Origin of the sequence: Jeotgalibacillus alimentarius, from assembly GCF_000829445.1 — a bacterium.
Taxonomy (GTDB): domain Bacteria; phylum Bacillota; class Bacilli; order Bacillales; family Jeotgalibacillaceae; genus Jeotgalibacillus; species Jeotgalibacillus alimentarius.
Genome location: NZ_JXRQ01000028.1, coordinates 57,672 through 115,342, shown reverse-complemented (window position 1 = coordinate 115,342; position 57,671 = coordinate 57,672). Strand labels below are relative to the sequence as shown.

56 protein-coding genes and 1 riboswitch (1 of these 57 only partly in view) are annotated in these 57,671 nt (G+C 46.1%); of the genes, 41 read left to right on the top strand and 15 right to left on the bottom strand.

The annotated features are described in order from the left end of the window. Nucleotides 1–699, top strand: partial view of an ISL3 family transposase gene (locus tag KP77_RS14955; RefSeq protein ID WP_084218739.1) — the 3' portion only. 471 nt of this gene lie to the left of the window's left edge; only the last 699 of its 1,170 coding nucleotides appear in the window; its start codon lies beyond the left edge, outside the window; it ends in the stop codon at nt 697–699. Between the two features lie 156 nt (nt 700–855). Then, nucleotides 856–2,154: an ATP-binding protein gene (locus KP77_RS14950; protein WP_041123548.1), complete on the top strand. Its 1,299-nt coding sequence runs from the start codon at nt 856–858 to the stop codon at nt 2,152–2,154. 224 nt (nt 2,155–2,378) lie between these two features. Here the strand turns inward: KP77_RS14950 and KP77_RS14945 are convergent, their stop codons facing one another. After that, nucleotides 2,379–3,740, bottom strand: coding sequence for a YjiH family protein (locus tag KP77_RS14945; protein ID WP_041123547.1), 1,362 nt, complete (start codon nt 3,738–3,740; stop codon nt 2,379–2,381). 274 nt (nt 3,741–4,014) lie between these two features. Here KP77_RS14945 and sda point away from each other — a divergent pair, with 274 nt between their 5' ends. The 3 genes from sda to KP77_RS14935 all read left to right on the top strand — a co-directional run bounded on the left by sda (nt 4,015) and on the right by KP77_RS14935 (nt 6,595). Continuing rightward, nucleotides 4,015–4,158 carry a sporulation histidine kinase inhibitor Sda gene (gene sda, locus KP77_RS17895; RefSeq protein WP_152614752.1) on the top strand — a complete coding sequence of 48 codons (144 nt, stop codon included), beginning with the start codon at nt 4,015–4,017 and terminating at the stop codon, nt 4,156–4,158. A gap of 118 nt (nt 4,159–4,276) precedes the next feature. Further along, a complete protein-coding gene (locus KP77_RS14940; protein WP_041123546.1) occupies nt 4,277–5,146 on the top strand; it encodes a Cof-type HAD-IIB family hydrolase in 870 nt (289 codons plus the stop codon). Between the two features lie 513 nt (nt 5,147–5,659). Next, nucleotides 5,660–6,595, top strand: coding sequence for an aminoimidazole riboside kinase (locus KP77_RS14935; protein WP_200889077.1), 936 nt, complete (start codon nt 5,660–5,662; stop codon nt 6,593–6,595). Nucleotides 6,596–6,866: 271 nt separating this feature from the next. On the opposite strand, the gene bshB2 is transcribed toward KP77_RS14935, so the two are convergent. The 4 genes from bshB2 to pdxK form a co-directional block, all read right to left on the bottom strand. Next, the gene (bshB2, locus tag KP77_RS14930; protein ID WP_041123544.1) at nt 6,867–7,550 is read right to left on the bottom strand and encodes a bacillithiol biosynthesis deacetylase BshB2; all 684 of its coding nucleotides are present in this window, start codon (nt 7,548–7,550) and stop codon (nt 6,867–6,869) included. Between the two features lie 18 nt (nt 7,551–7,568). Further along, the gene (locus KP77_RS14925) at nt 7,569–7,919 is read right to left on the bottom strand and encodes a YojF family protein (RefSeq protein WP_041123543.1); all 351 of its coding nucleotides are present in this window, start codon (nt 7,917–7,919) and stop codon (nt 7,569–7,571) included. A 290-nt stretch (nt 7,920–8,209) separates the two neighbouring features. Then, on the bottom strand, nt 8,210–8,485 hold the full coding sequence (locus KP77_RS14920; protein ID WP_041123542.1) for a hypothetical protein: 276 nt from the start codon (nt 8,483–8,485) through the stop codon (nt 8,210–8,212). Nucleotides 8,486–8,554: 69 nt separating this feature from the next. Continuing rightward, on the bottom strand, nt 8,555–9,394 hold the full coding sequence (pdxK, locus tag KP77_RS14915) for a pyridoxine/pyridoxal/pyridoxamine kinase (RefSeq protein ID WP_041123541.1): 840 nt from the start codon (nt 9,392–9,394) through the stop codon (nt 8,555–8,557). A 184-nt stretch (nt 9,395–9,578) separates the two neighbouring features. Here pdxK and KP77_RS14910 point away from each other — a divergent pair, with 184 nt between their 5' ends. The 4 genes from KP77_RS14910 (at nt 9,579) to KP77_RS14890 (ending at nt 12,044) form a co-directional block, all read left to right on the top strand. After that, entirely contained in the window at nt 9,579–10,214 is a 636-nt protein-coding gene (locus KP77_RS14910; protein ID WP_052474298.1) for a DUF4230 domain-containing protein, read from the top strand. A gap of 14 nt (nt 10,215–10,228) precedes the next feature. Next, nucleotides 10,229–10,900, top strand: a complete 672-nt coding sequence (locus KP77_RS14905) for a uracil-DNA glycosylase (RefSeq protein ID WP_041123540.1) — start codon at nt 10,229–10,231, stop codon at nt 10,898–10,900. Nucleotides 10,901–11,096: 196 nt separating this feature from the next. After that, the gene (locus KP77_RS14895) at nt 11,097–11,390 is read left to right on the top strand and encodes a YwdI family protein (RefSeq protein ID WP_152614751.1); all 294 of its coding nucleotides are present in this window, start codon (nt 11,097–11,099) and stop codon (nt 11,388–11,390) included. A gap of 282 nt (nt 11,391–11,672) precedes the next feature. After that, entirely contained in the window at nt 11,673–12,044 is a 372-nt protein-coding gene (locus KP77_RS14890; RefSeq protein ID WP_041123537.1) for a DUF423 domain-containing protein, read from the top strand. 39 nt (nt 12,045–12,083) lie between these two features. Here the strand turns inward: KP77_RS14890 and gerQ are convergent, their stop codons facing one another. Together gerQ and hemQ are read right to left on the bottom strand one after the other, a co-directional pair. After that, the gene (gene gerQ / locus KP77_RS14885; protein WP_084218737.1) at nt 12,084–12,461 is read right to left on the bottom strand and encodes a spore coat protein GerQ; all 378 of its coding nucleotides are present in this window, start codon (nt 12,459–12,461) and stop codon (nt 12,084–12,086) included. A 301-nt stretch (nt 12,462–12,762) separates the two neighbouring features. Further along, a complete protein-coding gene (gene hemQ, locus KP77_RS14880) occupies nt 12,763–13,512 on the bottom strand; it encodes a hydrogen peroxide-dependent heme synthase (protein WP_041123536.1) in 750 nt (249 codons plus the stop codon). A gap of 597 nt (nt 13,513–14,109) precedes the next feature. Here hemQ and pta point away from each other — a divergent pair. Beyond that, nucleotides 14,110–15,081: a phosphate acetyltransferase gene (pta, locus tag KP77_RS14875; RefSeq protein ID WP_041123535.1), complete on the top strand. Its 972-nt coding sequence runs from the start codon at nt 14,110–14,112 to the stop codon at nt 15,079–15,081. Here the strand turns inward: pta and KP77_RS18020 are convergent. The 4 genes from KP77_RS18020 to KP77_RS14860 form a co-directional block, all read right to left on the bottom strand. Continuing rightward, the gene (locus KP77_RS18020; protein ID WP_152614750.1) at nt 15,076–15,267 is read right to left on the bottom strand and encodes a hypothetical protein; all 192 of its coding nucleotides are present in this window, start codon (nt 15,265–15,267) and stop codon (nt 15,076–15,078) included. The two genes, pta and KP77_RS18020, sit on opposite strands and share 6 nt — an antisense overlap. A 53-nt stretch (nt 15,268–15,320) precedes the next feature. Continuing rightward, nucleotides 15,321–16,034 carry an ABC transporter ATP-binding protein gene (locus KP77_RS14870; protein ID WP_041123534.1) on the bottom strand — a complete coding sequence of 238 codons (714 nt, stop codon included), beginning with the start codon at nt 16,032–16,034 and terminating at the stop codon, nt 15,321–15,323. A gap of 2 nt (nt 16,035–16,036) precedes the next feature. Beyond that, complete coding sequence (locus KP77_RS14865; RefSeq protein ID WP_235420731.1) at nt 16,037–17,677, bottom strand: ABC transporter permease; 1,641 nt, start codon at nt 17,675–17,677, stop codon at nt 16,037–16,039. Between the two features lie 408 nt (nt 17,678–18,085). Then, the gene (locus KP77_RS14860) at nt 18,086–19,174 is read right to left on the bottom strand and encodes a Fe(3+) ABC transporter substrate-binding protein (protein WP_041123533.1); all 1,089 of its coding nucleotides are present in this window, start codon (nt 19,172–19,174) and stop codon (nt 18,086–18,088) included. 169 nt (nt 19,175–19,343) lie between these two features. On the opposite strand from KP77_RS14860, the gene KP77_RS14855 reads away from it, so the two are divergent. Beyond that, nucleotides 19,344–20,186, top strand: a complete 843-nt coding sequence (locus KP77_RS14855; protein WP_041123532.1) for a lipoate--protein ligase family protein — start codon at nt 19,344–19,346, stop codon at nt 20,184–20,186. Nucleotides 20,187–20,387: 201 nt separating this feature from the next. On the opposite strand, the gene KP77_RS14850 is transcribed toward KP77_RS14855, so the two are convergent. Further along, the gene (locus tag KP77_RS14850; protein WP_041123531.1) at nt 20,388–21,071 is read right to left on the bottom strand and encodes an RsfA family transcriptional regulator; all 684 of its coding nucleotides are present in this window, start codon (nt 21,069–21,071) and stop codon (nt 20,388–20,390) included. Nucleotides 21,072–21,548: 477 nt separating this feature from the next. Between KP77_RS14850 and KP77_RS14845 the strand changes: the two genes are divergently transcribed. The 5 genes from KP77_RS14845 (at nt 21,549) to KP77_RS14825 (ending at nt 27,237) form a co-directional block, all read left to right on the top strand. After that, complete coding sequence (locus tag KP77_RS14845) at nt 21,549–22,859, top strand: HD domain-containing protein (protein ID WP_041123530.1); 1,311 nt, start codon at nt 21,549–21,551, stop codon at nt 22,857–22,859. Nucleotides 22,860–22,874: 15 nt separating this feature from the next. Continuing rightward, complete coding sequence (locus tag KP77_RS14840; RefSeq protein WP_041123529.1) at nt 22,875–23,378, top strand: YwgA family protein; 504 nt, start codon at nt 22,875–22,877, stop codon at nt 23,376–23,378. 330 nt (nt 23,379–23,708) lie between these two features. Beyond that, on the top strand, nt 23,709–24,458 hold the full coding sequence (locus tag KP77_RS14835; RefSeq protein WP_041123528.1) for a DeoR/GlpR family DNA-binding transcription regulator: 750 nt from the start codon (nt 23,709–23,711) through the stop codon (nt 24,456–24,458). Then, nucleotides 24,455–25,375: a 1-phosphofructokinase gene (gene pfkB / locus KP77_RS14830; RefSeq protein WP_041123527.1), complete on the top strand. Its 921-nt coding sequence runs from the start codon at nt 24,455–24,457 to the stop codon at nt 25,373–25,375. Before KP77_RS14835 ends, pfkB begins: the two co-directional genes overlap by 4 nt. Continuing rightward, on the top strand, nt 25,372–27,237 hold the full coding sequence (locus KP77_RS14825) for a PTS fructose transporter subunit IIABC (RefSeq protein WP_041123526.1): 1,866 nt from the start codon (nt 25,372–25,374) through the stop codon (nt 27,235–27,237). The genes pfkB and KP77_RS14825 overlap by 4 nt, the downstream gene beginning before the upstream one ends. 382 nt (nt 27,238–27,619) lie before the next feature. Here the strand turns inward: KP77_RS14825 and KP77_RS14820 are convergent, their stop codons facing one another. Then, nucleotides 27,620–27,805 (bottom strand): 2-hydroxymuconate tautomerase, encoded by a 186-nt coding sequence (locus KP77_RS14820; RefSeq protein ID WP_041123525.1) that lies wholly within the window; start codon nt 27,803–27,805, stop codon nt 27,620–27,622. Between the two features lie 130 nt (nt 27,806–27,935). On the opposite strand from KP77_RS14820, the gene KP77_RS14815 reads away from it, so the two are divergent. Continuing rightward, nucleotides 27,936–28,451 (top strand): YwhD family protein, encoded by a 516-nt coding sequence (locus tag KP77_RS14815; RefSeq protein WP_041123524.1) that lies wholly within the window; start codon nt 27,936–27,938, stop codon nt 28,449–28,451. 159 nt (nt 28,452–28,610) lie between these two features. Here KP77_RS14815 and KP77_RS14810 read toward each other — a convergent pair whose 3' ends face one another. Continuing rightward, nucleotides 28,611–30,662, bottom strand: coding sequence for a transglycosylase domain-containing protein (locus tag KP77_RS14810; RefSeq protein ID WP_041123523.1), 2,052 nt, complete (start codon nt 30,660–30,662; stop codon nt 28,611–28,613). 504 nt (nt 30,663–31,166) lie between these two features. Here KP77_RS14810 and speE point away from each other — a divergent pair. From speE to KP77_RS14700, 22 genes are all read left to right on the top strand, one after another. Further along, nucleotides 31,167–31,997, top strand: a complete 831-nt coding sequence (speE, locus tag KP77_RS14805; protein WP_041123522.1) for a polyamine aminopropyltransferase — start codon at nt 31,167–31,169, stop codon at nt 31,995–31,997. Nucleotides 31,998–32,009: 12 nt separating this feature from the next. Next, nucleotides 32,010–32,882 carry an agmatinase gene (gene speB / locus KP77_RS14800; RefSeq protein WP_041123521.1) on the top strand — a complete coding sequence of 291 codons (873 nt, stop codon included), beginning with the start codon at nt 32,010–32,012 and terminating at the stop codon, nt 32,880–32,882. 723 nt (nt 32,883–33,605) lie between these two features. Next, on the top strand, nt 33,606–34,037 hold the full coding sequence (locus tag KP77_RS14795) for a DUF1934 domain-containing protein (protein ID WP_041123520.1): 432 nt from the start codon (nt 33,606–33,608) through the stop codon (nt 34,035–34,037). Beyond that, nucleotides 34,034–35,704, top strand: coding sequence for an arginine--tRNA ligase (argS, locus tag KP77_RS14790; protein WP_041123519.1), 1,671 nt, complete (start codon nt 34,034–34,036; stop codon nt 35,702–35,704). The genes KP77_RS14795 and argS overlap by 4 nt, the downstream gene beginning before the upstream one ends. Before the next feature lie 86 nt (nt 35,705–35,790). Next, entirely contained in the window at nt 35,791–36,204 is a 414-nt protein-coding gene (locus KP77_RS14785; RefSeq protein ID WP_041123518.1) for a hypothetical protein, read from the top strand. 84 nt (nt 36,205–36,288) lie between these two features. Further along, nucleotides 36,289–37,200 (top strand): hypothetical protein, encoded by a 912-nt coding sequence (locus KP77_RS14780; protein ID WP_041123517.1) that lies wholly within the window; start codon nt 36,289–36,291, stop codon nt 37,198–37,200. A gap of 131 nt (nt 37,201–37,331) precedes the next feature. Beyond that, the gene (locus tag KP77_RS14775; protein WP_041123516.1) at nt 37,332–37,967 is read left to right on the top strand and encodes a methyltransferase domain-containing protein; all 636 of its coding nucleotides are present in this window, start codon (nt 37,332–37,334) and stop codon (nt 37,965–37,967) included. Nucleotides 37,968–38,158: 191 nt separating this feature from the next. Beyond that, the gene (locus KP77_RS14770; RefSeq protein ID WP_041123515.1) at nt 38,159–38,632 is read left to right on the top strand and encodes an S-ribosylhomocysteine lyase; all 474 of its coding nucleotides are present in this window, start codon (nt 38,159–38,161) and stop codon (nt 38,630–38,632) included. Next, a complete protein-coding gene (locus KP77_RS14765; protein WP_041123514.1) occupies nt 38,633–39,553 on the top strand; it encodes a PLP-dependent cysteine synthase family protein in 921 nt (306 codons plus the stop codon). It abuts the gene before it with no gap. A 6-nt stretch (nt 39,554–39,559) separates the two neighbouring features. Then, a complete protein-coding gene (locus KP77_RS14760; RefSeq protein ID WP_041123513.1) occupies nt 39,560–40,699 on the top strand; it encodes a bifunctional cystathionine gamma-lyase/homocysteine desulfhydrase in 1,140 nt (379 codons plus the stop codon). 538 nt (nt 40,700–41,237) lie between these two features. Further along, nucleotides 41,238–42,206, top strand: a complete 969-nt coding sequence (locus tag KP77_RS14755) for a ring-cleaving dioxygenase (protein ID WP_041123512.1) — start codon at nt 41,238–41,240, stop codon at nt 42,204–42,206. A gap of 238 nt (nt 42,207–42,444) precedes the next feature. Further along, nucleotides 42,445–42,630: riboswitch (cobalamin riboswitch) on the top strand. Between the two features lie 130 nt (nt 42,631–42,760). Next, complete coding sequence (locus tag KP77_RS14750) at nt 42,761–43,750, top strand: ABC transporter substrate-binding protein (protein ID WP_041123511.1); 990 nt, start codon at nt 42,761–42,763, stop codon at nt 43,748–43,750. Then, nucleotides 43,713–44,768 carry a FecCD family ABC transporter permease gene (locus tag KP77_RS14745; protein ID WP_407637936.1) on the top strand — a complete coding sequence of 352 codons (1,056 nt, stop codon included), beginning with the start codon at nt 43,713–43,715 and terminating at the stop codon, nt 44,766–44,768. The genes KP77_RS14750 and KP77_RS14745 overlap by 38 nt, the downstream gene beginning before the upstream one ends. Nucleotides 44,769–44,770: 2 nt before the next feature. Continuing rightward, nucleotides 44,771–46,234 (top strand): adenosylcobinamide amidohydrolase, encoded by a 1,464-nt coding sequence (locus KP77_RS14740; protein ID WP_041123509.1) that lies wholly within the window; start codon nt 44,771–44,773, stop codon nt 46,232–46,234. Then, complete coding sequence (gene cbiB, locus KP77_RS14735) at nt 46,231–47,196, top strand: adenosylcobinamide-phosphate synthase CbiB (RefSeq protein ID WP_041123508.1); 966 nt, start codon at nt 46,231–46,233, stop codon at nt 47,194–47,196. The genes KP77_RS14740 and cbiB overlap by 4 nt, the downstream gene beginning before the upstream one ends. Next, nucleotides 47,171–48,244 (top strand): pyridoxal phosphate-dependent aminotransferase, encoded by a 1,074-nt coding sequence (locus KP77_RS14730; protein ID WP_041123507.1) that lies wholly within the window; start codon nt 47,171–47,173, stop codon nt 48,242–48,244. Before cbiB ends, KP77_RS14730 begins: the two co-directional genes overlap by 26 nt. Continuing rightward, nucleotides 48,232–48,780: a bifunctional adenosylcobinamide kinase/adenosylcobinamide-phosphate guanylyltransferase gene (locus tag KP77_RS14725; protein ID WP_041123506.1), complete on the top strand. Its 549-nt coding sequence runs from the start codon at nt 48,232–48,234 to the stop codon at nt 48,778–48,780. The genes KP77_RS14730 and KP77_RS14725 overlap by 13 nt, the downstream gene beginning before the upstream one ends. Before the next feature lie 54 nt (nt 48,781–48,834). Then, on the top strand, nt 48,835–49,617 hold the full coding sequence (gene cobS, locus KP77_RS14720; RefSeq protein ID WP_041123505.1) for an adenosylcobinamide-GDP ribazoletransferase: 783 nt from the start codon (nt 48,835–48,837) through the stop codon (nt 49,615–49,617). Continuing rightward, nucleotides 49,569–50,204: a histidine phosphatase family protein gene (locus tag KP77_RS14715; RefSeq protein ID WP_041123504.1), complete on the top strand. Its 636-nt coding sequence runs from the start codon at nt 49,569–49,571 to the stop codon at nt 50,202–50,204. The genes cobS and KP77_RS14715 overlap by 49 nt, the downstream gene beginning before the upstream one ends. After that, nucleotides 50,156–50,584, top strand: coding sequence for a bifunctional adenosylcobinamide kinase/adenosylcobinamide-phosphate guanylyltransferase (locus KP77_RS14710; RefSeq protein WP_041123503.1), 429 nt, complete (start codon nt 50,156–50,158; stop codon nt 50,582–50,584). The genes KP77_RS14715 and KP77_RS14710 overlap by 49 nt, the downstream gene beginning before the upstream one ends. Continuing rightward, a complete protein-coding gene (locus KP77_RS14705) occupies nt 50,581–51,165 on the top strand; it encodes a cob(I)yrinic acid a,c-diamide adenosyltransferase (RefSeq protein WP_041123502.1) in 585 nt (194 codons plus the stop codon). The genes KP77_RS14710 and KP77_RS14705 overlap by 4 nt, the downstream gene beginning before the upstream one ends. Beyond that, a complete protein-coding gene (locus KP77_RS14700) occupies nt 51,158–51,832 on the top strand; it encodes an AIR synthase related protein (protein WP_084218736.1) in 675 nt (224 codons plus the stop codon). The genes KP77_RS14705 and KP77_RS14700 overlap by 8 nt, the downstream gene beginning before the upstream one ends. A 25-nt stretch (nt 51,833–51,857) precedes the next feature. Here KP77_RS14700 and KP77_RS14695 read toward each other — a convergent pair whose 3' ends face one another. After that, nucleotides 51,858–53,000, bottom strand: coding sequence for a phospholipase D-like domain-containing protein (locus KP77_RS14695; RefSeq protein ID WP_052474295.1), 1,143 nt, complete (start codon nt 52,998–53,000; stop codon nt 51,858–51,860). Nucleotides 53,001–53,154: 154 nt separating this feature from the next. Between KP77_RS14695 and KP77_RS14690 the strand changes: the two genes are divergently transcribed. Both KP77_RS14690 and KP77_RS14685 read left to right on the top strand, forming a co-directional pair. Further along, the gene (locus tag KP77_RS14690; RefSeq protein ID WP_041123501.1) at nt 53,155–55,272 is read left to right on the top strand and encodes a heterodisulfide reductase-related iron-sulfur binding cluster; all 2,118 of its coding nucleotides are present in this window, start codon (nt 53,155–53,157) and stop codon (nt 55,270–55,272) included. Nucleotides 55,273–56,210: 938 nt separating this feature from the next. Continuing rightward, nucleotides 56,211–57,389, top strand: a complete 1,179-nt coding sequence (locus KP77_RS14685; protein ID WP_041123500.1) for an acetyl-CoA C-acetyltransferase — start codon at nt 56,211–56,213, stop codon at nt 57,387–57,389. Nucleotides 57,390–57,671 lie beyond the last annotated feature (282 nt).

Below are 57,671 nucleotides of genomic sequence, written 5' to 3'. Positions count from 1 at the left end.
AAAGGGCATTACTATGCGATTGCCGCCCTTGATGCGGATACGGGCCAAGTACTCTACATTGAAACAGGCAGGAACAAAGAAACGGTTGAATCAGTCTTGAATGTGATCGGGCAAAAAGCGCAAACCATCATTACTGATACGGCAGCCTTTATGGCGAAAGCCATCCGAACGGTGATGCCCAAAGCTGAACATGTGCTGGATCGTTTTCACTTGATTCAGTTTTGTACCGAAGCACTTCGCAGAAGAAGGAAATATCTGATTGAAGCAAAGTCCCACTTTAAATCCCGTTTTATTGATCGCTGTTTGTCTATTCCGCCGGAAGATCTAACGGAAGAAGAACAGGGTTTTGTGAGAGATTGGCTCGAAGAAGACTGGCATACAAAGGCACTCTATTACTTTCTCCAGCACGTTCGCTTTGTCCTGAAGTCAACTCAACCTGTTCAAGCAAAAAGAAGATTTGATGAATTAATTCAACGCTTTAGCTTTCATAACTGTGGCGCAGTTGCCAAGATTATTAAAACGTATATTCAGCGATATCAAGCATTTTTAGATACGATTACTTCTTCTTATTCAAACGGAATCATGGAGGGGACAAATAATAAAATCAAACTGATTAAACGCCGGGGCTATGGGTATCGCAACGAGCAAAACCTGTTTCATCGCATTTGTTTAGAAACGGGTCCCCACGAGTTTTGGTGATGAACCAGCTTTTTTCTATTTTGGATAAATTTTACCTTATTTAAGAGGGTTCGACCTTTTCCTTCAAAAATCGACATGGTATGATAATAGTATTGATTGACGCTTTCATAAAGGTAGTAAATACATATAAAAATAGAATGATTGGCAGGTGAGAAGATGCTGCAATCCTATACGTTTTCACAAATAAAGGGTCTGATTGGCATTATTGCAGTCGTATTTTTCGTTCAGATAGTTTTTATCGTGTCAGGATTGAATTCCTGGTTTTCAACTACGACCTATATATTAATTGAATCCGTTGTTGCTATCACGCTGTTTTGGCTGGGTATTATGATTTACAAGCGGGCACAGTCGCTCAGAAATCTTTTCAGGGAAATGGAAGAGGAAGAGTTTAAGATGTCAGCGATGATTCAGTCAATGCCGGATTTCGTCTGTTTTAAAGACGGTGAGGGAAGATGGATCAGAACAAATGATTTCGGTCTGGAATTATACGGGCTGAAAGGAAAGCATTATATCGGCAAGACTGATGGTGAGCTTGGAGATGTTAATCCATTTTTCAAAGAGGCATTTGATTATTGCGTGATGACGGATGAACAGACCTGGCAAAAAGGGACGACTGATCGCAGTGAGGAATCTTTCTATGTTGAATCGGGTGAGTACAAGTCATTTGATGTGATCAAAGTACCGATTTTTCACAAGGATGGAAGCAGAAAAGCACTAATCACAATCGGCCGTGATATTTCCCAGCAAAAAGCGGCTGAAGAACAGTTGCTGAGACGTGAAAAGCTTTCTGTTGCCGGAGAACTTGCATCAGGTATTGCCCATGAAATTAAAAATCCCCTGACCAGTCTGAAGGGATATGTACAGCTGATGAAAGAAAACGGACCATTATCTGATGAACGCGTGGAGTTGATGGCTTCAGAAATTGACCGTATTCAGTCGATCACAGAGGAACTGTTAGTGCTGTCAAAGCCCGAACTAAAAAAACAGGAACAGTTTTCAATCTGTGATTCTGTTGAATATGTCATTAACTTTATGAAGCACCAGGCAGCTGCAAGAAATATTGACATCGAAGTGAATCGTCTGCAGGCGAAAGATCGTTATGTCTACGGGGACCGTAACCAGATCGTACAGGTTTTTATCAATCTGATTAAAAACAGTATCGAAGCGATCGAAAGTGAAGGCGAGATCCTGATCAAGCCTGCGATTGAAAACAAGATGATCCAGATTGAAATCCGTGATTCCGGACCGGGTATTCCGGAAGAAATGTTCGATAAAATCTCTGAACCGTTTTATACAACAAAGGAAAAAGGTATGGGCCTCGGGCTGACGATCTGTCACAGAATCGTTCAGGCGCACGGAGGGATATTAACCTTTGAGAACCTTTCTGAAGGCGGAACAAACGCCATCGTCAAATTACCAGTCTACAAACAGGAAAAGACACTTACATCATCGTAAGTGTCTTTTCCTGTTTGTCTATTAAGCTATTTACTATGTGATATTCTTATATTGTTTACCTACTGCTGATGATTGAAGCGGAAGGGGGCGACTCCAGCAGGAGAAGTCGGACAGGTGAGACCCCGCAGAGCGAAGCTCGAGGAGGCGGGATGGCGCCACAAACCGGCGCAACCATGCGGAAAGCGTCCCCCTGCAGCTGAAATCATCAGCCCGCTTTATCAGAGCTAAAATAGTATATGCGCCACACCGGCGATAATTGGTAGTGTAATAATCGTACGAAGTAAGAAAATCAGTACAAGATCCAGGAAATTAACCGGCACCTTAGAACCGAGCAGTACGCCACCAACCTCAGACATATAGATCAGCTGAGTAACCGATACAGCCGCAATGACAAAGCGCGTCATTTCAGACGGGATATCAGCACCAATGATAGCCGGAAGGAACATATCAGCGAAACCGACAACCATTGTCTGAGCGGCATCAGCAGCATCAGGGAGCTGAAGGAGTTCTAGAATCGGCACAAACGGAGTACCAAGAATAACGAAGAAGCTTGTTTCTTCAGCAAGAATCAGCGCAATCGTACCAAAAGCCATAACAACGGGTGCTACGCCTAACCACATATCAAATACATTTTTCATCCCGCTCTTGAAGAAGTGGCTGACGCTGTTATTTTTCTTCGCAGCTTCAATCGCCATTTCTGTCCCATGTTGAATGCGTGATTTACCATCAGGAACGTCTTCAAGAGATTCTTCTTCCTCTGCTTCAGAAATATAAGTCTTTTTCTTCAGCGATAATGGCGGAATTCGAGGCATAATAATCGCAGCGATAAATCCGGCTAATGCGATTGTCAGGTAAAATGGAATAAAATAAGCTTCAAGGTCCACTTCTTTTATAATGACAATACTGAAAGTGATAGAAACGATTGAGAACGTTGTCCCAATAACTGCAGCTTCACGTTTTGAATAATGACCTTCTTCATACTGTTTATTCGTCAGCATAACTCCGATTGTCCCGTCACCTAGCCATGAAGCGAGAGAGTCAATTGAAGCACGACCAGGGAGTCTGAATAATGGACGCATAATTTTTGCCATCAGTGTACCAAACCACTCCAGCAGCCCGAAGTTAAGCAGCAATGGAAGAAATAGTCCTGCAAATAGGAATAAAGAGAATAATAGCGTAATCAATCCGCCTTCACCGAGCAGAAGTCCGCCCGTATATTCAGACCAGATCAGCTCTGTTGAACTGCCGCCAAGCTGAAAAAGTGTAATGACTGCAAAGATAGCAGCCAGAATTCTGACAATCACCCAGAACCATGACACCAGAAATAAGTTGTTTCTGAATTCATAATTTGTAATAAAATCAGGCTTTGCTACACGTGCAATCAATGAAACAACCGCAGCAAATATGATAAGCAGTGTCATAATCGCAGGAATCGCACTGCCGATTAACAGCTGCAGCCAATCAGATAGAATAGCGATTGGAATCGTAACAGCCTCTTCAGTAGGAATCGGCATCATAAATAGAAATATCCCGATGATTGAAGGGATAATAAAGCGCAAATAATCTTTTGTTGTAAAAGTATTCATATGTTTTCTCCTTTGGACTGAACTTTATTCAATAAACATGAATAAAAATAAGACAGACTTAATTTTAATTCACACCTCCAGTGAAATCAATGATTTCCTATTAAAAATAATCGTAAGCGCTTTCAATTTCATTTAACCATTTTTGAGCTGTACAATCAAATTCACCCTGATTAATTCTTATAATATATAGACACATAAGGAGTAAAAGAAGGTTTATATCATGCAGGTTTTGGGAAAAATAACTTTATAAAAATAGAATAAAGAGGTGGGCTGGGTGAATACACTTAATCATTTATCCGATGAGAAGTTATTAGAAGCACTGAAATCTGCTAAGAAACTAAATCTGGAAAAAGACTTTATACAATTGCTTGAAGAAGAAATAGAAAAACGAGGCCTCCGCGCCCAGATGTGCTCATAACAGCAGGTGTCTGCTGTTTTTTATTTTTGTATGATATTTATAAATGATGAGCAGTGTAACCCCTTCCAAAAATCCCACTATGATACAATAGTCCAATCAATAACAAGTAGGTGAAAAAATGATTAAACTAATTGCATCCGACATGGATGGCACACTGCTCAATGGCAGCCACGAAGTCGGAAAAGAAACCGTTCAGGCAATTAATGAAGCAAGAAATGCCGGAATTGAAGTGATTATCGCAACAGGCAGATCATATAAAGAAGCAGTCGTTCCACTTAAAAATGCCGGTCTTTCACTTCCGGTCGTTGTAGTTAACGGAGCTGAAATCCGCAATGAAAAGGGCGAACAGCTTTACCAGAAAGGCCTCACTACACAAAAAGCGAACGAAGCAGCTGATGCACTTGAACAGCTTGATATTTACTTTGAAATTTATACTGAAGAAGGTACGTATACAAACCATAGGGAACATGGGATTCAACTCTTGATTGACATCTTTTTAACGTCTAATCCCGATACGCCGCTTCCGCATGTCAAAGAAGAAGCGGAAAACCGCTATGATGAAGGCCATGTCCATGTTGTAGATGATTATCACGCGGTATTCTCATCTTCTGAAACTGTCTATAAGTTCCTTGCTTTCTCATCTAAACCTGAAAAGCTGGAGAAAGCAAGAGAGGTGTTAAATAACCTCGGCGGACTTGCGATCAGTTCATCAGGTAAGGAAAACCTTGAAATCACAAGTGCCGATGCACAAAAAGGAATCGCGCTCGAATGGTTTATCAATCAGCGTGGGATCGATGCAGAAGACGTAATGGCCATTGGAGATAATTATAACGATGTTTCCATGATGAAACTTGCCGGCTGGTCAGTCGCTATGGGAAATGCGCCGAAGGATATTCAGGAAATTTGCCGTTACGTCACGTCAACGAATCGTGAAGAAGGTGTGGCAAAAGCTATTCGCAAGCTAACTGAGATAGAAACAAAAGTATAATGTTGTCTAGCTCCTTGGGACATAAGACACGCATCGGTAAACGGGAAAGTTCACCCGTTTTCCGCTCCGCGTCTTAAGCCTGTCGGAGCTGAACGAGCGCCTTCCGCTTTTCTTTTGATCCAGCTCCATCAGGCAGGTCCTCGAGTCATAAGTCACAAAGTGATAAAGGGAAAGATCGCCCTTTTTCACTTTGCGTCTTATGCTTGTCGGACCTAAACGCCTGCTTCCGCTTTTCTTTGTTAAGCCGTTTCCTATATTGGGAGCGGCTTGTTTTTATTTTATACGCTTTGTTAAAGTTAAATGTAGTTTTAGCACAGCTGGTGATTGAAGCGGAAGGGGACGACTCCAGCAGGAGAAGTCGGACAGGTGAGACCCCGCAGAGCGAAGCTCGAGGAGGCTTACCGCCGACCTTGCGGAAAGCGTTCCCCTGGAGCGGAAATCAACAGCCAAATTTAACAAAGCCATTTTATATGATAAAATCTTAACTATTATATAATCACAGGAGGAATCCAAATGAAAAAAGGCGTTATTTCTCTGGGGGAAGCTTTAATTGATTTTATCCCAACTGATGAGACAAATGATTTTTATTATAAAAGTCCAGGCGGTGCGCCGGCTAATGTAGCTGTAGGAGTGGCACGTCTGGGGTTGCCGTCTTATTTTGCAGGAAAAGTTGGTGAGGACGTACTTGGAAGGTTCCTTGAACGTACGTTAAAAGAATATGGTGTGAACACTGAGTATATGCATTTTGATCGTGATCACCGCACGGGTGTTGTATTTGTCACGATTGATCAGGGGGAGCGGAGCTTTGACTTTTACATAGACCCGAGCGCAGACAGATTTTATAAAGCGGAAGAGCTGAATGAAGCGCTTTTTGAAGAGGCAAGAATTCTTCATTTCGGATCAATCTCTATGATCAGTGAGCCGGCGAAATCAGCGACGAAGAAAGCTGCAGAACTTGCCCGTGAAAAAGGCATGATCATCTCCTACGATCCGAATCTTCGTATGTCACTCTGGTCAAATGAGGAAGAGGCACGAAGAACGATTTCTTCTATGCTTGATCAGGCGGACGTTGTTAAAATTTCAGAAGAAGAGCTTGAATTTTTAACTGGTACTGAGGACATTCAAAAAGGGGCAGAAGTGATGAAGCAGTTTGGCATTCCGTTGCTGCTGATTACAATGGGAGCGGAAGGAAGCTGGGTGTTTACTCAGGACGGGGCGCAGCACGTTCCTGCTAATAAAGTACAGGCAGTCGATACAACCGGCGCAGGAGATGCTTTTGTCTCCGGTATGCTTTATTCACTTCATGAGTATAAAGGGGAAGTGCGCGATGTGAAGCTTGAACAGGCTGTAGATATGGTGAAGCTTGCGAGCCGTTCAGGTGCACTGGCCGCTTCCGTAAAAGGTGCGATGACTGCACTGCCGACACTTGAGGATTTGAAAAAGGCATAATGAAACGCCCATTTGGAAATGACTGATTGTCGCTTTCGAACGGGCGTTTTTGTGGAAAGAATGTTTGACTGATATTGTTACGGGTCACAACCCGATCGTTACAGGTCACCCTTGCCCCTGAACGCCTGCTTCCGCTTTTCTCTGGTGTCCAGCTCCAGGCGCTAGCTCCTCGGGTCATAAGCCACGCATCGGTAAACGGGGAAGAGCACCCGTTTTCCGCTCCGCGTCTTATGCCTGTCGGAGCTGAACGAGCGCCTTCCGCTTTTCTTTTCTATTCATACCCCTGGTCAAATCGGTAATTAAAAAACCGTTCCTGCGTCACCCACTGGATGGCTTCAGGATCGTTTTCACCAAGTCTTTTCTCAAGATCTTCAAGCATCCATGCTGTTTGTGAGATATGTGCGCGCATTGCATTTAATTTGATATCCATCACTTCTGTCACGTCATTTACCACATCGGGTTCACCAAGCTCTTCGCCTGTGTTATTTGCGAAAGCAACACAGTGAAGCTTAGGGCGGGTGGTCTCATCCATGCGGTGTACCGCTCTGACAACGGCACGTGCTGTGGCTTCATGGTCAGGGTGGACACAATAGTCCGGATAAAATGTGATCACAAGTGAAGGGTTTGTTTCCTCAATTAGTGACTGCATCATGTTGACCATCTTTTCGTCGTCTTCGAATTCAACAGTCTTATCGCGCAGCCCCATCATTCTGAGGTCAGTGAGCCCCATTGCGTTTGCTGCTGCTTTTAATTCTTTCTTGCGGATTTCAGGAAGTGATTCTCTAGTAGCGAATGGCGGATTACCAAGGTTTCTGCCCATCTGTCCAAGTGTCAGGCAGGCATAAGTCACACCTGTGCCACTTTTAATATGTGATGCAATCGTTCCGGAGACACCAAATGCTTCATCATCCGGATGAGGGAATACGACTAAAACATGGCTTTCTTTTTCAATCATATGTCTTTCTCCTTTCTCCTACTCAAAAGGTGTGTCGCTGATCTGCAGTGATACAGCAAGCTTACCCTGGTGATCGTGTCCAGCCATCAACAGGCGGCCCTGATCGTCGAGTTCATAGTGAGTGATACCCTGAGCGTAAATCCAGCCAAGGCTGCCGAGCTTCAGGCCAACTCTTGAAGGGGGATCCCCGATAATCTTTCCAAGTTCATATTCTACTTTTGCATTTCTGATGAATGCGCCGGCATTAAAGAACTTTTCATCAAAATGCGAAGCGTATGATCCGTTCGTCGTTTCTAAATGGATATACACTTCTTTATTTGCAAAGCGGTTAATCAATTCTTGTACTGCTTCAATTTTGACAGGCTCCATAGTGCTCCTCCTTGCCTATAATCATCTTGTTCTATTTTACTTCAAAATGTTCAGGATTGCTAAAAGGCTGTTTTGGTTCCTGAAACAAAAAAAGGTTAAGACATCTGTCTCAACCTTCGAACCGGATCACTGCGCTTCAGGCGGAAGCTTTCCGCAGGACCGGCGCTGAGCCTCCTCGAGCTGGGTCTCAGCTAACCGGTTTCTCCTGCTGGAGTCACCGCCTTACGCTCCGTTCACCTCAAATTGTCTTTTACATGCCAGCAAATAACATACTGGGTGCTTTTATAAGATTAGTCTGTCGGATCTTTAATTTTGCGTTCGTTTTCACTGTCAGGTTTATAACCCTGGTTGTTTTCCCTCTCAGGTGTGCGGTCTGTGTGCAGTGGAGCTTCGTTGTTTTTCTTAATTTCCTGCGAACGTTGACCTGTATAAAAACCAACAGCGATTGCAGCAATGATTCCGCCGATCAGACCGGCGATTGCGGCTGTACCAAGTGAGCCGGTGATCAGATAGAATCCGCCAAAAGCGCCAAGTGCGACTGCGATTGCAACGATAAAGTTAATCATATTTTCACCTCATTTAAGAAATCCTGTTTTTTACGTATATTCCTTAAACAAGGTGAATTAAACTTTTAATTACGCATTGAGTGTTTCTTTTTTAATCTCAATCTTCCCAAAGCGGCTGTGGGCACCGTGCATCACAGGACCGACATATTCATTCAGCTTCCATCCGTGATGAATGGCAGATGTAACAAATTCTTTTGCATTCGCTACAGCTTCTTTTAACTCAAGACCATTAGCAAGGTTCGCTGTAATGGCAGCTGCAAATGTACATCCGGCACCGTGATTATAAGAAGTATCAGCTTTTTCAGCTTCAAGCAGTGTGAATGTTGAGCCGTCATAGAAAAGGTCAACTGCCTGGTCGTGCTCAAGCTGTTTACCGCCTTTTACAACGACAGACTTTGCGCCCATTTCTACAATTTTTGAAGCGGCTGCTTTCATATCTTCAATTGTACGGATTGGACCGACGCCTGACAGCTGCCATGCTTCAAACAGGTTAGGTGTGACAACCATTGCGCGTGGAAGCAGGTGTTCCTGCATGGCACCGACTGTCTCAGGGTGCAGAACCTCATCTTCACCTTTGCATACCATAACCGGATCAATCACAACCTTGTCCGTTTCAGCGCGGTCAATTGCCTGTGCTGCTGTTTCGATGATTTCAACTGATCCGAGCATACCTGTTTTAAGGGCCTGGACACCTGTTGAAAGAGCTGTATCAATCTGGGCTTTTAACGTATTGATCGGAAGCGGATGGACATTATGTGCCCAGTGGTTAGCAGGATCCATCGTTACAACTGTTGTCAAAGCAGTCATACCGTACGTGCCGTGCTCCTGAAATGTTTTCAGGTCAGCCTGTATGCCGGCACCGCCGCTTGTATCCGAACCTGCTATTGTAAGTGTTTTATTTAAAGACATAGAAAACCCTCCAAAGATTATTTCCTTCATCATAGCATGCGCGGAGAATGTTTGAAAACGTCCTGCATTTCCCGGGAAATAGTGAGCAGTTTTGACAGGAATTTGTCCATTCACACGTACTGAACCATTTTCAAAACAGGAACTGGTTTCCAACCTTCGACAATTTCCGTATAATGAACGGTGTATGAAAAATCCGGCCTGCGGGCTGTTACGTGGTGATGAAATGAAAAGAATAATAGTTGTGATATTAGGTTTAGCTGTCATTGCAGGTGCAGCGATCGTTGGGTATCAATATATTGCTGGTGATAATAATCAACAGCGTTCAATTACATTTGTTGAGCAGATAAAAGATATGAATGCTCTTGCAACCTCCCATGCTTTTCTAAAAACAGTAATAGACGAAAAAGATAACGAGGTTTTTGGCTGGGATATTGATTTAAATATTCCAGGTACAGAACGCAGAGTATTCATGGTTGTTCCCGGAACCGTTCTAGCAGGTATAGACATGGATCAAGTGTCAGAAGAAGATATAAAAGTGAATGAAGAAAACAAAACACTTACCCTGCAATTACCACGAGCGAAGTTGCTTCAGGAACCTGCTCTCAAAATGGATGAGGTACAAGCATTCTCTGAAGAAGGCATCTTCCGGAGTAATGTGAATATGGAAGAAGGGCTGGAATTTGCGGCTGCAGCTCAGGAAAAAATGGAAAAAGAAGCAATTGAACAGGGTGTACTTCAGCGGGCAGAAATAAACGCTGAATTGGCATTAACCGAATTCTTTGAGCATATCGGATACGATGCAACAATTACATTCGACTAATGAGGTGATCATTGATGGGCGTCAACATTCAAAATGATTGGCAGGAACTGCTTCAGCCGGTCTTTGATGAGCCGGAGTATAAACGCTTAAGGGAATTTCTCAAAAAGGAATACGGATCAGGAAACGTATTTCCGCCGATGGATGATATATTTGAAGCATTCAAACGCACACCTTTTCATGATGTGAAAGCAGTTATTCTGGGCCAGGATCCTTATCATGGTGAGGGGCAGGCGCATGGATTAAGCTTTTCCGTACAGAAAGGAACAACGATTCCTCCGTCACTGCAAAATATTTTCAAGGAATTAAAAGAAGATGCAGGTGTTGAGCCGCCAAAGTCCGGGGACTTAACAAAATGGGCGGATGAAGGTGTCTTGCTGCTGAACACGGTGTTAACGGTGAAAGAAGGACAGGCTCACTCACATCGAAGCGAAGGTTGGGAGCGTGTAACGGATGAAGCAATCCGGCTGCTTGGCGATCGTGATGAGCCGATCGTGTTTATTTTATGGGGCAAGCCTGCCCAGGCGAAAACGAAGCTGATCGATACAGATAAACATTTGGTGATCGCCTCACCGCACCCGAGTCCGCTTGCTGCCCATAGAGGATTCTTTGGCAGTAAACCTTTTTCGAAAACGAATGATTTTTTACAAAAACATGGGATAGAGCCGATTGACTGGTCGCTTGATTAAAGGAGGCGGAAAAATTGGCTGAATCTAAACGGATTAATTGTAATGCATGTAAATACTATTATGTAACATGGGACCCGAATTTTCCAAAGGGTTGCAAAGCGCATGGTTTTAAAACAAAGCATCTTCCGTCCCTTGAAGTGTTCAGAGCTTCAGGACATCCATGCTATTTATTTGAACCAAAGCACGGAAGGAGATCATGATGAATATTTCATATGAACAGCTGTTGCAGAAAATCGCACAGGAAGCGAATAAAGCACAGGGAGCTTCAGCCAGCACACAGCGCGAGCATCTGCGCTCCATTCAGACACTGTGCGAGCTTGCGTTAGGCCAGGAAGCATCTGCTGCACCGGCAAGGCCGTCACAGCAGCCAGCCCCTGTCCAGCCTATCGCACAACCACAGCAGCAAGTGTATCAGCAGCAGTCGAGCCCGCTGAAGGAAAAGCCGATCGAAACTGATGGAGGCAACGGTGATTCGCTGTTTGATTTTTAGGGTGAAGGTCTGAACAGATGTTTGAGTGAATGTTGCGGGTTAAAGCATATTTGCCGCATTTGTCACAGAACAAACAAAAGCAAGTGATATATTGATGTTTTTAATAAATTTACCTTAGCAGGTGGTTGAAGTGGGGGACGCAGACTCCCGCCCCAGGAAGGGACAGGTGAGACCCCGCAATGCGAAGCATGAGGAGGCTCGCCGCCCGGGGGCAGGAAAGCGGAGTCCCCCACGGAAACCACCTGTGGTTACAGATGATCCATTTCAGAAAGGAAGTTTCAAATGAAGATACTATTAATCATCGGCGCAATCAATGCGTTTTTATCAGTCGCGCTCGGTGCTTTCGGAGCGCATGCGCTTGAAGGCCGTGTAGAGGCAAAATACCTTGCTACGTGGAACACAGCCGTACAATACCAGATGTTTCACGCTACAGCGATTCTCATTACCGGCGTTCTGATCGGTACGCTGCCTGCATCCGGACTTTTCGGTACAGCAGGATGGCTGTTTGTTGGTGGAATCATTTTCTTCTCAGGAAGCCTTTATGTACTCAGTCTGACAGGTATCAGTGTACTGGGAGCCATTACACCAATTGGTGGACTATTGTTCTTAGGCGGCTGGGTCTGCCTGATTATCGCTTTTGCCAAAGTCTTATAATCATGAAAGAGAGTCCGGTTTCCCGGGCTCTCTTTTATTTTACTGCCCTGCATTATTGAACGGATACTCGTATTCGATTTCACCTTCAAATGTTGCATAATCCAGGTATATCAGCGGCAATAAATATCTCTTTCCGGTGTTAGGGTCACTTAAAATAAGATGATCGCGTCCTGCAGCTTCAATGACCCCTTTAAAAATCTTTGCATTCCACTCTCTGTTATTTTCAAATGTCATATACACCGTTGTCGGCTTCCCGCGGTTCAGCCTGAAGATGTTTTCAATATAGGACTCCTCAACCCGAGGCCGGGCCTGAACCTGCTGTTGTTGCAGTTGCCCATAATACTGATAGTTTGGGTAATAACCGCCGTACTGACCTGTACCATACTGCCCCATAGAATAAGATGGATTCATCGTCATAGTAATCCCCCATTTCAAAAAAATTCGCTAATAGCCGGAAAGTTTGCTGCAGACGAGATGAAAAATGGAATAAGCTTTAAATCGGCTGCCACCTCATTTATCAGCCCTCCGTTCAAAACAGGATATGCTGTAAAATAGAAATAATGAAAATTATATTGAAATGGATGACAGGATTTCCGGAAATTGAGCGTATGTACTGGCAGGTACCGAGACATTGAAGAAATGAGGTGGGGATATAGAGGTTACGATCATCAGTATATAAAAAAACCGGGACTAATGAGTAGTCCCGGCCTGAATGATTTTAAACGTGAAGAAACTTCGGCAGGTCCTCATCTTCAAGCAGGTTCCCTACATAGAACGCACCAAATTCACCGTAGCGCGCACTTGTTTCATCAAAACGCATTTCATAGACAATCTTTTTAAACTGCAGCACATCATCCGCGTAAAGTGTTACGCCCCATTCCCAATCATCAAAACCGACTGAGCCTGAGATAATCTGCTTGATCTTACCTGCATACTGACGTCCGATCATCCCGTGATCATACATCAGCTTTTTACGCTCTTCCATTGAAAGCATGTACCAGTTATCATTGCCCTCGCGCTTTTTATCCATTGGATAGAAGCAGATGTGCTTTGATTTTGGCAGCTTCGGATACAGACGTGATCTAACATAAGGATTCTCATATGGATCCTCATCAGATTCCTTAGAGCCGTAGCTTCCGAGCTCAACCACAGATACATACGAGTAAGTAGGCACTGTATAATCAGCAATCGTTAATTTGTTAAACTCATTCTCAAGCTCATTCAGCTCTTCTATCGTCGGACGCAGAATAAACAGAACAAAATCCGCCTTCTGACCAACGATTGAATAAAACGAATGACTGCCCTGATCCTGATCCTGTACGTCATTCAGCTTTGTTAAAAACTGCTGGAACTCATTAATTGCCGCTGTGCGCTCATCGCTTGACAGCTGCTTCCACGAAGTCCAGTCCATCTTACGAAAATCATGCAGGCCATACCAGCCATCCAGCGTAGTTGCTGCTTCACTCATATTCCGTCACTCCTAAATGAAATGTCATATAAACTCACTGTTTCTATCTTATCATAAAGGAATGTGCGACAGCTAATGAGGGGAGGAGGGTTCATGAAATTGTTGGAGTTTTAGTACCGCTGATTTCCGTTCCATGCGGGAGGCTTTCCGGACGGTGGTTGCTGAGCCTCCTCACCTTCGGTTGCGGGGTCTCAGCTTCCCACTAATCGTCCCGGAGTCCCCCGCCTTCCACTACAATCAGCTGAGTGAGTTCTACATTCCATGATATGATTAAAATTATTTTAATAGTAAAAGTGGTTTTGTATACTTTTATGTTTAGATAACCACATTGAGATTATTGGAGCGGAAGGGGGCGACTCCAGCAGGAGAAGTCGGACAGGTGAGACCCCGCAAGGCGAAGCCTGAGGAGGCTCACCGCCGACCCTGCGGAAAGCGTCCCCCTGAAGCGGAAATAATCGGTTCCCCTCACTCACTTTATCTAAAATTGTCCGAAAACTAAAACTTTTTCAATGAAAACGTTGACATAAAGGCTATTGGTTGAATTCACTTACAGATGGGGTATGCTTACATATAGAGACCAATTTAGGAGGATGAATCATGAGCGATTTATTCACAGGATTAAAAGAAAAATTAACTGGTAAAGAACGCCGTATCGTATTCCCTGAAGGATCAGATGAGCGTATTTTAAGAGCAGCAAGCCGTCTTGCTGCAGAAAATATTTTAACACCAATTCTTGTCGGAAACCCGAATGCCATTGCAGAAAAAGCAAATGAATCAAACGTGATTTTAGATGGATGTGACATTATTGATCCATCATCATACCCTGAATTTGATGAGCTTGTATCTTCTTTCGTTGAACGCCGTAAAGGAAAAGCGACTGACGAGCAGGCACGCGAAATTCTTTTAGATGAAAATTACTTTGGCACGATGCTTGTATACACGAACCGTGCTGACGGACTTGTAAGTGGAGCGGCACACTCAACGGCTGACACAGTGCGCCCGGCCTTACAGATCATCAAGACAAAAGAAGACGTAAAGAAGACTTCAGGCGTATTCATCATGGTGCGTGACGATGAGAAATACGTATTTGCAGACTGCGCAATCAATATCTCACCAGACAGCAATGACCTTGCTGAAATTGCGCTTGAGAGTGCAAAGACTGCTGAGATGTTCGATGTGGACCCACGCGTTGCGATGTTAAGCTTCTCAACAAAAGGTTCAGCAAAATCTCCGGAGACTGAAAAAGTAACAGACGCAATCAAGATCGCAAAAGAAGCGAACCCTGACCTGACATTAGACGGTGAATTCCAGTTTGATGCTGCATTTGTTCCTTCCGTAGCGAAAAGTAAAGCGCCTGATTCTGAGATCCAGGGCGATGCAAATGTATTTGTATTCCCAAGTCTTGAAGCAGGAAACATCGGCTACAAAATTGCACAGCGCCTTGGCGGATTTGAAGCAGTAGGTCCGATCCTGCAGGGTCTGAATGCACCGGTGAATGACCTTTCACGCGGATGTAATGAAGAAGATGTGTACAAGCTTGCATTAATTACAGCAGGCCAGTCACTATAATATAATGAATCCCCCGTCCTGAGCGTTCAGGCGGGGGATTTTTTTGCGTTCGTGGTCGTGTTGTGGCTGGTTATGGTCGCGTCTTCCTCCGCCAGGGTCCGATACACCCGGGTTAATGGTCGTATCAGTGGCAGGAATGGTCTTATAACTGACTTTTGTGGTCGTATCACGAAAATTGATCTTCACAACAACCGCGCCACAAAAAACAGCGAAGACAAAAGTCTCCGCTGCTAACCACTCTATTTCATTTCAACCAGCTGAAGCTCCGGCTGTTCTTTCTTTGTCGTACAGATCGACTCCCAGTCGTGCGCTGCGCCGTCGCGCATGGTCACGATACGGTCTGCGATGGCTTTTGAATCCTCTAAGTCATGAGAGACAAAGATTGACGTGATGCCTGTTTTTTTAATGATCTCTCTCAGCTCACTGCGGATCTTAATCTGCAGGCCTGCATCAAGGTTACTGAAAGGCTCATCAAGCAATAGTAGTGACGGCTTAGGTGCGAGTGCACGTGCGAGTGCGATACGCTGCTGCTGTCCACCGCTTAATTCATGCGGGTAACGCTTGCCGTAAGCTGTCATATTCACAAGCTCAAGTACTTCATCAGCGCGCTGCTTACGTTCGCTGCGGCTGAACTTTTTCAGGCCGAATTGAATGTTTTCAAGCACCGTCATATGTGGGAACAGGGCATAATCCTGGAACACCATTCCGATACCGCGCTTTTCAGGAAGGACAAAACGGCGGTCATCAGTCATCACTGCACCATCTATTGAAATTTTTCCTTTAGAAGGGACTTCAAGGCCGCAAAGCAGGCGAAGCACCGTACTTTTGCCGCTGCCGCTATCCCCCTGGATCGAAATAATTTCACCCTGCTCGATTTCTAAATGAAAATGGTTAATTGTATTTGTTTTCGTTTTTCCATAACAAAAGCACAGATCTTTGATTTCTACGAACATAATCAATTCGGCTCCTTTTCTAAAACTTGATGGAAGATATAGATCGCAATACCGCTGATGACAACAATTAATATAGAAGCAAGTGATGCTTCATGAATCTGTTCATCACTCGCGTACTGGTAAGCTTTAGTGGCTAAAGTGTCAAAGTTAAATGGCCGTAAAATCAAGGTTAACGGAAGTTCTTTTAAAATATCAATAAAGACCAGGATAAAACCGCTGATCAGCGGAACTTTAATCATACGCAGGTCTACTTTAAAAAATGTCTTCGTCAGGTTCAGACCTAACATTCTTGATGCTTCAGTATATTTATTTCCGATCTTATCAAAACCGGCTTCAACTGAATTATATCCGATCGCAAGGAAGCGGATGATATATGCTGAGATCAGGATGAATAAGCTCGTGCTCAGGAACAATGAAGGCTCCATACCGACTGCTTCATAAAAGGCGAACAGCCATTTATCAAGATCAATGAAAATCGTGCTGATCCCGACTGCAATGACAGCACCGGGGATCGAGTAGCCCAAAATTGTAACCCGCGCTGCCGACTTTGAAATAAAGCTCTGATGCATTCTGGCAAAGTTCGCGATAATAACCGCAAATACCATTACAAGCGCTGCCCCGATAAACGAAACGAGCACTGAGTTGGAAATCAGTGATGTAAATTCAGGTGAAGCAATCTTCTCGTAAGTCAGGAACATCCAGTCAATCATTTGGATGAATGGAATTAAAAAGGCAAGCATGAAAATGAGCAGGCAGTAGCTGAATGCAATCCATGCTTTTGACCCTTTCAGCTTAATTGGTTTCAGCGGTCTGGACTTTGCAGTTGTAGAACTGTATTTTTTTCGTCCGCGCATCACTTTTTCAAGAATCAGAATCGCAAACACAATAAACATCAGTGTAGCTGCAAGCTTGATCGCTGAATTCAGGTCATTCATGCCAAACCACGTCTGGAAAATGGCGGTACTGAATGTCGGGACGCCGAAATATTGTACGAGTCCGTAATCATTTAACACTTCAAGCAGTACCAGACTGACGCCGCCGACGATCGCACCGCGGGAAATTGGAAGGACTACTTTAAAATAAATCTCCCATGAATTCCGGCCGAGCAGACGGGCATTTTCAACGAGTGATGCTGACTGGTGGGCTAAAAACGCGCGCGTAATCGTATACACATAAGGAAAAAGAAACATGGTGAAAATAAACACTGCGCCAGGCAGGTTCAGGATATTGAAATACGACTGGTTCACTGTAATATCCCAGTTGTTTCTGAGCGTTGTCTGGATCACACCTGTGTAATCGAGGATTCCGTTATACGTATATCCTGCAATAAACGGTGGAATCGCGAGCGGTAAAATCAGCGCCCATTTAAAAAATTTCTTCATCGGAAAGTCGTAAGCTGATACGAGCCAGGCCAGGCTGGTGCCGACTAAAATGGCGAACAATCCGGTAAAAAGCATAATCAGACCCGTATTTTTCAGCAGGTCAGGCAGAATAAATTCCTGGATATGCGCCCAGTTCTCTGCTTTTTCAGTAAAAAAATTAATTAATATTGTTAAGTTTGGAAGCAAAATCAGAATAACGATGATTAAGCTTAAGAGTGACCAGATATTCAGATAACCTGGTATTTTTCGAAACACCTTCAAGCTGGACACGTCCTTAAAATCTGCAATTCAATGTACAAACAAAAAGCTTGCAATCGTTCCCTGATAATGATAACAGTTCTCATTTGATTTGTATAGTTGAAAACGCTTATTTAGCAGGAATTGGCGGCGGCCGGGTTGCGTGTTGTGTCAAAAATTAGACAAATTGCGTGTGGGGGAGAGGTGCGTGTAGCGGGGGTGGTGGTTAGCGAAAAAACGAAAAGGTGACTGAAAAAAATGTGGAGGTGATAGATAAACTGCCAGAGATGACGTAAAAATCAGGGGATCAGGCTTCAGCGAGTGAAAAAACAAAAAGATGAGTTAAATGCGTAAAAAGGCGATGGATATCACGCAAAAGGTGATACAAAAAAAGCTGCATCACCTGAAACAGGCGACACAGCTCTCATAATATTATTTCCAGCCGACTTCATTCATAATCTGAAGGGCACGTGCATTGTTTTCACCAAGTTCAGTCAGGTTAATATCCTGCTCTTTGAACTCGCCCCAGCTTTGAAGAAGTTCTGAAGCTTCTACATTAGCGTTTGCAGGGTATTCATAGTTTGCCTCAGAAAATTCTGCCTGAGCTTCTTCGGAAGAAAGGAACTCGATGAATTTCTGAGCGTTTTCTGTGTTCTTGCTGCTTGCCGTTACGCCGGCACCACTGATGTTAACGTGTGTACCAGTTGTATCCTGGTTAGGGAATACAATTTCAAGACCTTCAGCAACTTTCACTTCTTCTTCATCTTCAGAATTCAGCATCTGGCCAAGGTAGTAAGTGTTCATAACTGCAACATCACCTTCACCTGCAGCAATTCCTTTTGCCTGGTCACGGTCTCCGCCTTCAGGGTCGCGTGCCATGTTGTTCACAATTCCTTCAGACCATTCTTTAGCAGCTTCTTCGCCTTCAAGCGCGATCATTGAAGCGACTAGTGACTGATTATAAATGTTTTCAGAAGAGCGGATCAGCACTCTGCCAGCCATATTTTCTTCAGCTAGTGACTCGTAAGTCTGGATTTCTTCAGCGTCAACTTTTTCCGGATCATATACGATGACACGCGCACGCTTTGTCAGTCCGTACCACTGGTTATCAGTGTCACGAAGGTTTTCCGGAATATTTTCATTTAATGTATCACTTTCAATTGGTTGAAGCAGTTCAAGATCTTTCGCGCGGTGCAGACGTCCTGCATCAGCAGTCATGAATACGTCAGCTTCTGAAGCAACGCCTTCACGCTCAAGACGTGCGATTAACTCGTCATCTTTACCCTGAATCACATTCACTTCAATACCTGTTTCTTCTGTAAACTGATCATATAATGCCTGGTCCGTTTCGTAATGACGTCCCGTATAAAGATTAACTTCCCCAGCTGATTCCTCAGTAGCTGCTGAATCGTCTGAAGAATCGTTTTCTTCAGTAGTTGTTTCCTCATCCCCTGAATTACCGCAAGCTGTTAAGATTGCAAGGATCAGAGCTAAACCAAATAAGTACCATGCCTTTTTCATGATGTACACTCCTTCTGAGTAGAATTAATTGAAAATGATTATCAATACTATTTAAATTATAATGATAATCATTCTCACGTCAATAGGTTTTCAAAATAAGTTTGAACATTTGCATGTTTTTTGTATGATATAATTTTTTCAGCCAGTAACAAGAGGAGAATCAGAAACAATGGAAGATCAGGGATTAACCTTATTAAAACAGCCGCTATGGAGAATCATCGACCAGTCAAGTATGGGACCGTCATTTGAAGCGCTGCAGTCATTTGCAATGGATGATACGCTCTGTGCATCCTCTGGGAGCGGGGAAGCACCTGCAACGGCCAGGTCATGGGTGCATCACCGCACGATTGTACTCGGTACACAGGACGCCCGTACACCGCACCTGGAAAAAGGACTGGCACTTCTTGAAGAAGAAGGCTGGCGCTATATCGTCCGCAATTCAGGCGGTCTGGCAGTGGTGCTTGATGAAGGCGTATTAAATATTTCACTCGTATTTTCAGAAAAAGATAAAGGCATCGATATTAACAGCGGATATGATGCGATGTTCGCGCTGGTAAAAGAAATGTTTGCTGACTTCGGACAGGAGATTGAAGCGCGTGAAATTGTTCACTCATACTGCCCGGGAAGTTACGATCTCAGCATTGGCGGCAGAAAATTCGCTGGTATCTCCCAACGGCGCCTGCGCGGCGGGATTGCTGTACAGATTTACCTCTGCATGAACGGCAGCGGGTCAGAGCGTGCCGCGTTGCTGAAGCGTTTTTATGATCAGGCAGTGCAGGGGGAGGAAACGAAATTCAGCTATCCGGAGATTCATCCTGAAGATATGGCCTCCCTCTCAGAACTGTTCGGAGCAGAACTCACTGTCCAGGACGGCATGCTGCACTTTCTAAACGCGTTAAAGGCAGTGAGCGGTGAACTGGTCGCGGGTTCATTGAATGGAGAAGAACTTGATTTGTATGCAGCTTATTATGACCGTGTTGTGAAGCGGAATGAGAGTGTGCTTAGGGATTAGGGCCGGGATGGTTCGGCGTACGGCAGGTGGTGTTTGATGGGAAATAAAGTGAGTTCGTCGGGAAATACAATTGGTTCGACGGATAACACCCCCGGTTCGCTACTTAACAACTAAACTTCGCCACTTCGTGATATTTGACCTGTGCGCGACAGCGCAAAAAAACTTCCTGCAGGCGAAGCCTGAGGAAGTTTTTTATGTCTATCAGTGCTCCGCAACCTTCTCCAAGTTCCCATTCCGGTCCATCTTAAAAGTATTCGGCTGTGCTTCTTCATTGAACAATACAAGCTTTCGCGCACGGTTCATAATCTGCATGAGTGTGTCGTAATCTTCTTTCATGGCAGACTCGCGCTCTTCCAGATACGCAACTTTCTTTTCGAGTGCGCGGTACTTTTCCTGCCAGACTTTCACTTCTGATGAGAGCCTGTCAGATTGCAGCAGTGAGCCGTTGCGGTCGAGCTGCTGCAGGTAGGCAATGACGGCGCTTAATGTTAATTCTGAGACGCGCTTTGTTGGGGCAGGCTGCGCAAAAGCAGGTGTGCTTTCTTCTGCAATCTCTTCATTAACAGTCACAGGTTCTTCGTGCTCAAACCCTTCCGGAACTGAGAAGTCAGGCTTGTATAATACTTTTTTCTTGCCTGAGTGATCCTTGCCGAGCAGTCTATTCCGCTGCTTTCTTTGTTTTTTTGCAAGACTTAAAGCCTGTTCGAACTGACTGCGCACAACTGCATTCCATCTGAACCCGCATGCAGCGGATGTCCGGTCAAGTTTATCGCCGGCCTCCTCAAACGCATTGAGCTGTGTACTTCCTTCTCTGACGTGCCGAAGCACTGTATCTGCCAGCAGCAGATCATCCTCTTCCATCCAGGCATCCTGACGATTTTTCATCCTTGTCACTCCAATCTTTGAATCTTTCTGCTATCATTTTCTCCCGGGTTATAAAGTTTTATACATGCAGTATGAAAAAAACGGAAAGTGCGATTGTTGAAATGAATCAGCAGAATCGGTAAAGTTTCACTAACAGCTTCTTTTTAAATGGCTCTGTCAAATTTGGCTGTTGATTTCCGCTGCAGGGGGAACGCTTTCCGCATGAGCCGTCTTTTGGCTCCGGTTCAATCGGACCTCCTCGACGCTGCGCGTCTGCGGGGTCTCACCTGTCACGCTGCTCCTGCTGGAGTCGTCCCCCTTCCGCTGCAATCACCAGCTGTGCAAATACAACATTGGACTTTAATATAGACTTTTAAATAAATTTTCCGTCTCAAAAACTGAGACGCCGCCTTTTAAAAAAGGTTGAAATTTGTCAAGTCGTGAAGTGAAAAAATAACCAGTTATAATCATAGATAACGAAAGAGATGAGGGACAGACATGACGACGTACGCGCTTCAAAAACTCGCTGAGGAAAAGGTATTCAAAGACCCCGTCCACCGCTACATACATGTAAGAGACCAGGTCATCTGGGATCTCGTCGGGACGCGTGAATTCCAGCGCCTCAGAAGAATCCGTCAGCTTGGCACAACCTATTTAACCTTTCACGGAGCTGAACACAGCCGCTTTAATCACTCGCTGGGTGTATATGAAATCGTTCGCAGGATTGTGGATGATGTATTCGCGTCCCGTCCGGAGTGGGATCACAGTGAACGCCTGCTGTGTCTGTGCGCCGCGCTTCTGCACGACCTTGGGCACGGTCCGTTCTCACATTCATTTGAAAAAGTGTTTGATCTTGATCATGAGAACTTTACGCAGGAAATTATCCTTGGGCAGACAGAGGTAAACCGTGTGCTGACAAAGGTGGAACCTGACTTTCCGCAAAAGGTGGCAGATGTAATTGCCAAAACGTATGAAAACAAGCAGGTTATCAGCCTGATCTCAAGTCAGATTGATGCGGATCGTATGGATTATCTGCAGCGGGACGCTTATTTTACCGGCGTCAGCTATGGCCACTTTGATATGGAAAGAATCCTGCGCGTACTCAGACCGCTTGACGATCAGGTCGTCATCAAATCAAGCGGGATGCACGCGGTGGAAGACTACATCATGAGCCGCTATCAGATGTACTGGCAGGTCTATTTTCATCCGGTTACAAGAAGTTCAGAGGTCATTTTGACGAAAATTCTTCACCGCGCGAAGGAACTCAGCAGTCAGGGGTATGAATTTGCCTATGAGCCGCGTCATTTTAAATCCATGTTCACAGGTAATGTGACGCTGAAGGATTATCTGAACCTCGATGAATCCGTAGTGACTTACTATTTTCAAATGTGGGAAGATGAGAAGGATCCGATATTAAGAGACCTGTGCGACCGTTTTATGCAGCGCAGGCTGTTCAAATATGTGGAATTTGATCCTTCAAAGGAATATAAAAAATTAAATCAGCTTGAACAGCTATTTAAAGAGGCTGAACTCGATCCGGACTATTATCTGGTAGTTGACTCATCATCTGATCTGCCGTATGATTTCTACCGGCCTGGCGAAGAAGAAGAAAGAGTGCCAATCCATCTGTTAATGCCCGGCGGAGAAATAAAAGAACTTTCCCGTCAATCTGAGATTGTAGACGCGATTTCAGGGAAAAGAAGAACAGACCATAAATTATATTATCCAAAAGACTGTCTGCTGGATGATTCGACGCATAAAGAAACAAAGCAGAAAATCCTCGATATCCTCGGGGTAACAGAACGCTAAAAGGGGAGAAAGTCAATGATGAAGGATCACGCCCGGCTCATGCAGGCATTTTCAGCAGTTGATGAAATTGTCGGCAGAAAAAAGCTGCAGAAGATCATTTTTATCGCCAAGAAACACAACTATGCTTTTCACGAAAAGTACCAATTCCATTTCTTCGGGCCGTACTCTGAAGAACTGACGCTCAGAGTGGAAGAGCTTTGCAATATGGGGTTTTTAAAAGAATTTAATGAGAAAAAAAGCGGCTATTACCAGTACCGCTACGAGATCACAGATGAAGGAAGAGACTTTCTCGCTTCACAGACAGAAGCACCATCAGCAGAACTCGAACCATTCCTGACTGATCTCAACCAGCAATCCTCAAGATTTCTCGAGCTTGTCTCAACCATTCTGTACTTCGACACCTTAGAAGAAGCGGAATGCATTGAGAAAGTAAAGAAAGTAAAAGAAAAACAGAATTATACTGAAGAAGAATTCCAGGAAGCTTTGTCATACATAGCGCATTTGAAGGATTTTTCTTAAAAAAGTGAACCTCTCCGTTTTGGCGGAGGGGTTTTTGTTTTGTGGTGGGCGGGACTGCGCGTTGGGAGTTGGTTGTTGGTTCGGCTTATAGCAAGTGGTGTTCAGTGGGAAATAGCGTGGGTTCGGCGGGAAATATAACGGGTTCGATGTACAGCACCGCTTGTTCGACGCTCAACGACTGAACTTCGCCACTTCATGTCATTTGACCCATACGCACCCCCTCCGAAATCACAAATGAACGTTTATGAATGTTTTTAAAAGAAAATGATTGATTTATGTAAGCGTTCTCTTTATAATGAACTTACAAACAACATGAAAAGGAGAATGGAGATGCTGACTGAAGAGCGCTATTCCATTATTTTAGCGAAACTGAAATCGTTTGAAACGGTTAAGATTCAGGAGCTTATCGACATTACCGGTGCATCGGAGTCAACGATCAGGCGTGATTTGACTGAACTTGAAAAAAAGAAGTTCATTAAAAGAATTCACGGCGGGGCCAGAAGAATGGAACGCAAAATGGATGAGCCTGGAATGGGAGAAAAATCGGTCAAAAACCTTCATCAAAAACAGCGGATTGCTCAGGAAGCTGCACGATTGGTTGAAGAAGGTGACTGTATCTTTATTGATGCCGGTTCGACGACAAGTCATATGATTCCGTATTTACCGGATCAGGAGATCATTGTTGTGACGAATGGGCTGATGCATATAGAAGCACTGATGAAAAAAGGAATTCGTACTTATCTGACTGGCGGCCTTGTTAAACCGAAGACAAATGCGCTGATTGGCAGAGGGGCGATTGATTCTTTGAATGGCTATCGGTTTGATAAGGCGTTCATGGGGACAAATGGTGTGCATTATGAGTCGGGTTATACAACGCCTGACCCTGAAGAAGCACAGGTGAAAGCTGCGGCGATGAGTCTGGCAAGAGAAGCTTTTGTGCTGGCGGATTCAGAAAAGATTGGTGAAATTGCATTCGCACGGTTTGGTGAATTGAATGAAGCGGTTCTGATTACGGAAACACTTGAAGAGAACGCTGCACTTTATAAAGATCAGACCAGTGTAAAAGAGGTGGAAATATGATTTTAACAGTAACACTGAATCCGTCAGTGGATTATGTAGTGCGTCTTGAGAAGTTCAGTGAAGGCAACTTAAATAGGACGGATCAGACAGCTTTTTATGCCGGCGGGAAAGGGATCAATGTTTCCCAGGTGCTGAAGGAGCTTGATGTTTCAAGCACGGCTACAGGATTTACAGGCGGATTCAGCGGACATTTTATTGAAGATACGTTATCAGAAAAAGACATTAAAGCAGATTTTATACACGTTGACGATCATTCGAGAATCAATATTAAGCTGAAAACGGATGATGAAACGGAAATCAATGCAGCAGGACCTGTGATTTCACCGGAAAAAGTGAATGAATTGATCAGCCTCGTCAGCCGTTATGGAAATGGTGACACGCTGGTGCTTGCAGGCAGTATTCCCTCGAGTGTGGAGCGGGATTTATATGGGAAGCTTGCAGAAGCTGCACATCAGAACGGGATGCAGATAGTGATTGATTCAGAGAAATCCCTTCTAGAGCCGGCGCTCAGGACGCCGCTTACACTGATTAAACCGAATCACAAAGAACTGGGCGGATACATTGGCTGTAACATTCACACAGTGGAAGAAGCAGTTCAGTACGGCCGTGACTTTTACAGTCAACACGACATCGAATATCTGATGGTGTCTATGGCCGGGGATGGAGCAGTTTTATTTACGAAGGATGATACCTGGATCGCAACGCCGCCAAAGGGTGAGTTACTGAACAGCGTGGGTGCGGGCGATTCATCTGTCGCGGGATTTCTGGCAGGGCTTGAAAAAGGCTTATCTGTCAAAGAGTCATTTGCACTCAGTATGGCATGCGGCGCAGCAACCGCATTTTCAGAAGGACTTGCTGTAAAAGAAGACATTTATCACTACTTGCCACTGGTACAAATAAGGGGGTTAGCACAATGAAGATTACTGATTTACTGACAAAACATACGATTAATCTGAATCTGAAATCAAAGGAAAAGCAGGGCACGATTGATGAAATGGTGAGCCTGTTAGACCGCGCAGGGAAGCTGAATGACGCAAAAGCGTATCGTGAAGCAATCCAGGCACGTGAAGATCAGACAACAACTGGAATTGGTGAAGGTGTTGCCATTCCACACGCGAAGACGAAGGCGGTAAAAGAGCCGGCGATCGCATTTGGGCGCTCTGTTGAAGGGCTTGACTATGAGTCGCTTGACGGTCAGCCAGCACACTTGGTATTTATGATTGCTGCAACTGAAGGGGCAAATGACACACATTTACAGGCGCTCAGCCGTTTATCAGTATTGCTGTTAAAAGATGAAGTGAAGCAGGGACTTCTTGATGCAAAAACGGAAGATGACGTGATTGCGCTGATTTCAAGCTTTGAAGAAGAGGAAGCGGAAGAAGAGCAGTCAACTGGTGATGTGCAGGGTCAGATCCTGGCTGTAACTGCCTGTCCGACAGGGATTGCACACACGTATATGGCAGCAGATGCGCTGAAAAATAAAGCAAAAGAAATGAATGTACCAATTAAAGTTGAAACAAACGGTTCAGACGGCGCCAAAAACGTGCTCACGGCGGAAGAGATTGAAAATGCTGTAGCGATAATCGTGGCAGCTGATACGAACGTAGAGATGGAGCGTTTTAAAGGGAAGCGTGTCATCGAAGTGCCGGTTACTGACGGCATCCGTAAAACTGAAACGCTGATCAATCGTGCAATCAAGCAGGATGCACCTGTTTATCAGGGCAGCGGCGGATCTGGTGAAAAGAAAGAGGAAGGTCAGGCAAAAGGCCGTTCAGGTGTCTATAAGCACTTAATGAACGGTGTATCGAATATGCTTCCGTTTATCGTTGGTGGAGGTATTCTGATTGCACTATCCTTTATGTTTGAAAATCAGGTTACTGGTGAGCGCTCACCGATTGGTGACATTTTAAGTTACATTGGTGGCGATAATGCATTTGCGTTGATTATTCCGGTTCTTGCAGCCTTTATCGCAATGAGTATTGCTGATCGCCCAGGTTTTGCACCGGGTATGGTCGGTGGTCTGATGGCAGCTTCAAGTAACGCAGGTTTCCTTGGCGGGATCATCGCCGGCTTCCTTGCAGGTTACTTAGTCCTTGGCTTAAAACGTGTTTTTGCAAATCTACCGCAGGTGTTTAACGGTTTAAAACCGGTTCTGATTTATCCATTGTTCGGTATCTTAATTACAGGACTGATTATGTATTGGGCAGTTCAGCCTCTTAGCGCAATTAACCAGGGTATCATTGACTGGTTAGGCGGACTTGGTACAGGTAACCTTGCGTTGCTTGGTCTGCTTCTTGGCGGAATGATGGCGATTGATATGGGTGGTCCGATTAATAAAGCAGCTTATGCATTCGCGCTTGCAGTTGCTGCAGACGGACAGTTCGGCCCGCAGGCAGCAGTGATGGCCGGAGGAATGGTGCCGCCGCTTGGAATGGCACTTGCCACAACACTTTTCCGTAAAAAGTTCAATGAGCAGGAGCGTAAAACAGGGGTTTCAGCATACTTCCTTGGTGCATTCTTTATCACTGAAGGTGCAATTCCATTCGCAGCAGCCGATCCGCTCCGCGTGATTCCTTCAGCAGTAGCTGGATCTGCAGTCGCAGGTGGTCTGACACTATGGTTTGACCTTGCACTGCGCGCACCACACGGCGGAATCTTCGTATTCCCGACACTTGAAGGCGCAGTGACCAACATGCTGCTTTATCTGATTGCGATTGTTGCAGGTACGATCGTGACTGCGGTTACGGTTGGATTGTTGAAGAAGCCGGTTGTGGGGTAAGGAGTAAGTTTGGTTATTGGTTTCGGTTTTGGTTCGGCGTAAAACATGGTTTGTACGACGGTAAACGAGTCGTGTTCGATGTAAAACACATGGTGTTCGACGTTAAATCTGGCTGGTTCGCCACTCATCAACCAATCTTCGCCACTTCGTGATGTTTGACCTATGCGCGAACAGCGCCAAAAAACTTCCTTCAGGCGAAGCCTGAGGAAGTTTTTTCTGTCACGGTGCCTATAAGATGTGATCGTCTGCTTACGCTTTTCTCTGTCCAGCTTCAGGCGCTAGCTCCTCGGGTCATAAGTCACGCATCGGTAAACGGCAAAACCGCCCGTTTTCCGCTCCGCATCTTACGCCTGTCGGAGCTGACCAAGCGCCTTACGCTTTTCTATTGGTCACTGACTCTTACGCCACCAACGGCATAGTCCGTCTTCTTCATTTCTTCTATAATAATTGACACTTTATCAGGCGTGGCACCGGTTGTTTCCACAACGGCATCCGTTACTTTGGCAGCGAGCGCCTTTTTCTGATCATCACTGCGTCCCTCAAGCATTTTCACTGTTACGATTGGCATATTCATGATCTCCCTTCAGTGTGTATTCATCGTCTTCAATTGGCCTCATATGATACAATTAAAGATGTTTATTATTGTATATGATTCAAGCTGATTTTACATATAATTTATCTATAAGGAGTGGACATACATGTCAGACAAGAAGAAAAATATCGGGTTTAATATTATAAAAAATGATCCGACAGATGGCCACGGGGGCTATGGTGTCGGTTCACTGAGCCTTGATAACGTATCGCCTGTCATTGTTGATGTGGCTGAGCGGGAAGCGGAAGTGGATATTGGTGCGATGCATGCGAGATCCAAGGTGGAAAAGCGGATTAAATTTACAACGAACCGTGAAGATTCAGCAGGCGGTAAGGATTACTGGCTTGTCTGGGTGACGATTGACCGTAAGCCTGAGGGACCTTATTATGCGGGCGTTACTGCGTGTGAAATGGTTGTGAACGTTGAAAAGCGCAGAGGGTATAAAGTGCTCGCAGATCACGTAAATCTGATGGATAAATCAATGAAGCGTAAAATCATCGTGGATCATATGGATGAACCATCAAAAAAGGTGCTTGCAGACTTCCTTAAAGCCCACAACGAAGCTTTCTGGGATGCATCTGAACCGGAGCTTCATCAGGCACTGCTGTCAACAGAAAAGTGACATTCGTGAACAAAATGTGACGGATTGTAGAAAACTGTCACCTATTATTGCTAGTGACCGTGAAAGAGAGTAAAATTATTTTACAGTTGCATGGATATGTAGCTAGGACACGAAAAAACCCGAGGCCGCACACCTCGGGTTTTTTTGCATGCAATTTTGCTATTCAAGGAACCACTTTTCGAACCAGTTTTCATCTTCTGTATGTCCGCTGACCGGTTCGCCGGGCGGTGGCGCAGCATTGCCGTCACAGTCCTCGAGCGGCACCGTTTCTTCAGTAAAGTAGGCTGTCCGTTTGCCGCATGATTCTCCTGACAGCAGTCCGGTGTGCGGGTCCATCTGAACAGCTATGACACCGGGTGGAGGGACGAAAAATTCCTCCGGCTGCGATGCATGAGCACGCTCCATGAAGCGCAGCCAGATCCATTTTGCCGCCTGCTTGTCTTCTGTGAGCGTCAGCATTCTCGCATCATCATAGCCTGTCCACACGCCAGCTGTGAGAGAGGGTGAGAAGCCGACCATCCACTGATCTGTATTGGTTGTACCTGATTTTGCTGCGTATTCACGCGTCTTTTCATCTAAAAGGGTAATCCCTGTCACAGTCGAATAATCATTGAGCGCAGGGTCGAATGTGCCTGTCAGCATGTGCGTCATCACAAATGCTTCCTGTTCATCCATAATCCGTTTCGTTTTTGTTTTGGCTTGATAAATCACTTCTCCATCAGGCGCTTCGATCTTCCTGATTAATACCGGCTTCACCCGTTTGCCGCCGTTGGCAAAAGCAGAATAAGCACCAAACAATTCGAGCGGGACAGCTTCAGATGTACCAAGTGCTGCAGACGGAACCTCATCAACAGGCGTGCTGAAGCCAAACTGCTTAGCCTGACCCTTCAGCGCATTACTGCCGAGAAATTCATGCGCTTTTACAGCATAGATATTATCTGAAATTGCAATCGCCTGAGCCAGTGTAATCGCGTCATTCGCATACTTCTGATTAAAGTTCTGCGGCGCATACTCGCTTCTGCCTTCATCATAAATAAACGTAGTCGGTTCACTGCGCATCGTTGTCGCAGGTGTGAATCCATTTTTCAGTGCAGCTGTATATAAAATCGGCTTGATTGTCGAACCAGGCTGTCTGAGTGCCTGGGTTACACGGTTAAAAGGAGTCTCTACAAAATCGCGTCCGCCAATCATCGCCCGCACCTCACCGCTTTCAGGATCCATTGCTGCAAATGCCACTTCAAGGGCAGTATCAGCAGGCATATTCTCTTTCACAACCTCATCAGCGATCGTCTGCAGCTCAGTATCAAGCGTCGTATAAATTTTGAGCCCTCCATATTTTAAATAATAAGGTTCAAGATCAATCGACTCGATCTCTTTCCAGACAGCCTCCTGAAAATAAGGTGCCGCTCCAAGAAATTCTGAAGGGGGTGAAGCAGTAACCTGAAGCTTCTCATCTATTGCCGCTTCAGCTTCCTCAGCAGTAATATCACCGTTTTCAACCATCTCACCAAGCACCAGCTCCTGACGCTTCTTCGCCTGATCAAAATAATCAACCGGAGAATAGCCGGATGGTGACTTCGGAATCCCTGCAAGCATCGCCGCCTGCGCGAGCGTCAGATCCTCAGAAGACACGCCGAAATAATACTGACTCGCCGCTTCAATGCCATAGCGTCCGTGCCCGTAATAAATCGTGTTTAAGTAACCTTCCAGAATATCTTCTTTTTCATAATTCCACTCAAGCCGTATCGTATATAATGCCTCATTCAGCTTTCGTGCCCACGTCTTATCATGCGTCAGATAAAGGTTGCGCGCATACTGCTGGGAGATCGTACTCGCACCCTGCACCTTCGCCATCGCTTTAATATCAGCAGCCAAAGCGCCCGCAATCCTTTTAAAATCAAATCCTTTATGGTCATAAAACTTTCGGTCCTCCACTGCAATGACCGCCTTTACAGCAAGAGGTGAAATATCATCAAGCGGCTTCCAGTACCGTTTCTCCCCTGAAGACCGCTCACCAATCAGCTGATCATCGCCGTCAAACAGCAGTGTGGACTGCGTCACCGCAATCGATGGCGGCCCCGTCGTCTTAGCATAAAAGTACAGCACCGTGACAGAAGCGCCCCATAGAAATACAAAAGCAATCAGTCCGAGTAAAGCAAGCTGCAACGCCCTAACCCGCTTCCTCCGTCTTCTCCGCGAAACACGCCCCAACGCTCCCGCCTCCTGTTTTTTAACAGTAGTATGGGCAAACCTGCAGAGATTTAATCTTTTAACTTTTTAACCATGTCAGATACGCCGTCACCATTGCACCACAATCCCTCCTGATCCCCTTAACAAACTAAAAGCCGCCCAACTGCTTCAGCCCGCCCCAAAATGTTCATCTAAACGAACCAAACTTTCAAAAAAACATCTTGAAATCTCCCCAAAAAAGTCTATACTTTTCCTCATGTGTGTTTTCTTTTCGATATAGGTGGAAAACACTCTTAGTAACAAATAAAACATTGTTAATAAGCCATCATGTTTTGCATGCTGGTTGAGTGTATACAGCTTATAAAAATTAACATTCTTTATGAATCCATATCAGCAGTTGATTGGAGTGGAGGGCGGAGACTCCCGCCCCAGGAAGCTCACCGCCCGGGGGCAGGAAAGCGTAGCCCTCCACGGAAATCAACTGCGGTTATTGGAGACAATCTCATTTAAAAGGAGAAATGCAAAATGGGCGGATTCTGGTTCACAGAAAAACAAACAGAAAACTTCGGCATTACAATGAAAATCAACAAGACACTCCACACAGAAAAAACAGACTTCCAGCAGCTCGACATGGCTGAAACAGAAGAATGGGGTAACATGCTTTTCCTTGACGGCATGGTCATGACATCACAAAAAGACGAATTCGTTTACCACGAAATGGTCGCACACGTACCGCTTTTCACACACCCAAACCCTGAAAACGTACTTGTAGTAGGCGGAGGAGACGGCGGTGTGATCCGTGAAGTACTGAAGCACCCGTCAGTAAAGAAGGCAACACTTGTTGAAATCGACGGCAAAGTCATCGAATACTCGAAAAAATACCTTCCTGAAATCGCAGGAGACCTTGAAAACGAGCGCGTTGAAGTCATCGTTGGAGACGGCTTCATGCATATTGCTGAAAGCAAAAATGAGTATGATGTAATCATGGTTGATTCAACTGAGCCTGTAGGACCGGCTGTGAACCTGTTTACAAAAGGCTTCTATTCAGGTATTTCCAATGCGCTGAAAGAAGACGGCATTTTCGTCGCGCAGTCAGATAACCCATGGTTCAAAGCAGATCTGATTAAGCAGGTGATGAGTGATGTGAAGGAAATCTTCCCAATCACACGTCTTTACACGGCGAACATTCCAACGTACCCAAGCGGTCTGTGGGCATTCACACTTGGATCGAAAAAGCATGATCCGTTAAAAGTGGCTGAAGAAAGATTCCATGAAATCGATACGAAGTATTATACAAAAGAGCTTCACAATGCAGCATTTGCTCTGCCGAAATTCGTGAAAGACTTAACTGAATAGGAGGCATCCCCTGTGAAATTTGATGAGCAGTATTCAGGAAATGTTTTTATTAAAAGTCACCCGAACTATGATGAAAGCCAGGCAGTGATCTATGGCATGCCGATGGACTGGACAGTCAGCTACCGTCCAGGTTCACGCTTCGGTCCTGCCCGCATCCGTGAAGTATCAATCGGACTTGAAGAGTACAGCCCGTACCTTGACCGAGATCTTGATGAAGTAAAATACTTCGATGCGGGCGATATTCCGCTGCCGTTTGGCAATCCTTATAAAAGCATCGATTTAATTGAAGAATATATCGATTCTCTTTTAAAAGACGGTAAGTTTCCACTCGGTATGGGTGGAGAGCACCTGGTGTCATGGCCTGTCATGAAAGCTGTTGCGAAAAAATATGATGATCTGGCTATCATTCATTTTGACGCGCACACAGACCTTCGCACAGACTATGAAGGTGAAGAACTATCACACTCAACGCCAATCCGTAAAATTGCTGAGCACATCGGACCGAAAAATGTTTACTCATTTGGGATCCGTTCAGGAATGAAGGAAGAGTTCGACTGGGCAAAAGAAAACGGCATGCATATTTCAAAATTTGAAGTGCTTGAGCCGCTAAAAGAAATCCTGCCAACACTTGCAGGCCGCAACGTGTATGTAACGATCGATATCGACGTACTGGATCCGGCACATGCACCAGGCACCGGCACTGTTGACGCAGGCGGCATCACATCACGCGAACTGCTAGCATCAATCCATGCAATCGCAGGGTCAAATGTTAACGTGGTAGGCGCAGACTTAGTTGAAGTCGCACCAGTCTATGACCACTCAGAACAAACAGCCAACACAGCGAGTAAAATGCTGCGTGAAATGCTGCTTGGGTTTGTGAAATAGTTGATTGATGAGAATGACTCTTTTAAAAAGGGTCATTCTTTTTTAGTTTGTAAATTTCCAAAACCGCTGACCCTTTCCGTGGTGGGCTGCGCTTTCCTGCCCCCGGGCGGTGAGCCTCCTCAGCTTCGCTTCCGGGGTCTCACCTGTCCCTTCCTGGGGCGGGAGTCTCCGCCCACCACGGAAAGGGCCAACTGAGTGTGAATCAGTAAAATTGTTTACAGCAACATGTTGTCTAGAGTAGAAGGGTATGAAGCCGATGACCACAACGCTCAAATGGTTCCATCAAACACTTGATGAACGGTTCGCAGCACTCAACACGGGTGTGTTACTATATTAAATGTTTATTTGCGTCACTCGCCAACTTAAGTATATTACTGGTTTATATGCACTTCTTCACTTGAGAGGGAGGAGTTCAGTATAGATCATCCAAATTATAACCTGCTTCAGGTTGATCGAAGTGTAAGGGGGCGACTCCGGGACGATTAGAGGGAAGCTTAGACCCCGCAGCCGAAGGCGAGGAGGCCATATCGGACCACACAACGGTCCACCGTCCGGAAAGCGTCCCCCTGAAACGTAGATCAACCGTTGTTATAGTAATGCTGCATATTCGCACTCTCTGATATAAGATTTTTCTTCCCAAACCCCCACAACTTCCATTGCAATTTACACACATCCTCTCTTATAATAGAAAGGTTATTAATTGAGCGAAACGGAGTGAGCAAGATGGAAAATGCAACACCCGTCTCCATTCACCTGACAACAGTGATCACGCAGCCCGATGGCTCAAAGGAAAAACTATCCCTGGAGTCTGAAGGGGAATGGATTCAAAAAAACAACATTGATTATTTAAAATATGAAGAAGAGCAAAACGGAGGCACCGTCCGGACTATTGTAAAAATGGAAGAAGACAGTGCTGTCATCCTGCGCAGCGGAGCGGTTAAAATGCGGCTCGCTTTCAGACGCGGTGACAAAATGATGAGCTCTTATGAAAGTGAGCATGGTACACTTTCCCTTTTAACAAATACAAAAGCATACACACACCATACGCCGGGCAAAAAGGACGGACGTTTTCAAATCACGTACGGACTTGAAATACAGGGTTCAAGTGTTGGCAATTATAAAATGACGATTAATTACAAGGAGGCAGTGCAATGACCATTGCATTAGATGTACAGGAAAAACTGAAACAGGAAATTAAGGATGCGGTATTAAAAGCGGGGCTTGCAACTGAAGATCAGCTGCCGGAAGTCGTGCTTGAAACGCCGAAAGATAAGGCAAACGGAGATTTCTCGACGAACATGGCGATGCAGCTTGCACGCGTAGCGAAAAAAGCACCGCGTCAGATCGCGCAGGACATCGTTGACAACTTCGATCAGTCAAAAGCTTCTATTAAGGAACTGGATATCGCAGGACCTGGATTCATCAACTTTTACATGGATAACGCTTATCTGACTGACCTGATCCCGTCAATCCTGACTGCCGGTGAGGCATATGGGGAAACAGATACCGGCGTAGGTGAAAAAGTGCAGGTTGAGTTCGTATCAGCGAACCCTACAGGAGACCTTCACCTTGGACATGCCCGCGGTGCGTCAGTTGGAGATTCACTGTCTAACGTTTTGGCAAAAGCAGGCTATGATGTGACGCGTGAATACTATATCAATGATGCCGGTAACCAGATCCACAATCTTGCGCTGTCTGTTGAAGCACGCTACTTCCAGGCGCTTGGCCAGGATAAGGACATGCCTGAAGACGGCTATCACGGCGCTGACATTATCGGAATTGCCAACACGCTTGCTGAAGAGTTTGGCGATAAGTATGTTAATGCATCTGAAGAAGAACGCTATGAATTTTTCCGTGAATACGGGTTGAAATTTGAGCTTAAGAAATTGCAGGATGACCTTGAAGCATTCCGCGTACCTTTTGACGTATGGTTCTCTGAAACATCTCTATATAAGAGCGGCAAGATTGATGACGCGCTAAAAGTGTTGAGAGACAACGGCCACATTTATGAAGAAGATGGGGCAACATGGTTCCGTTCAACAGAGCTTGGCGATGACAAAGACCGCGTTCTGATCAAAAATGACGGCTCTTACACGTACCTGACGCCTGACCTTGCTTATCACCGTGATAAGTTCGAGCGCGGGTTTGATAAAGTGATTAATATCTGGGGTGCTGATCACCACGGCTACATTCCGCGTATGAAAGCGGCTGTTGAGGCGCTTGGCTATAACCGTGAGAACCTTGAAGTTGAAGTCATTCAGATGGTTCAGCTTTATAAAGACGGCGAGAAAATGAAGATGAGTAAACGTACAGGTAAAGCTGTCACGATGCGTGAACTTGTAGATGAAGTAGGCCTTGACGCAGTACGCTACTTCTTCGCAATGCGCTCAGGCGATTCACATATGGACTTTGACCTGGACCTTGCTGTATCTCAATCGAATGAAAATCCGGTTTACTACGCCCAGTATGCGCACGCACGTATCTGCAGCATTCTGCGTTCAGGAGAAGAGCAAGGCTTCAGCTTTGCAGACAAGGCTGACGTATCACTAATCGGCACTGAAAAAGAAATCGATCTGCTGAAGAAGCTTGGTGAATTCCCGCAGGTAGTCGGTACTGCTGCTCAAATGCGCACACCGCACCGCGTAGCAACGTATATCAACGAACTCGCATCAGCCTTCCACAGCTTCTACAATGCGAATAAAGTACTGGATGCAGAAGCACCTGAACTCACAAAAGCACGTCTGAACCTGATTCAGGCAGTACGCCAGACCATCAGCAACGCCTTGAAACTGATCGGTGTAGCAGCTCCTGAGCAAATGTAAGAGTGAAGGGTGGGGACAGTCCCTATACTTCATATGATCAAAGGCGAATTACTAAAAACTGTCTCCCACAAGGAGGCAGTTTTTTTATGGAACAAAAGCCATCACTCCTGTTAGCAGCCTGCGGTGAAGAGGAAGAGCCTGATATGAGTTTTGCAGGTGAGGGAGACCAGTGGGAAGCAACGCTTGAAATGACTGAGTTTGTCAGTGATGATGATCAGGAAATGGTGGAGCACGATTTCGCTATCACCTATCAGGGAGAAGAAGCGGATCTGCTTGGTGAAGACGACATTGGTCAGGTGGTTGCGGGATATCGTAATGTGGATCAGGAAACGAAATCGACCTATGAATTCAACAACGAGTCTCTGACTGATCTGACTTTTGAAGTATCAAGTAACTTAGGAGCGTTTATCTTTGATGTGACAGCTGATGATACGATTGAAGTATATGTTGAGTGGGGAGATAGGCAGGAGGAAACGTTCGATATCACCACTGAAGAGTAAACTCAGGTCATACTGATCCTGAGTTTTTTCGTGTGAAGGATTTTGTCTGATCGATCTCGAATAACCTAACGGGGAGGTTGAGAAATGAATATTTTAAATAAACACCTGACAAAAGATCAGAAAATCGCAATTAATCTATACATATCACGTGACGCAAGAGAAGTGGACAGGGCATTTCATCAGTTCAGACAGGGAGAGGGGAAAGCTGAAAGTGTGGTGCGTGTGCTGGAATCATATCAGAATGCTGACGGCGGGTTTGGCCATGCACTTGAGCCAGACCGGCGGCTGATTGATTCATCAGTACTTGAAACAACTGTTGCGCTTCAATATCTGATGCAGCTGCCGATCAGTCGTGAGCATCCGATGGTCTCAAAGGCACTGAACTATCTGGAAAAACAGTACGATGGAGAGCAAAAGCTTTTTCCAATTGTACCTGTTACAGTGAATCACGTTCCGAGCGCACCGTGGTGGCACGTGAATGAGGCAGGGGAAACCGGATTTGAAAAAACACCGGGTAATCCGTCAGCGGAGGTTCTCGGATATTTTCAACGCTGCCGACCGCATAGTATATTCACTGCAAAGCTGGAAACAGATGTCCTTAACCGCTTAGATGAAATCACAGAATGGGATATGCATGAAATTCAGTGCTATTACAGGCTTGCCGAGATGACACCGAAGCCGGATCTACAGCGGCGGATTATTCAAAAGATCATCCAGCACGTTCAATTCACTCAAAATCCTGAAGAGTGGCAGGGATATGGACTTCAACCGATCCAGCTGATCAAGAATACTCAATCACCTTTATATGGAAAGTTTGAAGATATAGCTGAAGAAAATGCAGCATGGTACGCGCAACAGCTTCATGCAGAAGGCTACTGGAACCCTTCGTGGGAGTGGGGACAGTATCCGGTTGAATGGGCGCTGTCAAAAAAAGATTGGCAAAGCTATTTGACAGTTAACGCCTGTCATCCGCCACAGTATTTGATGAAGATTTGAAGTCTGGGACAGACCCCGACTTCGTTTTTTTACGTGACAAACCATTCAAATTCTGATAATATAATCACCGTCCCGGTTAATTCCGAGTATCTTGATAAGAATAATATATTTTGAATGGAGTGGACCCTGAAATGGGACGAGAATTCGTAGAAATTTTTGATGAATGGGCAGACAGTTACGATGCATCAGTCAGTGGACAGGACGAAGAATACGCAGCTGTTTTTGAACACTATGACGCGATTCTTGAAAAGGTTGCCTCAATTGCTTCAGGTCACACAGTTGAATTTGGACCTGGTACCGGCAATCTGACTGAAAAACTTTTAGCAAAAGGTCTGACGGTAACAGCCTATGAACCGAACAATGCCATGCGCATTCGTACACAGGATCGTTTTCCTGCTTTAAATATTACTGACGGCGACTTTCTCGAGTTTGAGTTAAACGAAAAGCCCGATACATTCGTCAGTACGTACGCTTTTCACCATCTGACAGATCAGGAAAAAGCACAGGCAGCAAACATTTATGCAGCTGCACTGCCGGCCGGCGGACAAATCGTTTTTGCAGATACCATTTTTGAAACAAAAGAAGCAAAACACGCCCAGTGGAAAAAGGCCGAACAGCAGGGCTATCTGAATCTGCTTGAAGACTTAAAAAGAGAATACTATACAACGATTCCGGTTATGAACGAACTGCTTGAAGATGCAGGATTCGCCGTTTCATTTAAAAGAATGAATGAATACGTGTGGCTGATTCATGCGGTGAAGAAATAGTGATTTGCAGGGGGGGCACAGCAGGGACGGAGTTAACTGTGCCATTTTAATAATCGTTATAAAAATGGCACACTAAGCTCCGTCCCTGGTGTGACACCTAAAAAATGTAAGCAAGAATGGAAATCCCTGTACATCCCATCACCAGACCAGTTAAGATAAACACAATCACACTTTCAAAGGAGAGATTTCACATGACAAAGAAAATGAATGTAGAAAGCTTCAATCTTGACCACACGAAAGTAAAAGCACCTTATGTACGACTTGTTGGGGTGACAAAAGGACAGAACGGCGATGAAATTCATAAGTATGACATGCGTTTTAAGCAGCCGAACAAAGAGCATATGCCGATGGATGGCCTTCATTCGATTGAGCACTTAATGGCTGAAAATATCCGTAATCACCTCGACAACGTAGTTGATATCGGGCCAATGGGCTGCCAGACAGGATTCTACCTTGCTGTGCTCAACCATGATAACTACGATGAGATTCTGAATGCGATTGAAGCAACATTGAATGATGTGCTGAAAGCTGACGAAGTACCGGCATGCAACGAAGTTCAGTGCGGCTGGGCAGCGAATCACAGCCTTGAAGGTGCAAAGGAAATCGCTGCTGATATGCTTGCGAAGCGCGATGAGTGGAAAGACGTTTTTGGTGAGGACGCATAAATGAACGTAGCAAAAAGCGTGCACGAACTGATCGGCAATACGCCGGTCGTAGAAATCTCCGGCATTCCGGTTCCAAACGAATGCCGGATTTTTGCGAAACTGGAGTATTTTAATCCGGGCGGAAGCGTCAAAGACCGCCTCGGAATGGAACTCATCGCAGACGCACTGAAGCACGGTGAGTTAAAAAAAGGCGGCACAATCATTGAGCCGACTGCGGGAAACACTGGCATCGGAGTTGCACTCGCTGCAGTCGGACGCGGGTTCAAAGTCATTTTTGTTGTTCCTGAAAAGTTCAGTGTTGAAAAACAGACGCTGATGCGCGCTCTTGGCGCTGAAGTTGTAAACACGCCAACGGCTGACGGAATGAAAGGCGCAATCGCTAAAGCAGAACAGCTTGTGCGTGAAATTCCTGATTCATTTTCACCTGCTCAGTTTGGCAATCCGGCTAATCCGGAGACCTACTACAAAACCATGGGCCCTGAACTGTGGCGCGACCTGGATGGCAACATTGATATTTTTGTTGCTGGAGCAGGTACAGGCGGCACGTTTATGGGAAATGCCCGCTTTTTAAAAGACCAGAATCAGGCGATTAAAACGGTTATTGTAGAACCGGAGGGCTCAACCATTAATGGAGGAGAGTCCGGTCCTCATAAAACTGAAGGCATCGGAATGGAATTTCTCCCTGAATATATGAACCGTGATCTGTTCGATGCGATTCATACAGTCTATGATAAAGACGCTTTTTACTGGGTAAAAGAACTGGCGTTAAAAGAAGGTCTGCTTGTCGGCAGCTCATCAGGCGCAGCGTTTCATGCTGCACTGAAAGAAGCGGAAACAGCTGAAAAAGGCAGTCATATCGTAACAGTTTTCGCTGACAGCAGTGAACGTTACTTGAGTCAGAATATCTATGAAGGTGGTTGATCATATATGAAGCAGAAAACAAAATTGATACATGGCGGTATTGTTGGAGACGAAGCAACAGGTGCAGTGTCCACGCCAATCTATCAGGTAAGCACATACAAGCAGGATGGCGTAGGCGGTCTGCGTCAGGGATACGAGTATTCACGTACGGGTAACCCGACGCGCCACGCGCTCGAAGAACTCATTAAAGACCTTGAAAATGGTCATGCAGGATTTGCATTCGGTTCAGGAATGGCCGCAATCAGTTCAGTCATGATGCTGTTTGATACAGGTTCTCACGTTGTATTAACAGATGATGTCTACGGCGGTACGTACCGTGTCATGACCAAGGTTTTGAACCGTCTTGGTATTGATTCAACATTTGTCGATACAAGCGATCCTGAAAACGTGAAGAATGCGATTCAGGAAAATACGAAGGCAGTATTTATTGAAACGCCTACAAACCCGCTGTTAAAAGTAACTGATATCGCAGCAGTATCAGCTGTTGCCAAAGAGCACGGACTGCTGACAATTGTTGATAACACATTTACAACACCATACTGGCAGACGCCAATCGATCATGGTGCAGATATCGTCGTGCACAGTGCAACAAAATATCTTGGCGGACACAGTGATGTTGTCGCAGGACTTGTTGTCGTCAATTCAGCTGAGCTTGCTGAAGAAGTGCATTTCGTTCAGAACTCTGTTGGCGCGATCCTCGGACCACAGGATTCATGGCTGTTAATGCGCGGTATTAAAACGCTTGGCCTGCGCATGGAAGAACATGAAGTGAACGCCAAAGAAATCGTATCTTTCCTTGAACGCCATGAAGGTGTGACAACGATTCATTACCCAGGAATCAAATCTCACCCTGGTCATGAAACAGCAGCGAAGCAGTCACGAGGCTTCGGCGGCATGATTTCATTTGATGTAGGCAGCGGTGAAAAAGCAGCACGTGTGCTTGAGAAAGTAAAATACTTCACACTCGCTGAAAGTCTTGGGGCAGTAGAAAGCTTAATTTCTCTCCCGGCACGTATGACACACGCATCAATCCCGGCAGAACGCCGCGCAGAGCTCGGCATTACAGATGGGCTTGTGAGAATTTCAGTCGGAATTGAAGATATTGAAGATTTGCTTGCTGACCTTGAACAGGCGCTGGAAGATTAATAGTATTCTATGAGCCGCTCCTTTATGGGGCGGTTTTTTCGTGGGACAGGGGAGAGACGACGATCAATTTTGCAGATACTGCCGTCAAAATTCGGAACACTGCGATCAGCAGCTATCATACTACCACCAGCCGCGATGTTATGACCATCAGTGCTGAACACGCAGCGAAGCCGGCACTTGATGCCATTAGGAAACAGTCTTTCAGTTTGTTAAGGGCATGAAGAGGGGTATTGCAATACTATGCTTGACGGATATGACTTCAATTTGAGGTAATTGCTACATGCCCGACGCGAATTGCTGCAAATTCCCGGGTGTAGCGCTACTTCCCTGTGCGGAATCCTGCTTACCCGGCGTATATTGCTACCACTACCCGGGTGTATCACTACCGGACGGGGAAAAATTGCTACCTCCCAAACCAAAAACCTGCATCATTCGGAAAATATCTCGAATTCGAGATATTTTCTCTTGCATTCTTTTACAATCAGGATTACAATAAAGTTAGAAATTATCTCAGTTTCGAGATAAAGGAGTGGAGAACATGAATGTAACAGGTATTCATCACGTATCAGCAATCACAGGAGCTGCTGAGAAAAATCATACATTTTTTACACAGGTATTAGGCATGCGCCTTGTGAAGCGTACAGTTAATCAGGACAGCACGTCATCTTATCATTTATTTTACGCGGATGCAGTAGGCAGTCCGGGAACAGATATGACTTACTTTGATATTCCAATGGCCGGCCGCACGTATCCGGGGGTTTCAAGCATTTCGAATACGGCATTCCGCGTGCCGACGACAGAATCGCTTCACTATTGGAAAGAACGTTTTAATGAGCTGAATGTGCGTCATGATGACATTGAAAAGCGTGCAGGCCGGGATACACTTTACTTTGAAGATGAAGAGGGATCTCGTCTGATGCTTGTTGCAGACAACGGTGAGGAAGGCGTAGCACCAGGTGTGCCATGGACTGGCGCTGAAGTTCCGGAAGAGCACGCGATTGTTGGCCTTGGACCAGTGACGCTGACTGTCCGTCGTGCAGATAAAACAATTGCAGTCCTTGAGAACGTGCTTGGCTTTGAAAAAGTGAGTGAGTATCCGAACCGCGCAGGTGCTGAGCTGCCAGCGATTCAGGTCATGTCAGTTGCTGAAGGCGGAACAGGTGCTGAAGTGCATATTGAAGAGCGTCCTGATCTGCCGCCAGAGCGTCCCGGCCGTGGTAGTGTCCACCACGTGGCGTTTCGCGTGCCGACATTTGAAGACTATGAAAAGTGGGATGAGCGAATCCGCAGCTTCGGATTTATGACGTCAGGAGAAGTGGACCGCTATTACTTCCGCTCAATCTATTTCCGTGAATCAAATGGTATTCTGTTTGAACTCGCGACAGATGAGCCGGGCTTTGCGACGGATGAAGACATGGAACACCTTGGTGAAGAGCTGGCACTGCCGCCATTTCTTGAGCCTAAGCGCGCTCAGATTGAAGCAAGCTTAAGACCGCTTAACGTGTAAAATGTTTATCTGCCGTCCGGCTGGTGCCGGGCGGTTTTTATGTGGGAGGGGGGGGGCAGGGCATTTGTCATGATTTTCGGAACCATCGTCATAATGGCCTGAACCATCCTGGTAATGTCATGAACACCAGGTGTAATCTCCGGGACCGCCAAAGTAATCTCCTGAACCCCACCCCCTCTCAAAAAACCACTTGCACATTTTCTGACACAAAGTGCTATAATAGCATTGAAAAAACATTTTAATATGAACGGATAGAGGTGCTGATCATCAATGATCAGTTAAAAGGGAAGCTGGTGTAATTCCAGCGCGGTCCCGCCACTGTAAATGACTTGTGATTGTCGCATCCACTGTAGTCAGGCTATGGGAAGGAGGCATTCATTCAAACGTTATAAGCCAGGAGACCTGCCTTGATTCCAAGCACCAGACACGCCTACGAGGATATGGGCGGGTGTTGCAGTCTCCGTTTTTTACATACGGCTATACCCTGCAACCCTGCATCTCCCGCGTGAGATGTTTTTTTATTGCAAAAAAATCATAAGACGGAGGAATACAATATGAAAAAATGGTTACCTATTTTACTCGCAGCAGGCGTTCTTGCAGCCTGCTCAGACAGCGCAGAAGAAACAACAGATACGCAAAATGATCAGCAGGCGGAAGAAACAGAAGAACCTGCAGAAGAATCAGCAGAATCAGCAGAATCAGCATTTCCTGTAACGGTTACAGATGCAAATGGTGATGAGATCACCATCGAAGAGCAGCCTGATGCCATCGTTTCAATGCTGCCAAGTAATACAGAGATCGCATACGCACTTGGCCTTGATGAAGAAATCGTCGGTGTATCTGACTTTGATAATTATCCGGAAGAAGCAATGGAAGTTGAAAAGATCGGCGGTATGGAGTTCAACGTGGAAAAAATTATTGCCCTTCAGCCTGATGTTGTACTTGCGCATGCATCTAACCCGGGCGGTGCGGACGGCCTGCAGCAGATTGAAGATGCAGGTGTTCCGGTTGTTGTGATTGAAAATGCAATGACCTTCGATGAAGTGTATGACACGATCGAAAAGATCGGACAGGTGACAGGAACAACTGAAGAAGCAGAACAGATCATTGCTGACATGGAAGCAGGATTTGATGAAATTGCTGAAAAAGCCGCAAATATTTCTGAAGAAGACCGCAAATCAGTGTTAGTTGATGTTGCAGGGCCGCCTGAAATGTATGTAGCAGGAAATAATACATTTATCCAGGAAATGCTAGAACTGATCAATGCGGAAAATGTTATGGCAGATCAGGAAGGGTTTGTTCCTTTAACAGAAGAGGAAGTGGTGACGCGTAACCCTGATGTGGCACTTCTCACATATGGCTATTATGTTGAAGGTGCAGTTGACCAGTGGATGAGCTATGAAGGATTCAGCCAGGTAACAGCTGTAACGGAAGAAGCTGTATTTGAGGTTCCTTCTGACCCGGTTACACGCTCAGGCCCGAGACTTGTAGAAGGAACGCAGGCGCTTGCCGAAGCGATCTATCCTGATGTTTTCGCGGAATAAAGTCTGGACCGGCTACACCTTTTCAATCCTGCTATTACTGACAGCATTCACACTTGGCGTCACAGTCGGATCTGTTCAGGTTCCACTGACACAAATGCTGAATATTTTTGCCGGGGCGATCACAGGGAACAGAGAATCACTGGATCCGATGTTCAGTTCGATCGTACTTGATATCCGCTTTCCAAGAGTGGTGCTCGCAGCGCTTGTTGGTGCTTCATTAGCAATTGCCGGTGCTTCTTTCCAGGGACTGCTGAAAAATCCGCTTGCTGATCCTTATACGCTTGGAGTATCTTCAGGTGCTTCAGTCGGTGCAGTCGCAACGATTTTCCTCGGCTTAACAATACCCGGACTTGGCAGCTTCACGTTACCGGTGATCAGCATTTTAGCTGCGCTCATTACTTTAGTGATCGTGCTTGGTTTTGCAAGAATGGTTGAAAAATCGATGAAGATGGAAACGATTATCCTGACTGGTATTATTTTCAGTTCATTTCTCGGTTCAATCTTATCACTGATGATTGCCCTCACTGGCGATGAGCTCAGACAGATTATCAACTGGCTGCTTGGCAGTGTGTCGATGAGAGGCTGGGAATATATCAGACTGATTGCGCCGTTCTTTGTGATTGGAGCACTGCTGTTATTCTGGAATGCACGTGAACTGAATGCGATGGCATTTGGCGAGGAGCGCGCGCAGCATTTAGGCGTCAACGTGCAGCGCAGAAAGTTTGTTGTGTTAGCTTCAGGTTCACTGTTAACAGGCGCAGCAGTCGCAGTATCCGGCACAATCGGCTTTGTCGGACTTGTCGTGCCGCATATGGTCAGAATGGTAACAGGGTCAGACCATCGTCACGTACTGCCGCTTTCCATTCTAAATGGGGCGAGCCTGCTGATTCTGTGTGATCTGGTTGCAAGAACCATTGTAGCGCCGACTGAGCTTCCGATCGGTGTGATTACTGCGCTGATCGGCGCGCCGGTATTTGGACTGATTTTAATTCAAAGACGTAAGGAAAGGAGAGGATAGCGATGCTGAAAGCTTCACAGATCAGCGGCGGATACGGTGAAAAGGACGTGGTGAAAAACGTTTCTTTTGAGCTTCAGAAGCAGGAGATTTTAGGCATTCTCGGACCAAATGGCAGCGGGAAAACCACGTTGATGAAAATGATCAGCGGTCTGCTGCCATGCAGGTCAGGTGATGTATCGTATAAAGATCAGCCGCTCAGTGCTTATTCACCAAAGCAGCTTGCCCGTGAGATCGCTGTTTTGCCGCAGCTGCACAGTCATGCATTTGATTACACAGTACGCGAAACGGTTTCAATGGGACGCTATCCTCACCAGAAGGGAATGTTTGCCCCGTGGAAGTCTGACGATGAGAAAGCTGTGACAGAAGCGATGCAGCAGACTGGCGTAGCTGAATTTGAAAGCCAGTCGATTCAGGATCTGTCAGGCGGCGAACGTCAGCGCGTATTTTTAGCGCAGGCACTGGCGCAGGAACCAAAGCTGCTGTTACTTGATGAACCGACAAATCACCTGGATCTGTCTTATCAGAAGCAGCTGCTTGACCTGTTGAAGGAGTGGACTGACACGCATGAGCTGACTGTGATCTCCATTTTTCATGACCTGAATATTGCCTCGCTGTACTGTGATCGCCTGCTTCTTCTACATGAGGGGGAGACGGTGCAGCTTGCAGAGCCTGGTCATGTGATGAATAAAGAAACAGTCGAGCGCGTTTACCGGGCACGGGTGCATACACAGTCGCACCCTGAACTGCCGAAGCCACAGGTGACGCTACTGCCAAATCACGGTCACCAGGCCCCGTGCGAGATCACAAAAGACCACTTCACGATTACGCCTGACCACGTTCATATGCAGGCGCCCCAGTCACTAAAGACCTTATCGTCAGCAGTGATTGGAGCCGGCCTTGGCTGGTATCATCACTTTGTGAACAGGCATGTGCCGATGGATTATGAATGTGATGACAGCTATCAGGACATGGTTCAGTATGCAAACCGCAATGGATTTAAGGCGGCTGATACAGTGGGAATGATGACCGCTGTAAAGGTGGAGGACGTTGTGATTCGTGAGTATGAAGAAAATGGTTTGTCAGTAGTGATTGCAATAACAGCTGGAGTTGGAAATGCAGTTGATGTGTCGTTGTCCCACGAAAGAGATCGGCAGGCAACAATCGGTACAATCAACAGCTGGGTTTTCATTAATGGCAAGCTGTCAGATGAAGCATTTATCCAGGCGATGATGACCGCCACTGAAGCAAAAGTAAAAGCGCTGCAGAATGCAGACGTGAAAGATCCGCTCACAGGAACGCTTGCAACAGGCACCTCAACTGACAGCGCGCTCGTAGCAGCAACCCAGCACGGACCATTCATTCAGTATGCAGGGTCCATTACACCGCTTGGGAAGCTGATCGGTAAAGGGGTCGTGGAGTGTACGACAGAAGCGATAGATATTTACCGTGAAAGAAAAAGAACATGATGATCACACATGCAGCCGCCATCACGATTGCGCTCTGTCTTGATCGGTTTATTGGAGATCCGCCCGCCTGGCCGCATCCTGTCAGGTGGATCGGGTCTTTCATTATATGGCTGGAGCGCAGGTTAAATAAAGGAAAGGCACAAAAGCTAAAAGGTGTACTTGGTGTATCGGCAGTGCTTACAGTCACACTGCTTGTGACCTGGACAGTCGTATCAGCAGGCTATCAATTTCACTGGAGCGCAGGCTTTGTGCTTGAAACAATCCTGATCACGTCAGCCCTTGCTTCAAAAAGCCTGGCTGATGCTGCAAAAGAAGTTTCCGTTCCGCTTCAAAAAGGGGACATAAATGAGGCCAGAACAAAACTTTCCTGGATTGTCGGAAGAGATACTGAACACCTGTCTGAATCAGCTATTGCACGCGGAACGATCGAAACGGTCGCAGAAAATACAAGCGACGGCGTTACAGCACCAATGTTCTGGGCACTGCTATTCGGAGCGCCGGGCATCTGGGTATATAAAGCGATTAATACAGGGGATTCAATTGTCGGCTACCGTAACGAACGCTACATGAAATATGGTTGGGCAAGCGCAAAGCTTGATGATCTGGCCAACTGGATGCCGGCAAGGATCACAGCGCTGCTGATGCTGCTGACCAAAAAACCGGCAAGCGGTAAAAGAGCCGCTCTCTACAAAGAACTGCCGGCGCAGGCCCAAAAACACCCAAGTCCAAACAGTGGATGGGGTGAAGCAGCTGTCGCACTGCTCTTACATATCAAATTGGGCGGCACCAATACATATCAGGGAGTGGTCTCCAACAGACCTGTGATTGGTCTGTCAGATCGTCCGCTCACAGTAGAACATATTGAACAAGCGATTACCATCATGCACCGGACAGCCTGGTTGTTTCTTGCATGCTGCTGGATTGGAGGAATCGGTTATGACTTTGCCCTCACATGGCGCTAATCCGCGTCAGCTTTATGAGTCACTTCAATTACAGGTGCCTGATCACCTGATTGATTTTAGTGAAAACAGTATGCCGTCAGGGCCGCCCAAGGCTGTTAAAGAACATTGGGGTGACTGGTACGCAGCAGCCTCTTCCTATCCTGATCCTGATGGTAGAAGGCTGAAAAAGCTGCTAAGTGAAAAGCACCGGACTGATCAATCGCAAGTGCTGCTTGGCAATGGAGCTGCAGAGCTGATGATGACCGCACTCAGACTTTTCCGCGGAAAAGAAGTAGGTGTGATTCACCCTGCATTCAGCGAATATGAGAGAGTGATTAAAGCAAATGACGGTCTGGTCCGCCACTTTTATACAAATGAATCAACGGGCTGGCTCCCTGACGATCAGGAGATTGAGGATTTTCTCTCTGAGCCTGATCGCGCATTATTCGTCTGTAATCCTAATAACCCCACAGGAATCAGACTGGAGCGTCACGTGTTGATCAGCTGGCTCACTATTGCTGAACGTTCCGGCAGCACCCTTCTGCTCGATGAGGCATTCATTGATATGGCAGGAGAAGCGTATTCGCTTTCAGATTATACTGGCAGCCAGTCACTGATTATCTTCAGATCGATGACAAAAATGTACAGTATTGCAGGGTTGCGGCTGGGGTACCTGCTTGCTGATGCAGCTGCTGTGAAAAAAATCAGACCGTTTTTACCGCACTGGAATGTTAATCAGATTGCACTTTTAGCAGGAGAAGCAGTGATTCAGGACCATGCTTATACTGAGAAGGCACGTGATTTTATCAGGAAAGAAAGGCTGCGCATCACTACTGCTTTGCGGCAGCTTGACTTCAAAGTGTCTGCTTCTGAAGCGAATTATCTGCTGATTCAGCCGTCTGATCCAATGCAGACAGAAGCATTGTGGCGTTCGCTGCTGAAAGAAGGACTTGTGCTGAGGCATACATATAACTACCGTGGGCTTGATGGACGCTGGCTGAGAGCGGGCATCAAATGTCATGAACAAAATACACAGTTGATTGGAGCGATCAGCAGATGGGCACAGTAACAACCGTCATCGGCGGGGCGAGAAGCGGGAAAACTGCCTGGGCAGAGCGGGAAGCCCTCAGCCGCCACGACAAGACCGGCGCGCCGCTGATCTATCTCGCCTCAGGTGTCGCATTTGATCAGGAAATGAAACAGCGGATCACCCGTCATCAAAAAGATCGCCAGAATCAACATTGGCTGACGATTGAACAGCCGGTTAACCTGACTGGAGCAATTGCGAAATGTCCGGTGGGTGCTATTGTTGTCTGGGATTGCGTGACTACCTGGCTGACAAATGAACTGATGCAAAAAACGGAAAAGAGTCGGATGCTGCATGATTTAACAATGTTCTTGCGTACCGTGAGAATGCACGCGGATCTTTATATTATTTCCAATGAAGTGCTGAGTGAGCCGGTATTTATAGAAGGCTTCACAGCCGCGTATCAACAATTGATTGGTGAAGTGCATCAGGTGCTTGTAAAAGAAAGCAATCATGCGATTGAAATGGAAGCGGGGCTTGCGCTCGTGCGTAAAGGAGGGGCGGCAGATGACAGCTAATGACAGGCTATATGATAAGCTTAAAATGAACAGGAATCGTGCCGCGGAGATACAGTGTTAAAAGGTTTCCAGTTAGCTATTCAGTTCTTCACTGCACTGCCTGTGCGCCGGGAAATTGAGATGACCAATCATACAGTGCGCTGGATGATTGGATTGTTACCGCTGATCGGCGGACTGATCGGCTGCCTCGCAGCTGGTGTAATCTTTACGGCAGAACTTGCATTTGCCGCAAGTCCGCTCATCACAGCATGTCTCATCTGGCTCACCTTCATCGTTATGACAGGCGGGCTTCATCTTGATGGCTGGACGGATGTCAGTGATGCTTATTTTTCCTATCAGGATCAGGCGAAACGGCATGAGATTTTGCAGGATCCGAGAGTCGGCGCTTTCGGTGTACTATCGCTGATTGTGCTATTAGCAGCAAAATTTGTTTTGCTGCTCGATCTTGCATCAAAAGATCAGATTTCATTCGTCTGGCTGATCTGGATACCGGTCATCTCGCGGTTGATGATGGCTGTCAGTTTGACAAAGGCGCCGCTTGCAAAGCAGGAGGGCATGGCTTATTTTCTGAAAGGTTTTTTAACCGGACGCGTCCTGATGATTGCTGGCTTGGTGAGTCTGATTTTACTCGCTGTTCCGCTCGTATTCTCACCGGAACTTTGGCCGCTCCTCTGTATGCTTTTAGGGGGAGCGGGATTATTCAGCATGATCAGCAGCACATTTTTTAAAAGGGCATTTGGCGGAATCACAGGAGATACGCTCGGTGCTTCACTTGAAGGAGGAGAATTATGGAGTCTGATACTCGTGTGGTGTTATCTCTCTATCGTCATGGGGTAACAAAGGAAAATCAGGATAAAGTCTATATCGGCTGGTCAGATGTCTCTGTTTCTGAAGACGGCATCAATCGTTTACATGAAACAAAGACACATCGTCCTGATGCAGAACGTGTTATCATCAGTGATTTGAAAAGATGTGTGGAATCAGCAGATATTTTATTTCCCGATCAGCCGAAGATTCAGCACCGCGGACTTCGGGAAATCAACTTTGGTGAGTGGGAAGGCCGCAGAGCAGATGAGCTACAAAAACGTGATGATTTCGCACAGTGGCTGAGTAATCCTGAAGTCGTGCAGCCTGAAAACGGAGAATCATTTGCAGAATTTTCATCACGCGTGCTTGATGCGTGGAAGACGATCCGCGAATGGTGTGTGCATGATGAAGTCAGGGATATTGCCATTGTCTCACACGGCGGTCCGATCAGAAGGCTGCTCGTTGAACTCGCACCTGAGAAAAAGGATTTCTGGGACTGGAAACCGCTTCACGGAGAAGGCTTAACGCTTGTCTGGAAAGACGCAGAGTCATTTGGGAGGGGAGACCGATGCACTTTATTATCGGCGGTGCCTTCAACGGAAAACGAAAATGGGTAGAGGAAGAATTGAAGCCTTCCTCAAGAGTAGAAATCAGTAAGCCGGGGCAGCCGGTTCCTGAAGAAGCAGATACGATTTTATTTACCAGGCTTGAGGAATGGATTCTATTGCAATACGGACAAGATGAAGATGACCTTGTTTTAAAATGGAAGCAGGAAATCAAACGTTTGTTGGAATGGGAGAATGTTGCTGCAGTTAGACGCGTGATCATCATCGGGACAGATCAGTCAAAAGGGATCGTGCCGCTTGAGAAAGAGCAGCGCTTTACAAGAGACGTACTCGGCTGGTGTCATCAGCACACCGCATCAAAAGCAGATCGCGTTACAAGAATCTGGTATGGTCTTTCAGAAGAGCTGAAAACAAAGGAGGATTTAAAGTGAAAATTTACACAAAAACAGGTGACAAAGGACAAACGAGCTTAATCGGAGGACGTGTTTTCAAAGATGATGTCCGCGTTGAAGCATATGGCACGATTGATGAAGCGAACAGCTTTGTCGGTAAAGCAGTAACAGAACTGGACGCTGAAAAGTTTGCGGATATTTTAGCAGACCTTGAAGCGATTCAGCACGAACTGTTTGATGCAGGCGGGGACCTTGCAAATGTCTCAAGCCGCCGCGAATGGAAGCTTGACCCGAAAGCAGTGGAGCAGCTTGAAAAAAGAATCGATGAGCTGATGGAAGAGGCACCTGAGCTCGAACGCTTTATCCTGCCTGGCGGATCACCTGCAGCAGCAACGCTTCATATTGCAAGAACCGTTACACGCCGCGCAGAACGCCAGACTGTCGCGCTTGCTAAACTGGATGCAGAACTGCCGGGAACACCTCAGCAGTACCTGAACCGTCTGTCAGATTATCTATTCGCATGCGCGCGCGTGGTGAACGCACGTCAGGGAATATCGGATGTGGAATATATCCGGAGTGCAAAAGTGTTCCATACCAATAAAAAATCTAAAGATGAATAAGTCTCTTTTTGGCCGCAACGCAATGGAGTGGCAGATTGGTGATCGAATGATGGTCATGACCTCAGACAACAGCGGCGGCATTGGTGAAAAGCCGCTTGATGAGGTCAATGTCCCTTATGAAATGGTCGCATATTTTGCCTTCAGAGTTGCTGTAATGGACTGCCTGTCAGCAGGTGCAGTGCCGATATCTGTGATCGTGCATAATTTCTGCGGCGATGATGCCTGGACTAAGCTTGTAGCTGGTGTCAGGCAGGGGCTTACTGAAATCGGTGCTGATGGTGCAGCGGTCACCGGCAGTACGGAATCCAATATGGTGATGCAGCAGTCAGCAGTTGCTGTGACCATCATGGGTGAGCGGGTGCGTGACTTTTCCATGCTGGATCATGAACAGCTTGAATGGTCACTGGCCGGGAAGCCCTTGGTTGGTATGGAAGTGGTAGAAAGGGCTGCAGATGTTGCTCCTTTGAGTCAGGGGCGTGTGCAACTTGAGGATCCTCAGGTAGCTTTGATCTGGCCGGTTGGTTCAAAAGGTGTGGCTGCGGAATGGGCGAAGTTGTGCGATCAACTTGGTATAGATGCAGAGATGCCTGATTTTGGCGTGAATGTGATGAAGTCTGGCGGTCCTGCAACGTGCTGGATTGTGGGGCGGAAGCGTGGAGTGGAGTGAAGTTTGGGACAGACCCAGTCTTCACTCACAGCAAATGCCCGACACACCAGGCAGCTGACTCCTTAATTGGCTGAACCTTTAAATCCCCAGGCTTCAGCTTCCGGGAATGCAGAAGGTCGTTCTCGACACTCTGAATCAGCGCCTCAATCACTGCTGTATCCTCAGTTACCACATTCAACTCTTCATTAATAAGCAGACTCCGCCTGTCAAAGTTCATCGTGCCGATATCACACAGTTTCCCATCAATCAAAATCGCTTTTGCATGATAGAAACCATTTTGTAACTGATAGACATTAGCTCCCCGCTGGATCAGTCGTCTCAAATAACGATAGGATGCCGGCTGTACAAGTGGATGATCCGGCGTTCCAGGAACGAGAACTGTCACCTTCACCCCTTTTTCGAGTGCAGTAAATAAACCGTGTTCAACTTTATGGGTTGGAATAAAATAAGGCGAGCCGATAAAAATTGACTGGGACGCCTGTTCAAGCAGCTTACTGATAAATGTTTCCTGATCGACTGCTTCAGAAGAAACGAGCTGGTACTGTCCGTCGTTTCCAGGCGAGGCAGGTAACGCTTCCCCGCGCCAGTCCCGTTCGAATTCAGTCTGACAGTCTTCTGTAATCCCGCCGGTCAGCCTCAAATGATAATCCCTCCAAGGAGTCAAAACAGGATCCAGATTCAAATATTCAAGTCCAATATTAAATCCACCCACATGCGCAATTTTTTTATCAATGACTGCAAGCTTTTTGTGATTCCGCTTTTGCAGGAAGAACCAGCTGCCTTTAAAAATAAAGGGCCGGCTGAATTGAATGATCACACCGTCATGAGGAATTGCTTTCAGAGACTTTTTAAAGGTACGGCTGCCAATTGCATCCAGCATTAAGCGGACGCGTACACCTTCCCGCGCTTTCCCCGCGAGCAGCTTCATCAGACGTCTGCCCGCATCGTCCGGCTGTAAGATAAAAAACATGATATCAATTGTACACACTGCATTCAGGCAGTCATCTTCAAGCTGCTTCATCCATTTAATACCGTCATCAAAAAATTCAGCATGACCATCCTTTTTTGAATACGGGGTGGAGCGATGCTGTTTATTTTTTCTCAAACCTGCCAGCCAGTCCAGTCTGAGCCAGACGACGAGCAATGCAATCCAGACAAATATTTTCATCATCCGACTCCTTTCTCGAAAATAGTATGTCCAAATAACAGCAGAACCTGTAAAATGAAAGAGAAAAATTGTGAAAATCCATTGACTGAATGCTCATTCATTATATAATGAGTATAAGAAAGAGTCAGACAACTTTGGGAGGAGTGCAGCGAACATGAGCATTGGGGATATTTTGCTGATTGTTAACTGGATTGCGTTCATTATTGTAACCGCTTACGCAGTCTATTTATTTGGTTATCTGGTCAAATCACGCTATGACTTTATCAAACTCGGTAAAAAAGAAGAGTTTGATAACAATGTCAAAGAACGCATGAAGAAGATCATGGTTCAGGTATTTGGTCAGAAAAAATTATTGAAGGATAAGAAGAGCGGGATGATTCACGTCATGTTCTTCTATGGCTTCCTGTTAGTGCAGGCAGGAGCGATTGACTTCATTTACAAAGGGCTTGTGCCAGGTGAGCACCTGCCGCTCGGTATTTTCTATCCTGGATTCACATTCTTCCAGGAACTTGTGACATTAATGATCCTTGTAGCTGTTGCATGGGCATTCTACCGTCGTTACATGGAAAAGCTTGTCCGTCTGAAAAGGGGTTTTAAATCAGGACTTGTACTGATTTTTATCGGCGGACTGATGGTATCTGTATTACTTGGTAATGGTGCGGGAATCGTTTTCTTCGACCATGACCCGACGTGGACAGAGCCGGTTGCATCTGTGATCGCACTGGCAACAGGCTGGATGGGTGCGACAGCAAATGCAGTGATTTTCTATTTTGCATGGTGGGTACACTTATTATTCCTATTAGGCTTCTTAGTATACGTGCCGCAATCAAAACACGCGCACTTAATCGCAGGACCGATCAACGTATATTTCAACCGTCTTGATAACCCTGGAAAGCTTCGCAGCATCAACTTTGAAGATGAGTCCCAGGAAACATTCGGTGTTGGAAAAGTGGAAGACTTCACTCAGCTGCAGATGATTGACCTGTATGCATGTGTTGAGTGTGGACGCTGTACGAATATGTGTCCCGCAACCGGTACAGGTAAAATGCTGTCGCCGATGGATCTGATCACAAAAATCCGTGATCACCTGACATTTACAGGAGCGGCTGTGACATCGCAGTCTCCATGGGTACCGGCACCTGCTTTTGCCCAGACAAAAGGCAACCAGATCGCTGCAGCATCCGCAAACGGCGGCGCTGAAGCAGCAATTGATATGTACCACCCGAGCCTGATCGGTGACGTTATCACTGAAGAGGAAATCTGGGCTTGTACAACGTGCCGTAACTGTGAGGACCAGTGTCCTGTCATGAACGAACACGTTGATAAAATCATCGACCTGCGCCGTTACCTTGTACTGACTGAAGGTAAAATGGAGCCGGATGCACAACGCGCAATGCAAAACATTGAGCGTCAGGGTAATCCTTGGGGTCTGAACCGTAAAGAAAAAGAAAACTGGAGAGAAGCGCGCGAAGACGTTGTGGTCCCGACAGTCAAAGAAATGAAAAAAGCAGACGAAGAATTCGAATACCTTTTCTGGGTTGGGTCAATGGGTTCATTTGACAACCGAAGCCAGAAAATCGCCCTTTCATTTGCAAAAATGCTGAACGAAGCAGGGGTCAAATTCGCAATTCTCGGTAACAAAGAGAAAAACTCAGGTGATACACCGCGCCGTCTTGGAAATGAGTTCTTATTCCAGGAACTTGCGAATGCGAATATCGCTGAGTTTGAAAAAAATGACGTGAAAAAGATCGTAACAATTGATCCTCACGCATACAATGTCTTTAAAAATGAGTATCCTGAATTTGGCCTGAAAGCTGAAGTCTACCACCACACAGAAGTCCTTGCAGAGCTGGTGGAGCGCGGCAAGCTGAAGCCGGTACATGCAGTCAACGAGAAGATCACCTTCCACGACTCATGCTACCTGGGCCGCTACAACGAAGTATACGATCCGCCACGTGAAATCCTGAAATCAATCCCAGGCGTTCAACTCGTGGAAATGGAACGTAACCGCGAAAAAGGCATGTGCTGTGGCGCCGGCGGAGGGCTGATGTGGATGGAAGAAGACAAAGGCCACCGCGTCAACGTTGCCCGTACAGAACAGGCACTCGTCGTAGAACCATCCATGATCAGCTCCGGCTGCCCATACTGCCTGACAATGCTGTCAGACGGTACAAAGGCGAAGGAAGTTGAAGAAGAAGTTGGCACGATGGATGTTGCTGAGCTGCTTGAGTTGAGTGTGATTGGGAAGCCTCAGACAGCGGAAAGTGCATAAGTAAGAAAAGCGGAAGCGCCTGGACAGACCCGACAAGCATAAGGCGAACTGAGAGAAACGAGTGAACTTTCCCGTTTTCTCAGATTGACTTATGACTCGAGGGTCTAGGCGCTGAAGCTGGACAATAAAGAAAAGCGGAAGGCGCTCGTTCAGCTCTGACAGGCATAAGCCACGCAACGGAAAATGGGTGTAGTTTCCCGTTTACCGCTGCGTGGCTTATGACCCGAAGAGCTAGCGCCTGGAGCTGGACAAAGTGAAAAAGCGGAGACGCTTTATTCGCACCCACATACACTAATAAAACCAAACGACCTGGCTGCTTCTTATGACGGCCAGGTCGTTTTTTGTGTGGTTAAAGCTGTGAGGGCAGTGGCGGGCATAGGTCTTTTGATACTAAGTGGCGAACATTTGCATTTAAAAGCCGAATACCATACTACGAGTGTTGAACACAGCTTCACGAACGTCAAACACCACGGCTCAAACGTCGAACATGAACAACTTTCCGTCGAACCTGCAATCTATCTTTAAATCTGATTCCAAATCTCTCACCCTGTATAAAATCCCACTTGTATCAATGGTTGAAATCGCTTACAATAAAAGGGGTAGAATCATTTAAACGCCGTTCAATCGGCTTTTTTAAAGGGTAATTACTGAGCGAGCGTTCAGTCAACAAACGTCCGCCCACCCTCAAACCAGTCACAATGTTCAAGTCAAGGATGCATTTTTGTAAGCGGATTCAATTGTTATTTAAATAACCTGTTAGTCATTCGTGTGAGTCACACAGAGCTGAACGAAGTGGAAGGCGGCGACTCCGGGACGATAAGTGGGAAGCTGAGACCCCGCAACCGAAGGTGAGGAGGCTCAGCAACCACCGTCCGGAAAGCGTCCGCCTGGAACGCAGTGAAGCGGCTAACAGGAAACAAACAAAGGGGAGAATCACAATGCCAAAAACAGTAATTATTGACGGAGCAAGAACACCTTTCGGAAAACTGGGCGGATCACTCGCATCATTCACAGCCTCAGACCTTGGAGCAGAAGCGATTAAAGAAGCACTCAAGCGCGCAGACGTTGCTCCGGAAACAATAGACGAAGTCATCCTCGGCACTGTTCTGCAGGGCGGTCAGGGACAGATCCCTTCACGCCAAGCTTCACAAAAAGCAGGCATTCCATGGGAAGTCAAAACAGAAACAATTAACAAAGTATGTGCATCAGGCATGCGTTCAGTCACACTTGCTGACCAGCTGATCAGACTTGGCGATGAGTCACTGATCGTTGCAGGTGGAATGGAATCCATGACAAATGCACCTTACTTTATGGATAAAGCAAGATCAGGCTTCCGCATGGGAGATCAGATGGTTAAAGACATGATGGTTCATGACGGATTGACTTGTACATTTAATAACGTGCATATGGGTACTTACGGAAACTCAACAGCTGAAGAATTCAGCCTGACACGTGAAGAGCAGGATGCATGGGCAGCAAGAAGTCACAAGCTTGCAGGTGATGCAATCGATAACGGCGTATTCGCTGAAGAAATCGTGCCGCTGCAGGTGCCTCAGCGTAAAGGCGATCCAATCACTGTTGATACAGATGAGTCAGTCAGAAGAGGCACAACGCCTGAAACACTGGCTGGTTTACGTCCGGCATTCGGTAAAGACGGCACAATCACTGCAGGTAACGCACCTGGTATCAATGACGGAGCATGCGCGATGGTACTGATGAGCGATGAGCGTGCTGAAAAAGAAGGCAAAAAGCCGCTCGCAACCATTCTTGGACACGCAGAAGTTGCAGTAGAAGCGAAAAACTTCCCGCAAACGCCAGGACTTGTGATCAACGCACTGCTTGAAAAAACAGGCCACAAACTTGAAGACATCGACCTGTTTGAGATCAACGAAGCATTCTCAGCAGTCGCACTCGCAAGTAATAAAATTGCCAAGCTTGACCCTGAAAAAGTAAACGTCAATGGAGGCGCAGTCGCACTTGGCCACCCAATCGGCGCAAGCGGCGCACGTGTCATCCTGACACTTGCATACGAACTAAAACGCCGTGGCGGCGGACTCGGCATCGCAGCCATCTGCTCAGGCGGAGGCCAGGGCGACGCAGTATTGATTCAGGTTTGATCTTAGGGTTTTTTATCGAAGCGAACATGCCTTTTATATGAATCATTAAATTAAGAAATGACTTTACTTTGCAAATAGAAATCTGAGTAGACCGGAGCGTAAGGCGGTGACTCCGGGACGATTAGAGGGAAGCTGAGACCCCGCAGCGCAAAGCGCGAGGAGGCTCAGCGACCACCGCTCGGAAAGCATCCGCCTGAAGCGCAGGTCTGCGGTTTATTAATCACAAAATAATTGTACATTGCAACATCCCCTGTTGGGCTGCGCGGAGGACGGGTGACTCCT

Bases quoted from the DNA above. Each gene is read 5' to 3' on its own strand.
- KP77_RS14740 (WP_041123509.1), top strand. From the start codon at position 44,771: ATGCTGAAAGCTTCACAGATCAGCGGCGGATACGGTGAAAAGGACGTG.
- KP77_RS14690 (WP_041123501.1), top strand. From the start codon at position 53,155: ATGAGCATTGGGGATATTTTGCTGATTGTTAACTGGATTGCGTTCATT.
- KP77_RS14890 (WP_041123537.1), top strand. From the start codon at position 11,673: ATGAAGATACTATTAATCATCGGCGCAATCAATGCGTTTTTATCAGTC.
- gerQ (WP_084218737.1), bottom strand. From the start codon at position 12,461: ATGACGATGAATCCATCTTATTCTATGGGGCAGTATGGTACAGGTCAG.
- bshB2 (WP_041123544.1), bottom strand. From the start codon at position 7,550: ATGATTGAAAAAGAAAGCCATGTTTTAGTCGTATTCCCTCATCCGGAT.
- KP77_RS14695 (WP_052474295.1), bottom strand. From the start codon at position 53,000: ATGAAAATATTTGTCTGGATTGCATTGCTCGTCGTCTGGCTCAGACTG.
- cbiB (WP_041123508.1), top strand. From the start codon at position 46,231: ATGATGATCACACATGCAGCCGCCATCACGATTGCGCTCTGTCTTGAT.
- KP77_RS14860 (WP_041123533.1), bottom strand. From the start codon at position 19,174: ATGAAAAAGGCATGGTACTTATTTGGTTTAGCTCTGATCCTTGCAATC.
- pdxK (WP_041123541.1), bottom strand. From the start codon at position 9,394: ATGTCTTTAAATAAAACACTTACAATAGCAGGTTCGGATACAAGCGGC.
- KP77_RS14945 (WP_041123547.1), bottom strand. From the start codon at position 3,740: ATGAATACTTTTACAACAAAAGATTATTTGCGCTTTATTATCCCTTCA.
- KP77_RS14910 (WP_052474298.1), top strand. From the start codon at position 9,579: ATGAAAAATCCGGCCTGCGGGCTGTTACGTGGTGATGAAATGAAAAGA.
- KP77_RS14895 (WP_152614751.1), top strand. From the start codon at position 11,097: ATGATGAATATTTCATATGAACAGCTGTTGCAGAAAATCGCACAGGAA.
- speE (WP_041123522.1), top strand. From the start codon at position 31,167: ATGGGCGGATTCTGGTTCACAGAAAAACAAACAGAAAACTTCGGCATT.
- KP77_RS14730 (WP_041123507.1), top strand. From the start codon at position 47,171: ATGACTTTGCCCTCACATGGCGCTAATCCGCGTCAGCTTTATGAGTCA.
- KP77_RS14920 (WP_041123542.1), bottom strand. From the start codon at position 8,485: ATGATTAACTTTATCGTTGCAATCGCAGTCGCACTTGGCGCTTTTGGC.
- KP77_RS14870 (WP_041123534.1), bottom strand. From the start codon at position 16,034: ATGTTCGTAGAAATCAAAGATCTGTGCTTTTGTTATGGAAAAACGAAA.
- KP77_RS14715 (WP_041123504.1), top strand. From the start codon at position 49,569: ATGGAGTCTGATACTCGTGTGGTGTTATCTCTCTATCGTCATGGGGTA.
- KP77_RS14765 (WP_041123514.1), top strand. From the start codon at position 38,633: ATGAACGTAGCAAAAAGCGTGCACGAACTGATCGGCAATACGCCGGTC.
- argS (WP_041123519.1), top strand. From the start codon at position 34,034: ATGACCATTGCATTAGATGTACAGGAAAAACTGAAACAGGAAATTAAG.
- KP77_RS14760 (WP_041123513.1), top strand. From the start codon at position 39,560: ATGAAGCAGAAAACAAAATTGATACATGGCGGTATTGTTGGAGACGAA.
- KP77_RS14825 (WP_041123526.1), top strand. From the start codon at position 25,372: ATGAAGATTACTGATTTACTGACAAAACATACGATTAATCTGAATCTG.
- KP77_RS14845 (WP_041123530.1), top strand. From the start codon at position 21,549: ATGACGACGTACGCGCTTCAAAAACTCGCTGAGGAAAAGGTATTCAAA.
- KP77_RS14785 (WP_041123518.1), top strand. From the start codon at position 35,791: ATGGAACAAAAGCCATCACTCCTGTTAGCAGCCTGCGGTGAAGAGGAA.
- KP77_RS14855 (WP_041123532.1), top strand. From the start codon at position 19,344: ATGGAAGATCAGGGATTAACCTTATTAAAACAGCCGCTATGGAGAATC.
- KP77_RS14770 (WP_041123515.1), top strand. From the start codon at position 38,159: ATGACAAAGAAAATGAATGTAGAAAGCTTCAATCTTGACCACACGAAA.
- KP77_RS14725 (WP_041123506.1), top strand. From the start codon at position 48,232: ATGGGCACAGTAACAACCGTCATCGGCGGGGCGAGAAGCGGGAAAACT.
- KP77_RS14780 (WP_041123517.1), top strand. From the start codon at position 36,289: ATGAATATTTTAAATAAACACCTGACAAAAGATCAGAAAATCGCAATT.
- KP77_RS14950 (WP_041123548.1), top strand. From the start codon at position 856: ATGCTGCAATCCTATACGTTTTCACAAATAAAGGGTCTGATTGGCATT.
- KP77_RS14700 (WP_084218736.1), top strand. From the start codon at position 51,158: ATGAATAAGTCTCTTTTTGGCCGCAACGCAATGGAGTGGCAGATTGGT.
- KP77_RS14815 (WP_041123524.1), top strand. From the start codon at position 27,936: ATGTCAGACAAGAAGAAAAATATCGGGTTTAATATTATAAAAAATGAT.
- KP77_RS14835 (WP_041123528.1), top strand. From the start codon at position 23,709: ATGCTGACTGAAGAGCGCTATTCCATTATTTTAGCGAAACTGAAATCG.
- KP77_RS14710 (WP_041123503.1), top strand. From the start codon at position 50,156: ATGCACTTTATTATCGGCGGTGCCTTCAACGGAAAACGAAAATGGGTA.
- KP77_RS14750 (WP_041123511.1), top strand. From the start codon at position 42,761: ATGAAAAAATGGTTACCTATTTTACTCGCAGCAGGCGTTCTTGCAGCC.
- KP77_RS14850 (WP_041123531.1), bottom strand. From the start codon at position 21,071: ATGAAAAATCGTCAGGATGCCTGGATGGAAGAGGATGATCTGCTGCTG.
- KP77_RS14925 (WP_041123543.1), bottom strand. From the start codon at position 7,919: ATGGAGCCTGTCAAAATTGAAGCAGTACAAGAATTGATTAACCGCTTT.
- KP77_RS14905 (WP_041123540.1), top strand. From the start codon at position 10,229: ATGGGCGTCAACATTCAAAATGATTGGCAGGAACTGCTTCAGCCGGTC.
- KP77_RS14935 (WP_200889077.1), top strand. From the start codon at position 5,660: ATGAAAAAAGGCGTTATTTCTCTGGGGGAAGCTTTAATTGATTTTATC.
- KP77_RS14940 (WP_041123546.1), top strand. From the start codon at position 4,277: ATGATTAAACTAATTGCATCCGACATGGATGGCACACTGCTCAATGGC.
- KP77_RS14685 (WP_041123500.1), top strand. From the start codon at position 56,211: ATGCCAAAAACAGTAATTATTGACGGAGCAAGAACACCTTTCGGAAAA.
- hemQ (WP_041123536.1), bottom strand. From the start codon at position 13,512: ATGAGTGAAGCAGCAACTACGCTGGATGGCTGGTATGGCCTGCATGAT.
- KP77_RS14820 (WP_041123525.1), bottom strand. From the start codon at position 27,805: ATGCCAATCGTAACAGTGAAAATGCTTGAGGGACGCAGTGATGATCAG.
- pta (WP_041123535.1), top strand. From the start codon at position 14,110: ATGAGCGATTTATTCACAGGATTAAAAGAAAAATTAACTGGTAAAGAA.
- KP77_RS14755 (WP_041123512.1), top strand. From the start codon at position 41,238: ATGAATGTAACAGGTATTCATCACGTATCAGCAATCACAGGAGCTGCT.
- KP77_RS14775 (WP_041123516.1), top strand. From the start codon at position 37,332: ATGGGACGAGAATTCGTAGAAATTTTTGATGAATGGGCAGACAGTTAC.
- KP77_RS14795 (WP_041123520.1), top strand. From the start codon at position 33,606: ATGGAAAATGCAACACCCGTCTCCATTCACCTGACAACAGTGATCACG.
- KP77_RS14840 (WP_041123529.1), top strand. From the start codon at position 22,875: ATGATGAAGGATCACGCCCGGCTCATGCAGGCATTTTCAGCAGTTGAT.
- pfkB (WP_041123527.1), top strand. From the start codon at position 24,455: ATGATTTTAACAGTAACACTGAATCCGTCAGTGGATTATGTAGTGCGT.